The sequence below is a fragment of the Achromobacter sp. 413638 genome (assembly GCF_043119405.1).
Taxonomy (GTDB): Bacteria; Pseudomonadota; Gammaproteobacteria; order Burkholderiales; family Burkholderiaceae_B; genus Achromobacter.
On record NZ_JBICCO010000038.1, the window covers coordinates 1 to 55,440 of the forward strand.

The window sequence follows — 55,440 nt, forward strand, 5'->3', positions numbered from 1 at the left end:
CGCCCGGGGCGCAGGGGGGCCGCCCCGCGGGCCCCCCGGGCCCGGCCCCCCCCCCCCCCCCGGCGCCAGCAAGGCGAGCGCCAGGACCGCCGCGTGCCGGCGCGGCCCCCCGACGAAACGCCTGGTCCCGTTCATGGTTTGGGCTTGGCCAGGCCCACGATCACCGACGTGGTGCAGTGGAAGATGGACGACTCGTTCGACATGCACCAGTTCACGTCGTTGTGCAGGAACATCTGATAGCCCGGCCGCTCGCGCTCGGCCGCCGCGCACATGCACTTGCCGCAGGCGGTCTTGCCGCAGCAGTCGTTGTAGCTGATCAGGTAGTCCTTGCCGTCCAGCGGGTTGTGGCAGGTGCCGACCCAGGAAACGGCCGACGGCGATGTGCCCGGCGGGCAGGACGTCATGCTGCCGCCGCAGCAGGAGCACAGGAAGCCGTCCACCGCGCAGTAGCGCCAGTAGTCGCAGGCGGTCTCGTCCGTCTGCGGCTTCTTGGCGGCGGCGGCTGGCGCCGCGCGCGCCACCGGCAGCACCGGCATGATGAAGGCGGCGCCGACGAACAGGCGGCCGATGCGGTTGAGCACGCTGCGCCGCGAGGTGGCGTGGGCGACGGAGCGCGCGGCGCGCTCCCCAAGCTTATCCAGCCAGTGCATTGCGGTTCTCCTTGCGCGAAATGCGGGTCTCGTCCAGGGTCGCGCCGGTGGCCAGGAATTCCTGCACCGACGCCACGCCCAGTTCCTTGGCGGTGAAAAGGCTTTCCAGCTGTTCGCGGGAATTGACCAGGCCCTTGGCGCGGATCGTGCCCGACTCGTCGATCAACACCGCGTAGGGCAGCTTGCTGATCTGGAACTTCATGCCCAGCTCGGTGGACAGCAGATACGGAAAGCGCTCCAGCCCCGCCTGGCGGTAGAACGCCAGGTGCTCCGGCATCTCGCCGTCGCTGGCCAGCACGATGCGCAACCACGCATGCTCGGTGCCGGCCACCGACTTCAGGATGGGCAGCAGCTTCTTGCACACCGGGCACGACGGCGACAGGAAGAACAGCAGCTGGCTCTGCCCGCCGCCGCCGCCCACCGCGACCGGACGGCCCAGCAGGTCGTTGATGTCGAAGCGCGGCGCGGCCTCGCCCACGGCCGGGCCGCGGTCCATGGTCAGCGCGCCCATCGGCGCGACGCGTTCATACAGCACGCCGATCTGGCGCGACAGGGCCAGGATGACGAGCACCAGGCACAGCAGCACGCCCCACAGCAGGAAATTGGAAATGATCAAGGCATCCATGTGACGCTCCCTTCAGATTGCTTGCAGCTTGAGATGCGAAGCCAACAGGTGGTTGGCCGTGAAGTACAGGGCGACGGCGCTGGCGGCCAGGCCGAACACCGACGCGGCGTCCGTCCACAGCAGGCCGCGCGACAGGCCGGCGGCGCCGGCCGCCAGCACCGGCGCGGTCCAGGCCGCCAGCGCCGCGTTGCGCGCCACCAGCCACCAGGACAGTCCTGTGCCGCGCGCGCCGGGCCGGCGCGACATCGGACCGGAGCAGCCGCAGTCCATGTCGCGGCGGCCACGCGCCAGATTGAACGCCAGCCCGGCCGTGGCCGTGGCCAGCACCAGCAGCGCCAGGCCCGCGCCCGCCGGCTGCCACGCGGGCGTCAGCAGCAGCGCGCCCGCCGCGACTTCCGCCAGGGCGAACAGCAGCGCGAACGGCGTGCTGATGCCGGCCGGCAGGATCTCGTAGGCCGACACGGCGGCGGCGAAGCCGGGCAGGTCGCGGAACTTGTCCAGCGCGCCCAGCAGCAGCACGCAGGCCAGCGCCGCGCTGGCCGAATAGAAGAGCACGGGATCGGTCATTTCGCGGCTCCCGCCCAGGGCTGCGGCTCGACCTGCAGCGCCGTCTCGCCCGCGCCCTTGATGGCGCCCTTGAGCACCGGCGCGACCGGCGCGGCGTCGTAGACATTGACGTTGCCGCCGTCGATGGTGAAGAGCCGGGGCTTGTCGTCCTGCGACACCGACATGGACAGCGCGCCCTGGCCCGGGATGCGCGCCACGCGCTTGCGCGTGGTCAGGTCGTAGACCCAGATCTCGGCGGCCGGCGTCTTGTGCGTGCCCTCGGCGCCGTTCGGGTGCATGCCCACGTACAGGCGCTTGTTGGCCCGGTTCACCGCCAGCAGGTTGTAGCCGCCCGGACGCCAGCCGCGGTCCTTGCCGGACTTGTCCAGCAGCGACCAGGACTCGCCCAGGGTCACGTCCTTGGCGCCGATGTCGGCGCTGTACACATTGCCCTGGTAGGACACGAAGTAGAAGGTGTCGCCGACGTTCTCGGTGTGCGTGAAGATCGGATCCTTCTCCACGTCGAACAGCGGCTTGCTGCGCTGCTGGCCTGACGGCTTGCCGCTGTCGTCCAGGTCCACGGTCAGCAGCGCGCCGTCGCCGCAGATGCTGGCGAAGCCGCGCGGCCGCGACGGCGGCACGATGATGCTCCAGCAGCCGGCCGTGGCCGTGACCTCATCGGTGAACTTGCGCGTCTTCAGGTCCACCACCGTCACCGAGGTGGCCGGCGTGGCGTTCTGCACGAACAGCAGGCCGCCGTCGGTGCTCTGGCGCAGGTAGTTGCGGTAGTTCAAGGCCTGGGCGCGCTTCTCGGGAATGGCCACCTCGTACTTCGGCGTCAGCGCCTCGGCGTCCCAGGCCTCGACCACGTCGATGCGCTTGCCGCGGTTCAGGCGTTCGTAATAAGACGTCATCACATAGATGTCCTTGCCGTCGTTCGACACCGTCATGTGGCCGTTGAAGGACGTGGGCACCAGGCCCAGGAACTTCAGGCTGTCGCCGTCGTAAAGATTGACGCGGCTGTCGACCAGGTGGTTGAAGGCCGCGTCCATGACGTAAAGGCGATGCGGCGTGGCCGGCGGCAGGCGGGTGCCGCCTTTCAATTCCTCCACGGGCAGATCCGCCCGGGACGCGCCGGCGGCGGCGGCCAGCGCGGCGCACAGCGCCCAGCCTCCCACCCGCGCGGCGCGTGTTCTTGCACGTAGCGCACTCATTGTCTGTCTCCTTTCATGATCCTGTTCCTAGAATGCGTAGACATAGCGCATCTGCACGCCGCGCATGCGCGGCCCGTTCTCGACCTTGAGGTCGTGGATGTATTGCAGCTGAATCTGGTTCGACGGATTGATCTGGTGCGTCAGCTCCAGCGCCAGCTGGTGGTTGCGCGCGCGGCTGGTCACCGTCTGGCCGCCGGAACGCTCGCGCCCGCCGGTCTCGTAGCGGTAGCGCACGCCGGTGTAGGTGTTCTCGGTCAGGTTGGTCGAGGCCAGCGCGAACAGACGCAGCGACGGATCCTTCTTCAGGGTCTGGCCGAACCAATCGGTGTTGCGGCCATAGATCTCGACCTCGGCGATCGCCTCCAGGAAGGTGGATTCGCCCACGCCCTGCACGAAAGAGAAATCCTGCACCGTCGACCAGCGGTTCTTGCCCGGCGACACGTCAGGACGCGAGCCGTCGTAGCGGCCCACCGGCACCGTGATGAAGGGCTCCCAGGCGAACCAGGTCTTGGTCTGTTCGTTGTTGTAGAGCCAGAAGGCCGAACCCAGCGTCACGTCGCCGATGCCGGATTTGCGGTCGCGCGGCGCGCCGGGCGCTTCCTGCGTGGTCCGGCTCATCGGCACGATGAATTCCAGCTGCACGGTCTTGCCGTAGAAATCGCGGTAGTGCATCTGGCGGTAGATCAGCATGTCCACGTCCACCGACACGCCATCCGCGCGCTTGCCCGCCGTGTAGACGCCGGACGAACGCAACCCGGCCATGTAGCCGGCGATGATGTTCGTCCCCACCGGCGCGGGTATCCAATCGCGCGCGCTGGGGTCTCCCGCCCACGCCGCCTGCAAGGCCCCGACGCAAGCCAGCGCGAACGCCGCCCCTGCGCGAGACCGGAAACCGATCCTGCCTGCCATGCACTTCCCCTTGGTTGTCGACGCCGGCGCGGCCGCCGTTATGTCCCGGTCTGATCCGCGCGCGCGCCGTTTTTGGCGTTCTAGCCTAGTAAGCGATGCAAACCGACTTCTTCTCCAGGTACATGTCCATCACGGCGCGGCCGTGTTCACGGCCAAGGCCCGACTGCTTGAAACCGCCGAACGGCATGTTCGGATCCAGCATGTTGTGCGTGTTGACCCAGACCGTGCCCGCCGCGATGCGCGGGATCAGGCGCTGCACGCGCGACAGATCGTTGCTCCAGATGCTGGCGCCCAGGCCGAAGACGCTGTCGTTGGCCAGGCGCACCGCGTCGTCCAGCGTGTCGAAGGGCTGCGCCACCACCACCGGGCCGAAGATTTCCTCGCGCACGATGCGGGCATCGGGCCGGACGTCGGCGAACACCGTGGGACGCACGAAATAGCCTGCGCCCGCGCCGGCCTCGCCGCCCGCCATGACGCGGCCGCCCTCGGCGCGGCCCAGGCCGATGTAATCCAGCACGCGCTGCTGGTGCCGCGCCGACACCAGCGGACCGACCTGCGTATCGGCGTCGAAGCCGGAGCCCAGCTTCATGCCGGCGGCCACGTCGGCCAGCCCCTGCGCCACCTTCTGGTACAGGCCGCGCTGCACGTACAGGCGCGAGCCGGCGGTGCAGACCTGGCCCTGGTTGAAGAAGATCGCGGCCGCCGCGCCCTGCACCGCGCGATCGACATCGCAGTCGTCCAGCACGATCACCGGCGACTTGCCGCCCAGCTCCAGCGACACGCGCTTCATGTCGTCGACGGCGGCGCGGCCGATCAGCTTGCCGACCTCGGTGGAGCCGGTGAAGGCGATCTTGTCCACGCCCGGATGCGCGACCAGCGCGGCGCCGGCGGTTTCGCCACGGCCGGTGACCACGTTGACCACGCCGGGCGGAAAGCCGGCTTCCAGCACCAGCTCGCCCAGTCGCAACGCGGTCAGCGGCGTTTCCTCGGCGGGCTTGAGCACCACGGTGCAGCCGGCCGCCAGCGCCGGCGCGATCTTCCAGATCGCCATCAGCAGCGGGAAATTCCAGGGAATGATGGCGCCGACCACGCCCACCGCCTGCGGCAACGTATAGGCGCTGTACTGGGTTCCCGGCGGGAAGGGGATCGACAGCGACAGCGTCTCGCCCGTGATCTTGGTGGCCCAGCCGGCCATGTAGCGCAGCCATTGCGCGCCCGAGCCGACCTCCAGCCCCTGGGCCACGCCCAGCAGCTTGCCGTTGTTCAGCGTCTCCAGGCGCGCCAACTCGGCGCCGTGGCGCTCGACCAGATCGGCCAGCGCCAGCAGCAGGCGCTCGCGCCCGGCCGGCAGCATGTCGCGCCAGGGGCCGGATTCGAACGCGCGCCGCGCCGAGCGCACCGCCTGGTCGATCTCGGCGGCGCCGGCATCCGGCACGCGCGCGATGACCTGTCCGGTGGCCGGATCATGCACCGCGATGGGCTCGCCCTGCCCCGACCGCACGGGTTGGCCATCGATGAGCATGTGCTCCCGGATGGCGCCCAGTTCGGGACGTTCGGCGGCGGACGGAGTGAGGGTGGACGACATGCGGGCGCTCCAACGGATAGGTGGAGGCCAGGATAGCGCCGGCGTCCGGCGGACACTTGTCGGCGCGTGCATGGCGATTTGTCATTCTGCGCACGAGGCGCAAAAGCAAACGGCCCGGACGCCGCGACAGCGCCCGGGCCGGATCACGGCAAGGCGCTCGCCTGGGAGCGCCGCGCGCCGGGACGGATCAGTCCAGCATCAGCACCGTCGCGCCGGTGGTCTTGCGCGCCGCCAGCGCGGTCTGCGCCTCGCCCGCCTGCTCCAGGCCGTAGCGCTGGTCGATGCGGACCTTGATCTTCTTCTTCAGCACCAGGCCGAACAGCTCGTCGGACGCGGCCTGCAGCTTTTCCAGCGTGTTCACGTGCACGCCCAGCGACGGACGCGTGACGTACAGGCTGCCCTTCTGGTTCAGCACCGCCAGGTTCACGCCCGACACGGGGCCGGAGGCGTTGCCGAAGCTGACCATCAGGCCGCGCGGCTCGATGCAGTCCAGCGAGGTTTCCCAGGTGTCCTTGCCCACGCCGTCGTACACCACCGGCACCTTCTTGCCGCCGGTCAGCTCAAGCACGCGCTCGGCCACGCTCTCGCGCGAGTAATCGATGGTTTCCCAGGCGCCGTTGGCGCGCGCCAGCTCGGCCTTCTCGGGGCTGGAGACCGTGCCGATCAGCTTCACGCCCAGCGCCTTGGCCCATTGGCAGGCGATCAGGCCCACGCCGCCGGCGGCGGCATGGAACAGGATGGTCTCGCCGCCCTGCAGGCGGTAGGTCTGGCGGAACAGGTACTGCACCGTCAGGCCCTTGAGCATCAGCGCGGCGGCCTCGTCGAAACCGATGCCCTTGGGCACCTTGACGACCTGGTTGGCCGGCACGTTGCGCGCCTGCGCGTAAGCGCCGATCGGGCTCTGGCCATAGGCGACGCGGTCGCCTTTCTTCAGGTGCTTGACGTCGGCGCCGACGGCGGTGACTTCGCCGGCGGCCTCGAAGCCCAGGCCGTGCGGCAGCGGATGCGGATACAAGCCCGTGCGGAAATAGATATCGATGAAGTTCAGGCCGGCGGCGTGCTGACGAATGGTGACTTCATTGGCCGCCGGCGGCGGCACTTCCACCTCGGCGAGCTTGAGGACTTCGGGACCGCCATGCTGCTCGATACGAATTGCCTTGACGAGATTGCTGGCCATGCTGGCCTCCTTTCATGCGAGTGATGCGTGAGGGAATAACGCGGATAAAACGAAATCGGTATTCAGCGCGCCGGCCTGGCGCCGGCCGTCAGCACCAGCACGCCGGCCAGCACCAGGGCTGTGCCCGCCATCTGCCACGCGGTGATCGGCTCGTCCAGGAACCAGGCCGCCAGGAACAGCACCGATACCGGGCCGACCATGCCCAGCAGCGAGGCGGTCGGGGCGCCGATGCGCGCCACCGCCCACATCAGCATGAACACCGGCACCACGGTATTGAGCGTCGCATGGATCAGCGAGTAGCCGTAGACCCCGGCGGGCTGGAGCAGCATCGTAGCGGGATGCACCGCGAAGAACTGCGCAATGCAGGCCACGCAGGACACCAGCATGGCATAGGCCACCAGCCGCGTCGCGCCGACCCGCTTGATCAGCTCCCCGGAACAGATGAGGTACACAGAATAGCTTGTCGCCGAAGCGAAAACGAACAAAGACCCTAACAGCACCTCGCCGCCCCCGCCAAAGCTCAGATCGTGGGCGAACACCAGCACCACGCCGGCATAGGACAAGGCCATGGCCAGCCACTGGCGGCGCGCCACCGGCCGCTTGAGCCAGAATGCCGACATCAGCACCACCAGCGACGGCGACAGGAACAGGATCAGGCGCTCCAGGCTGGCGCTGACGTAGCGCAGCCCGAGAAAATCCAGGAAGCTGGACAGGTAATAGCCGATCAGGCCCAGCACGCAGACCTGCAGGCGCTCCCGGGCGCTCAGGGCGGGGATCTCGCCACGGGCGGCGCGGCGCGACTGGTGCCAGGCCACGGCAGCAAAGAAGGGCATCGCGAACAGCATGCGGAACGCGATCAGCGTGACCGCGTCGATGCCGTAGCGATAGGTGAACTTGACGACGATCGCCTTGGCCGAGAACAGCACGGCGCCCAGCGTCGCCAGGCAATATCCCGCCGCGCGGCTGGACGGATGGGTCAGGGGCAAGAAACGGACAAGGCGATTCATGCGATGATTTTAGTTTCAGCGCGCGCCCGTCCGTGCGCCTTGCCTGTGCATTTGTATTTTCCGCAACGCCCCTTCCCTCGCAGCATGACCCGACAACGCGCCCTGACCTACATCCACATCGCCGCCGTGCTGTTCGGCCTGACCGGCGTCTTCGGCGAACTGATCCAGGCCGGCGCCGTGGTCATCACCATGGGCCGCGCCGTCTTCGCCGTCGCCGCGCTGGGCCTGTTCGCCCGCATGCGCCGCCGCCCGCTGCTCGGCGCGCTGACGCCGGCGCAGCTGTTCGTGCTGGTGATCTCCGGCGCCTTGCTGGCCGCCCACTGGGTGACCTTCTTCGTCTCGGTCAAGGTCGGCGGCATCGCCATCGCCACGCTGGGCTTCGCCAGCTTTCCCGCCTTCATCACCCTGTTCGAGGGCCTGATCTTCCGCGAGCGCGTGCGGCTGGCCGAATGGCTGCTGCTGGGCCTGGTCACCGCCGGCCTGGTGCTGGTGACGCCGTCCTTCGACCTGGCCGACCAGGGCACGGTCGGCCTGGCCTGGGGCCTGCTGTCCGGCCTGACCTTCGCCCTGCTGGCCCTGAGCAACCGCCGTTCCGCCTCCGGCATGGATCCTATGCAGGTCGCCTGCTGGCAGAACCTGGTGGTGGCCCTGGTCATGCTGCCTTTCGCGGCGGCGCAACTGCCCTCGGTCGCCGCGGTGGATTGGCTCTGGCTGGCGCTGCTGGGCGTATTCTGCACCGGCCTGTCGCACTACCTGTTCGTGTCCAGCCTGACCCGGCTCAACGCCCGCAGCGCCGGGCTGGTCATCGCGCTGGAGCCGGTCTACGCCATCGCCTTCGCGTGGGCGCTGTTCAGCCAGCAGCCCACGCCGCGCATGCTGGCCGGCGCCGCCTTGATCGTGGCGGCCATCGTCTGGTCCGGCCTGCGCAAGGCGGCCGCGGCCTCGGAACCTACCGCACAGTAACAGCCTTGACAATAACTGACTAGGCAGTAAAATTCGGCTCCATGAATGCCGAAACACCCAACACCGACGCCGTCGTCCACTACCGCGGCAACGACAGTTGCATGACGGAAGACAACGCCGGCTATCTGATCAAGCTGGTCTCTTCCTCGTTGAACCGCATGCTGGATCAGGAAATGGCGCCGCTGGACCTGACCGCCATGCAGTGGCGCCCCGTCGCCATGCTGTATCGCGGCCGCGCCGACACGCCGGCCGAGCTGGCGCGACTGACCGGCACGGACACCGGCGCCATGACGCGCACGCTGGATCGCCTGGAAGCCAAGGGCCTGCTGCGGCGCAATCGCAGCCAGACCGACCGCCGCGTGGTCAAGCTCGAACTCACCGAGCTGGGTGAAACCAAGGCGCGCGAGATTCCGAACAACATCGCCCGCGTGCTGAATCATCATCTGCGCGGCTTCAGCGCCGACGAGGTGCAGCAGCTCAAGCACTTCATGATGCGCATGCTGGCCAACGGCTCGGCCTGTGGCAGCGCGCCCGAGCGCTGACGTACACGCGCATCCCCGCCCAGGCGGGTTTTCTTTGGCATAATATCTGCCTAGGCAAATACAGATTAATCAATTACTTTCAGCAAACCGTCAGGATGAAACGCCTTCTCACTACCGCTTTAGCGCTCGCCCTGAGCGGCTGCGCGCTGATGGAACCCGGCCCCGAACCCGTGCCGGCGCTGGACGCGACCAAGCTGGGATTGACCGGCCAGAATGCGCTTTGGCCCGCCGACCACTGGTGGCAGCGCTACGGCGACAGCCAGCTCGACGCCCTCGTGGATGAAGCGCTGGCCAACAACCCGTCGATGAGTTCCGCCCAGGCCCGCCTGGCCCAGGCCAATGCCGCCGTCAGCACGGCGCGTTCGTCGCTGCTGCCACGGGTGGACGCCAACTACACGCTGAACCGCGAGCACCTGTCCAAACAGTACATCTACCCTGCCCCGCTGGGCGGCTCGGTGGTCAGCGACAACCGGCTGGCGCTGGATTTCAGCTATGAACTGGACCTCTGGGGCAAGAACCGCTCGCGCCTGAAGTCGGCGGTCTCGCAGCAGGCGGCCTCGGCGGCCGACGCGCAGGCCGCGCGCAACCTGCTGGCCAGCGCCGTCGTGCGCGCCTATCTGAATCTGCAGAACGGCTTCGCCCAGCGCAGCGTGCTCAAGCGCGTGCTGGCGCAACGCGCCGACGTGCTCGAACTGACGCGCGGCCGCTATTCGGCCGGCCTGGACACGCAGGTCGAGGTCAAGCAGGCGGAATCGTCGCTGGCCGCGGGCAAGGTCGAACTGACGCAGGTCGAGACCACGCTGGCGCAGCTGCGCAACCAGGTCGCGGCGCTGGCCGGCGCCGGCCCGCAGCGCGGCCAGTCGCTGACCGAGACGACGCTGGTCGCGCCGGCCGGCGGCGTGCCCGCCAGCGTGCCGCTGGATCTGCTGGGCCGCCGTCCCGACGTCGTGGCCGCGCGCTGGCGCGCCGAAGCCGCGCGTCACGCCATCGACACCGCCAAGGCCGAGTTCTATCCGAACATCAACCTGACCGCCTTCGCCGGCTTCCAGGCCATGGGCACCGGCAACCTGCTGGACGCGGCCTCGCGCATGGCTGGCATCGGCCCGGCGATCTCGCTGCCCATCTTCCACGGCGGCGCGCTCAACGCCAACCTGGCCGGCCGCCGCGCCGACGCGGATCTGGCGATCTCGGACTACAACCAGTCCGTGCTGGACGCCGTGCGCCAGGTGGCCGATGCGCTCGACGGCCTGCGCCTGCTGGAGCAGGAGCGGGGCGAGCAGCGCCAGGCGCGCGCCGCCATCGACGCGGCCTACGACCTGGCCGTCAAGCGCTACAAGGCCGGCATGGGCAATTACCTGTCGGTGCTGATCGCGCAGACGGGCGTGCTGACCCAGGCCCGCCTCGACACCGACCTGCGCATCCGCGCCTACCAGCTGGACGCCGACCTGGCCTATGCATTGGGCGGCGGCTACACGCCCGCCGCGCCCGCCGCCCCAGACGCCCAGCCCGCGCCCGCCGGCGCCACCACTCACTGACCGACCCGGATTCAGACGTCATGAACGCTCCCGCTACCAACCCCGCCCGCAAACGCCTGCTGCTGCTCGCGACCGGCGCCTTCGTGCTCATCGCCATCGCCTACGGCATCTGGTGGGCCCTGTTCGGCGCCCATTTCGAAAACACCGACGACGCCTACGTGCACGGCAATCTGGTGCAGATCACGCCGCAGGTGCCCGGCACCATCGTCGCCATCGAGGCCGACGACACCGAAACCGTGAGCGCCGGCCAGCCGCTGGTGCGTCTCGATTCCGCCGACACCGACGTGGCGCTGCAACAGGCCCAGGCCAAGCTGGCCCAGACCGTGCGCCAGGTCCGCACCTATTACGTGCAGAACGATGCGCTGGCCGCCGACGTCGACCTGCGCAGCGCCGACATCGTGCGCGCCCAGGCCGAGCTGGCCCGTGCCCAGAGCGACGTCAGCCGCCGCCAGCAGTTGGCCAAGTCCGGCGGCGTCAGCGGCGAGGAAATCCTGCACGCCGAAGCCGCGCTGAAGTCCGCGCAATCCGGCCTGGCCCAGGCCAAGGCCGCGCTGGCCGCCGCGCGCGCCAAGCTCGCCACCAACCAGGCGCTGACCCGGGGCACCGACGTGGCCGGGCACCCGGACGTGCAGCAGGCCGTCGCCGGCCTGCGCAATGCCTGGCTGGCGCAATCGCGCACCGTGCTGCCCGCGCCGGTCGGTGGCGTGGTGGCGCGCCGCAGCGCCCAGGTCGGACAGCGTGTCGCCCCGGGCGCCGCGCTGATGACCGTGGTGCCGCTGGATCAGGTGTGGGTCGAAGCCAACTTCAAGGAAGGCCAGCTGCGCAAGATGCGCATCGGCCAGCCCGTCAAGATGAATGCCGACCTGTACGGCACCTCGGTGACCTACCACGGCACGATCGCCGGCCTGGATGCCGGCACCGGCAGCGCCTTCGCGCTGCTGCCCGCACAGAACGCCACGGGCAACTGGATCAAGGTGGTGCAGCGCGTGCCCGTGCGCATCACGCTCGATCCCGAGGACCTGAAGAAGCACCCGCTGCGCGTGGGCCTGTCGATGGAAGTGGAAGTCGATGTGGGCAAGCAGGACGGCGAACCGCTGACGCAGGCCGAACGCAAGGAACCGGCCTGGTCCACCCGCGCATTTGAGCCGGCGCACGGCGAGATCGACGCCATGGTCGCCAAGATCATCCGTGACAACCTGGACACCAGCGACGCCGTGGCGTCGGCGGCGTCCGCCGGCCCGGCCCGCTGAGGAAACGCCATGAGCACTCCCGCCCAGCCCGAGGCCGGCGGCGCGCCCGCCGCGCCGGCCCGTCCCCCGGGCGCCCACCCGCCGCTGGAAGGCGCGACCCGCATCATCGGGTCCATCGCGCTGTCCACGGCGGTGTTCATGAACGTGCTGGACACCTCGATCGCCAACGTGTCCATTCCCACCATCTCGGGCGACCTGGGCGTGAGCACCAGCCAGGGCACCTGGGTGATCACATCCTTCGCGGTGGCCAACGCCATCACGGTGCCCCTGACCGGCTGGCTCACGCAACGCTTCGGCCAGGTGCGGCTGTTCCTGATGTCGACGCTGCTGTTCGTGCTGGCCTCGTGGCTCTGCGGCTTTTCGCCGTCGCTGGAGGCGCTGATCGCCTTCCGTGTGCTGCAGGGCGCCGTCGCCGGCCCGATGATCCCGCTGTCGCAGGCGCTGATGCTGGCGAGCTTTCCGAAGTCGAAGGCCGGCATGGCGCTGGCGGTCTGGTCCATGACCACGCTGGTGGCGCCCGTGGCCGGGCCCTTGCTGGGCGGCTGGATTTCCGACAACTACACCTGGCCCTGGATCTTCTACATCAACGTGCCGGTCGGCCTGCTGGCCGCCTGGATCAGCTGGCGCATCTACCGCGACCGCGAATCGCCCACGCGCAAGCTGCCCATCGACAAGCTGGGGCTGGTCCTGCTGGTGGTGTGGGTCGGCGCGCTGCAGATCATGCTGGACAAGGGCAAGGAGCTGGACTGGTTCGCCAGCCCCACCATCCTGATCCTGGCGGCGGTGGCCGTCGTGGCCTTCGTGTTCTTCCTGATCTGGGAACTGACCGACGCGCACCCCGTGGTGGACCTGCGTCTGTTCAAGGTGCGCAACTTCACGGTCGGCGCGCTGACGCTGGCCGTGGCCTACGGCGTGTTCTTCGGCAACGTGGTGCTGCTGCCGCTCTGGCTGCAAAGCAACATGGGCTACACGGCCACCTACGCGGGCCTGGTCACCGCGCCGGTGGGGCTGTTGGCCATCCTGCTGACGCCGGTCGTGGGCAAGATGCTGGCCACGCGGGATCCGCGCCAGATCGTCACCGTGGCCTTCCTGATCTTCGCGCTGGTGTGCTTCATGCGCTCGGGCTTCAATACCCAGACCGATGTGCGCACGCTGATGACGCCGACCATCATCCAGGGCGCGGCCATGGCGGCCTTCTTCGTGCCCCTGACCTCGATCACGCTGTCCAGCATCGAGCCCTGGCGCATTCCGGCGGCGTCGGGTCTGTCGAACTTCCTGCGCCTGACGGCGGGGGCCTTCGGCACCTCGATCGCCACCACGCTATGGGAAAACCGCGCCACGATGCATCACGCGCAGCTGACGGAAATCGCGCGGCCCGGACAGGCGGCCTTCGACCAGACGGTCGGCACGCTGCAGAACGGGCTGGGCGTGTCGCACGCGCAGGCGCTGACGCTGGTGGACCGGATGGTCAACACGCAGGCCTTCACCATGTCCGCGGTGGACGTGTTCTATGGCTCGGCGGTGATTTTCCTGCTGTTGACCGGCCTGGTCTGGTTCGCCCGGCCCAAGTCCGCGAAGGCGGGCGGCGGCGCGGCGGAAGCGGCGGCGGGAGCCCACTAGACCCGGCGAGCCGCCTTGGCGGCCACCAGGAATGAACAGACCCGCCCTGGAGGCGGGTCTGTTGCGAATGAGGGCTGATGCGGCCGGGTTCCCGTCGACGACCCGCGCCAGAGTGACGCGGTTCAGGCGGTTTCGTTGCGCTCGACGGCACCGGGTTTGAGCAACTCGCGCCAGTCCTTGCGTTCGATCACGTCCGGCGGCAAGGCGCTGACCGGGGACAGGTTGTATACCGAAAGGCCGCGCTCGGCCCAATGCCTGGCGGCAAACCTGAAGGACGGCTCGATCACGCGGGCGAAATGCCGCGCCAACCGGCTGCTCTGAGGCGACACGCCTTCATCGTAGAAGCGCAGGCCGTTTTCAAGGCTCAGGTCCAGGCCATGCACGTAGAGATTACGGGCGCCATACGAAAACAGCACCTGCAACGCGGCATAGGCCACCGTGTCGGCATCGAACACCCCGAGCGCAGCATTGAAGCTGAAGCCCAGCCCCAGCTCCGCATCCAGCAGGTGCAGGTCCGGGTTCGCCTGGACCATGCGCACCAACGTCGCCGGCGCCGTGCTGCGTTGATAGGCCCGCTCGAGGATGAGCTCGATGATACAGATGCGGCAGCGTATCTCTTCCTGGGGCACGCCCTGGACGATGTAGCGCAGCACCTCGGGCGAGACATACAGCGTCAGGTCGCGCGACACGATCTCGCGCACCAGGGCGATGCGATCGCGCACGAAGTTCTGGTCGATAATGCAGTAATACTTGAACGGCAGGTCGTACTTGTTGGCCAGCACGATCGCGCCGTTCACCCCCATCGCGCACTGGATGTTCATCCGGTCATAGGGGATTTCCGCGATGGAAGGGCCGCTCAGGATCAGATGAACGGTTTCGTCGGAGGGGTCGTATCCTTCGTCCAACGGCGTCACAGGCACTGACCGGCCGAATGCCCGATAACCACTGATGGTTCCCAGCGAATCTCGCTGGATGCGGACAAACGGCCAGAGATGCTGGTTGTGCCGCTGGCTGCGCGAGCGCAGCATGCGGAACAACTTGCGCACGAATCGATCCGCCCGCCCGCCACCAATGTGGCCGGGCGGAGCAGGCGAGATCGCTTGGTCCATTTTCACTCTGTAAAGCCCTTCCTCACTACCTTGCTCAGCGCGCCGAAATCAGCGACGCGATCGCGTCTCCGACCTCGGCGGTGGATGCCGTGCCCTGCATGTCCCGGGTGCGCGGTCCGTCCGCCAGCACGGTCTCGATCGCGCTCACGACGGCGGCGGATGCCTCTGGATAGCCCAGGAAATCCAGCATCAGCGCGCCGCTCCAGATCTGGCCGATCGGATTGGCGATGCCCTTGCCGTAGATGTCGGGCGCCGAACCGTGCACGGGCTCGAACAGGGATGGGAACTTGCGCTCGGGATTCAGGTTGGCCGACGGCGCGATGCCGATGGTGCCCGTGCAGGCCGGACCCAGGTCCGACAGGATATCGCCGAACAGATTGGACGCCACCACGACGTCGAACCAGTCGGGATGCTGCACGAAATGAGCGCACAGGATATCGATATGGTACTTGTCCCAGCGCACGTCGGGATAGCCCTTGGCGATATCGGCCACGCGCTCGTCCCACCAAGGCATCGAGATGGAAATGCCGTTGGACTTGGTGGCTGCGGTCAGGTGCTTGCCGCGCTTCTGGGCCAGGTCGAACGCGAACTTCAGCACGCGGTCGGCGCCAACACGGGTGAACACACTTTCCTGGATCACCACCTCGCGCTCGGTGCCCTCGAACAGGCGGCCGCCGCTATTGGAGTATTCGCCCTCGGTGTTTTCGCGGACGATGTAGAAATCGATCTCTCCGGGCTTGCGATTAGCCAGCGGCGAAGGCACGCCGGGCATCAGACGCACGGGACGCAAATTGATGTACTGATCGAATTCGCGGCGGAACTTGAACAGCGAACCCCACAGCGCCTCGTGGTCGGGCACCGTGGCCGGCCAGCCGATCGAGCCGAAGAAAATCGCTTCGTGCTGACCAATCTGCGCGCGCCAGTCGTCCGGCATCATTTTGCCGTGCTTCGCGTAATAATCGCAGCTCCAGTCGAAGTGGTCCCACTGGAATCCGATATCGAATCGCGCCGCGACCGCATCCAGCACTTTCAGGCCTTCGGGCACGACTTCCTTGCCTATGCCGTCTCCCGGAAGCACCGCGATCTTGTGTTTCTTAGCCACCAATTTTTTCCCTTTGATTCTCGGTATATACCGCCCAAGATCATAGGCATAAATTATAGTGGCGCAATACCCCTGGTTACAAAAACTCCGGATATTTCCGGGAAACCGGCCACAAAAATCCCGTTTCAGACTATTGCGTATGACAGCGCATTGTCAGGTAGGACGGCTCCGCCAATCCTCCCGCAACGTCAGCGGCGCCCCTTCGAGCCAAGCAACGATCCCAGGATGCCTCGCGCCAGTTCCCGGGCGACCGTGCGGACGGTGCTCTTGGCCATCGTCTGGACCACCCCGTCGCGCTTGCCACCCCTGGGGCCGGTCGATCCGAACAGCACTTCGTTCAGGCCCTGCATGAAGCCGCCCTCCTCGCCAGCCGGCGTCTGCCCGCCCGCTGGCGCGCCGGGCGCGGCCGCGCCGCCGCCATTCTGGCCAGCGGGGGCCGATGCCCGGCCCGCCAGCACCTCATAGGCGGATTCGCGGTCGATCGCCTGCTCGTACTTGGCCGACAAGGGATTGGCCCGTCGCAACGCCTGGCGCTCGGCATCCGTGGCCGGCCCGATGCGACTGGCCGGCGGCACGATCCAGGCGCGCTCGGTGGGCTGCGGCCGCCCCTTGGCGTCCAGCAAGGACACCAGGGCCTCGCCGACGCCCAGTTCGGTGATGGCGGCCTCGATATCCAGCCCGGGATTGGGACGCATGGTCTGCGCCGCCGTCTTGACGGCCTTCTGGTCGCGCGGCGTGAAGGCGCGCAGCGCGTGCTGGACGCGGTTGCCCAGCTGCCCCAGCACCGTGTCGGGAATATCCAGCGGGTTCTGGGTGACGAAATACACCCCGACGCCCTTGGAGCGGACCAGGCGGACCACCTGCTCGATCTTGGTCAGCAGGGCTTGCGGCGCATCGGTGAACAGCAGATGGGCCTCGTCGAAGAAGAAGACCAGCTTGGGCTGTTCCATATCGCCCACTTCCGGCAGCTTTTCGTACAGGTCGCCCAGCAGCCAGAGCAGGAAGATCGCGTACAGGCGCGGCGCCTGCATGAGTTTGTCGGCGGCCAGCACGTTGACGATGCCGCGTCCCTGGGCGTCGGTGCGCATCAGGTCGGCAACATCGAGCATGGGCTCGCCGAAGAACTTCTCGGCCCCCTGCGACTCCAGCGTCAGCAGGCTGCGCTGGATCGCGCCCACGCTGGCGGCCGACACGTTGCCGTAACGGGTCTTTAGCTCGGCGCTGCGGTCGGCCACGTTCTGCAGCATGGCGCGCAGGTCCTTCAGGTCCAGCAGCAGCTGGCCTTCGTCGTCGGCGACCTTGAACACCAGCGCCAGCACTCCTTCCTGGGTGTCGTTCAGTTCCAGGATGCGCGCCAGCAGCAGCGGCCCCATGTCGGAAATGGTGGCCCGGACCGGCGCGCCCTGCTCGCCGAACACGTCCCACAGCGCCACCGGGCTGGCGGCCCAGGCCGGCTCGGCCAGGCCCAGGCTCTTGAGCCGTTCCTGCAACTTGGGAGAGGCCGCGCCCGCCTGGGAAACGCCGGTCAGGTCGCCCTTGACGTCGGCCATGAACACCGGCGTGCCGATGCGGGAAAACGATTCCGCCAGCACCTGCAGGGTGACGGTCTTGCCGGTCCCCGTCGCGCCGGTGATGCAGCCATGCCGGTTTGCCAAGGCCGGCAGCAGGGCCAGTTCCGTCTGCGCGTTCTTGGCGATGAGGATGGGGTTGGGCATGGACGACTCCGGACCGGTTGAAACAGATGCCCAAGTGTAGAGCCTGCCGGCGGGCTTGTGCGCGTGGCCGGACGGACACAACCGGCGCGCGGCCGGGCGCGCGCCGCGCCGGCACGGTAAAATGCTCGCCTTCAAAGACCTTTTATCCTGGAACGCTATGGCCGGACACAGCAAATGGGCCAATATTCAACACCGCAAGGGCCGTCAAGACGCCAAGCGGGGCAAGCTCTGGACCAAGATCATCCGTGAAATCACGGTGGCGGCCCGTGCCGGCGGCCCTGACCCGGACAGCAATCCGCGGCTGCGCATGGCCTGGGACAAGGCGACCGACGCCAACATGCCCAAGGACAACATCCAGCGCGCCATCCAGCGCGGCGCCGGCGGCGCCGACGGCGAAGCCTACGAGGAAGTCCGCTACGAGGGCTACGGCATCGGCGGCGCGGCGGTGATCGTCGACTGCATGACCGACAACCGCACCCGCACCGTGGCCGAAGTGCGCCACGCCTTCGCCAAGAACGGCGGCAACCTGGGCCAGGAAGGCTCGGTCGCCTTCATGTTCAAGCATTGCGGCCAGTTCGTGTTCGCCCCCGGCACCCCGGAAGACAAGGTCATGGAAGCCGCCCTGGAAGCGGGCGCCGAGGACGTGACGACCGATGACGAAGGCGTGATCGAAGTGATCAGCGCGCCGGCCGATTACGCCGCCGTGCGCAAGGCCTTCGACGCCGCCGGCCTGAAGGCCGAGATGGACGGCATCGTCATGAAGGCCCTGAATGAAACCGAGCTGGCCGGGGAAGACGCCATCAAGATGCAGAAACTGCTCGACGCCCTGGAAGGCCTGGACGACGTGCAGGAAGTCTATACGACCGTCGTTTTCGACGAAGCGCAGTAAGCCGCAAGCAACCTTCAGAACCACGCAATAATGAAACTCCTGGTAATTGGCTCGGGCGGCCGCGAACATGCCCTCGCATGGCGGCTGGCCCGCTCCCCGCGCGTACACAAGGTCTACGTCGCGCCGGGCAACGGCGGCACCCAGCGCGCCGAGCAGATGGAAAACATCGCGCTCACCAATGCCGAGGAGCTGGCCGATTTCGTCCAGCGCGAAGGCATCGCGCTGACCGTGGTCGGCCCCGAGGCTCCGCTGGCGGCCGGCGTCGTCGACGTGTTCCGCGCGCGCGGCCTGAAGATCTTCGGTCCCACCAAGGCGGCCGCGCAGCTGGAAAGCTCGAAGGACTACGCCAAGGCCTTCATGGTCCGCCACAACATCCCGACGGCGCGCTACGAGACCTTCACCGACCCGGCCCGCGCGCACGCCTACATCGACGCGGAGGGCGCCCCCATCGTCATCAAGGCCGACGGCCTGGCCGCCGGCAAGGGCGTGGTGGTGGCTGCGACGCTGGAAGAGGCCCACGCGGCGGTCGACGCCATGCTGGGCGACGGCTCCATGGGCGAGGCCGGCGCGCGCGTCGTGATCGAGGAATGCCTGGTCGGCGAGGAAGCCAGCTTCATCGTCATGTGCGACGGCCGCAACGTGCTGGCGCTGGCCACCAGCCAGGACCACAAGCGCCTGCAGGACGGCGACCAGGGCCCCAACACCGGCGGCATGGGCGCCTATTCGCCCGCCCCCATCGTCACGCCCGAGCTGCACCACCGCATCATGCGCGAGATCATCCTGCCGACCGTGCAGGGCATGACGCGCGACGGCATCCCGTACACCGGCTTCCTGTACGCCGGCCTGATGATCGCCCCCGGCGATGATCCGGACCGCGCCATCAAGACGCTGGAATTCAACTGCCGCATGGGCGACCCGGAAACCCAGCCCATCATGATGCGCGTCAAAAGCGACCTGCTCGACGCGCTGGAGCACGCGGTGGACGGCACGCTCGACCAGGCCGACATCACCTGGGACCGCCGCACCGCGCTGGGCGTGGTGCTGGCCTCGCACAACTACCCCAACACGCCGCGCACCGGCGACGTCATCAAGGGCCTGCCGGCCGACGCCGAGGACTGCATGGTGTTCCATGCCGCCACGCGCCTGGAAGGCGATGAAGTCCAGACCACCGGTGGCCGCGTGCTGTGCGTGACGGCGTTGGGCGACTCGGTCAAGATGGCCCGCGACCGCGTGTACGAGGCGATCGACGGCATCCACTTCGACGGCCGCCAGTACCGCAGCGACATCGGCTGGCGCGCGCTCAAGCCCTCCCAGCAGAAAACCGGCCGATGAGCGCCCTGCCCGTCACCGATGTCCGGAACTATCTGACCGGGCTGCAGTCCCGCATCGTCGGCGCGCTGGAAGACGCGGAGGGCGCCGCCTTCCGCAGCGACTCCTGGACCCGCGCCGAAGGCGGCGGCGGGCTGTCGCGCCTGATCGAGGGCGGCGCGCTGTTCGAGCGCGCCGGCGTGCTGTTCAGCCACGTCAAGGGCTCGCAGCTGCCGCCGTCGGCCAGCGCGCACCGGCCCGAGCTGGCCGGCCGCCCCTGGGAAGCCATGGGCGTGTCCATGGTGCTGCATCCGCGCAACCCCTATGTGCCGACCACCCACATGAACGTGCGCATGTTCCTGGCCGCGGCCCGTCCCGGCCATGACGAAAGCGACGTCTTCTGGTTCGGCGGCGGCATCGACCTGACGCCGTACTACCCGTTCGAGGAAGACGCCCGCCATTTCCACGCAACCTGTCGGGACGCGCTGGCGGCGCACGGCGCGGACTACTATCCGCGCTACAAGCGCTGGTGCGACGAGTACTTCTTCCTGAAGCACCGCAACGAGACGCGCGGCGTCGGCGGCATCTTCTACGACGATCTCAACGCGCCCGGCTTCGACGCCTCGTTCGCGCTGACGCGCTCGGTCGGCGACGCCTTCCTGCCGGGCTACATGCCCATCGTCGAACGCCGTCGCGGCCTGACCTACGGCGAGCGCGAGCGCGACTTCCAGGCCTACCGGCGCGGCCGCTACGTCGAATTCAACCTGGTGTTCGACCGAGGCACGCTGTTCGGCCTGCAATCGGGCGGACGCACGGAATCCATCCTGCTGTCCATGCCGCCCATGGCGCATTGGCGCTACGACTGGCAGCCGCAGGCGGGCACGCCCGAGGCCGAGCTGGCGGCCTACCTGACGCCACGGGACTGGGCGTGAAGCGTATCGGGCTCCTGGGCGGCAGTTTCGACCCCGTCCATCTGGCGCACGTGGCGCTGGCGCAAAGCGCGCTGTCGGCGCTGGCGCTGGAACAGGTGCAACTGATCCCCACCGCCAATCCCTGGCAGCGCGAGGCGCTGCAAGCGACGCCGGCGCAACGCCTCGATATGCTGGCGCTGGCCATCGCGGACCAGCACGGCCTGGCCGTCAACCCCATCGAGATCGAGCGGGGCGGCGCCACCTACACCATCGACACCCTGCGCGCCCTGCCCGGCGATGCCCGCTACGTCTGGCTGCTGGGCGCCGACCAGCTGGCCAACTTCTGCACCTGGCGCGCCTGGGACGAAATCGCCGAGCGCGTGGACATGGCCGTGGCGGTCCGTCCCGGCACGCCGCTGGCGCCGCCCGCCGAACTGGCGGCGCGCCTGCGGGAGCTGGGTCGCGGGCTGCAATCCCTGCCCTTCGCGCCCATGGCCGTGTCCGCCTCGGAAATCCGCCGCCGCCTGGCCAAGGGCGAATCCACGGCGGGCATGCTGGCCGAGCCCGTGGCCGCGTATATTGCGGCGCACAATCTCTACCGATAATCCTCCCGCCCGCCGGGCGCGATCGCCGTGAATATCGGTTCCGGCCATCCGCCCGCGGGTTATTATTCGCAGCTATGGATATACAGAAACTCCAACGCGCCGTCATCGATGCCCTCGAAGACGTCAAGGCGCAAGACATCAAAGTCTTCAACACCACGCACCTCACCAGCCTGTTCGACCGGGTGGTGATCGCCAGCGCAACCTCCAACCGGCAAACCCGCGCCCTGGCGTCCAGCGTCGCCGACCGTGGCCGCGCCATGGACCTGTCCGGCATCACCATCGAAGGCGAGGACACCGGCGAGTGGGTCGTGGTCGACCTGGGCGACGTGGTCGTGCACATCATGCAGCCCGCCATCCGCCAGTACTACAACCTGGAAGAGATCTGGGGCGGCAAGCCGGTGCGCGTCAAGCTGCTGCCGGAATCCACCCGCGCCGCCCCCGTCGCCGGCAGCAACGCCTACGACGGCGTGGACGACTGAGTCCGCCGTGAAACTCATCGTCGCGGCCGTCGGCACGCGCATGCCCGAGTGGGTCGAGACTGCCTGGAACGATTACGCCAAGCGGCTGCCGCCGGACTGCGCGCTGGAACTGCGCGAAATCAAGCCCGAGCCACGCACCAGTGGCAAGACGCCGGCGCAGATGATGGCGGCGGAAGCCAAGCGCATCGATGCCGCCCTGCCCCCGGGCGCGCTGCGCCTGGCGCTGGACGAGCGCGGTCGCGACCTGACCACGGTCGCGCTGTCGCAAAAGCTGGAACAATGGCGCGCGGGCGGCCAGGACGTGGCCTTCCTGGTGGGCGGCCCCGATGGCCTGGACGCCGAGCTGAAGGCGTCCTGCGGCGGGCAGATCCGCCTGTCGTCGCTGACCCTGCCGCACCCCATGGTGCGGGTGGTCCTGGCCGAGCAGCTCTACCGCGCCTGGGCCATCATGACCAACCATCCCTATCACCGCGCCTGACTCCGGGCGCGGCCAGCCCCGCATGGACCTGACCTCGACTTCCGGCGCGCCCGCGCGCATCTACCTGGCCTCCGCTAGCCCCCGGCGCCGCGAGCTGCTGACCCAGATGGGCGTGGCGCACGAGGTGCTGCAGGTGCCGGCTCCGCCCGGCGAGGACGAACCCCAGCACGCGGGCGAAAGCGCCACCGACTATGTGGTCCGCACCGCCAGGGAAAAGGCCCTGCGCGGACGCGACTGGATGCAGGCCCAGGGCCTGGCGCCGCTGCCCCTGCTGTCGGCCGACACCACGGTGATCCTGGCGGGCGCCGTGCTCGGCAAGCCCGCCGACCGCGCCGATGCCGAACGCATCCTGCGCGCCCTGTCCGGCGCCACGCATGAAGTCCGCACCGCGGTGGCGCTGTGGGCCGGCGACGGCCTGCGGGAAGCCGTCTCGGTCACGCAAGTCAGCATGCGTGCACTGGACGCGGAAGACATCGCGCGCTATTGCGACAGCGGCGAGCCCTATGGCAAGGCCGGCGCCTATGGCGTCCAGGGACTGGCCGGCGCCTTCGTCGCCAGCCTGTCGGGCAGCTATACCGGCGTGATGGGCCTGCCGGTATTCGAGACCGCGGCATTGCTGCGCGCGGTCGGCATCCGCATTCCCTGAGTCGTCAGCCCTGCTGCGCCGGCGCCGGCACCGCCAGGCTCTGGCCTTGCTGCTGCGGCGCTTCGCCGGGCGACGGCAACTCCTGGCCGTCCAGCGCCCGTTCCAGCTGCCCGCGGTCGAGTTCGCCTTCCCAGCGCGCCACCACCACGGCGGCCGTGGCATTGCCGACCAGATTGGTCAGCGCGCGGCATTCGGACATGAAACGGTCCACGCCCAGGATCAGCGCCATGCCGGCGACCGGCACGCTGGGCACCACCGACAGCGTGGCCGCCAAAGTGATGAAACCCGCGCCCGTCACGCCCGCCGCGCCCTTGGAGCTCAGCATCGCCACCAGCAGCAGCAGGATCTGATCGCCCAGCGACAGCGGGATATCGCAGGCCTGCGCGATGAACAGCGCCGCCATGGTCATGTAGATATTGGTGCCGTCCAGGTTGAACGAATAGCCGGTCGGCACCACCAGCCCGACCACGGACTTCGAACACCCGGCCTTCTCCATCTTCTGCATCAGCGTCGGCAGCGCGGCTTCCGAGGAGCTCGTGCCCAGCACCAGCAGCAGCTCTTCGCGGATGTAGCGCACCAGCTTCAGGATGGAAAAGCCGTTGTAACGCGCCACCGCGCCCAGCACGATCACCACGAACAGCACCGAGGTGGCGTAGAACGTGCCCACCAGCATGGCCAGATTGACCACCGACTTGATGCCGTACTTGCCGATGGTGAAGGCCATGGCGCCGAACGCGCCGATCGGCGCCGCCTTCATCAGGATGGCGACCAGCTTGAAGATGGGCTGGGCCAGCACCGTCAGGAAGTTCAGCACCGGTTTGCCGCGCTCGCCGACCTGCGCCAGCGCGATGCCGAACAGCACCGCGACGAACAGCACCTGCAGGATGTCACCGCCGACGAAGGGGCTGAAGATGGTCGTCGGGATGATGTTCATCAGGAAGCCGGTGATGGTCGAGTCATGGGCCTTGGCCACATAGCCCGACACCGCCTTGGTGTCCAGCGTCTTGGGGTCGATGTGCATGCCGGCGCCCGGCTGCACGATATGGCTGACCACCATGCCGACCACCAGGGCCAGCGTCGAGAACACCAGGAAGTACAGCATGGCCTTGCCTGCCACGCGGCCGACCTTCTTCAGGTCGCTCATGGCGGCGATGCCGGTGGCCACGGTCAGGAAGATGACGGGCGCGATGATCATCTTCACCAGCTTGATGAAGCCGTCGCCCAGCGGTTGCATGGACTGTCCCAGCTCAGGCTTGTAGTGGCCGAGCAGCATGCCGACCACAATGGCGAAAAGCACCTGCACGTACAGGACTTGATAGAACTTCAGCTTGCGCGCGGGCGCGCCTTGATCAGTGTCGATCATGGGTTTTGTCCCCACCAGGGCCCCAGCTCCGCGCGATTCAGCAGCACGGGCGGCGGGGCGTTATCTCTTTTATGGTCGCCCCGCATGGCGAGGCGGCCGATTTCACCGCGCGGACGCGCCACGGGCTTGTCCTTTCCTACGCAAACGGCGTGCCAACCTGCCTGGGCACACAAAAATATTCCAAGTTATTGAAAAATAAGGATTTTATTTTTTTCCAATGAACATCGGCAGATCCTGGCTGCGAAAGTCCGCACAAGCCGGAGATAAAATGTGCGAAAAACCGCACAACCATGTCCGATTCCACCGCCACCCCGCGCATCGAGCCGCCCGCCAGCAAGCCGGGCATGGGCTGGCCCGCGCGCATCACACTGGCGTTGCTGCTCATCGGCGCCATCTTCGCCGTGCTGCATCTGGCCACCGGCTGGGCGCGCGAAGGCGCGCTGCGGGAGGCGGCCCAGCTGGCGCGCAACGCCAGCCAGATCAACGCCGCCCTGCTGCGCAACAACCTGGACAAATTCCGCGCGCTGCCCTTCGTGCTGACGCGCGATGTGGACCTGCGCGCGGCGCTGCTGGATCCCGTGCCGGCCCAGATCGGGCCGCTCGATGAAAAACTCGAAGCCCTGAGCCGCGGCGTGGGCGCGGCGGCCATCTACGTGCTGGACCGCACGGGCTACGCCATCGCCGCCAGCAACTGGCGCGAGCCGGCCAGCTTCGAGGGCGTGGACTACCAGTTCCGGCCGTATTTCCGTGGCGCGGTCGCGCATGGCTCGGCCGAGCACTTCGCGCTCGGCACCATCAGCCACGAAGCCGGCCTGTACCTGTCGCGCCGCGTCGACGCGCCGGACGGCGGCATGCTCGGCGTGGTGGTGCTGAAGGTGGATTTCCGCGAACTGGAGGCCGACTGGCGCCAGTCCAACGCGCCGATCTTCGTCACCGACGAACACGGCGTGGTCCTGCTGGGCAGCCTGCCTCAATGGCGCTTCGACGTGCTGGCGCCGCTATCCGAAGAGCTGGCGCAGCGGCTGCGCACCAGCCTGCAATTCGGCGACGCCCGCTTCCAGTCCGTGCCGATCAGCCCGCCGCTGCAGACCAGCAGCACGGGAACGCTGGTGCGCGCGGACGTGGCCCTGCCGCAGATACCGGCCGGCTCGCCGCTGCTGCACACCACGCTGCCCATCACCGAATCGCCGGGATGGACGCTGCACCTGCTGTCGCCGGTGCAGTCCGCGCTGAACCGCGCCAGCGCCAATGCCCAGCTGGGCGCGCTGCTGGCGCAAAGCCTGCTGGCCGCCATCGTCGGCGTGCTGCTCTACCGCCGGCACCGCGGCCATGAGCACACCCGGCAGCAGACCGCCATCCGCCAGCAGCTCGCCGACCAGGTGCACGAACGCACGGCGCAGTTGCGGCTGGCCAACGACCGGCTGCTCGGCGAAATGGACGAACGCCAACGCGCCCAGGCGCGGCTGCACACGCTGCAGGATGAACTGGTCCAGGCCAGCAAGCTGGCCTTGCTGGGACAGGTGGCCGCCGGCGTCGCGCACGAAATCAACCAGCCTGTCGCCGCCATCCGCAGCTACGCGGACAATGCCGCCGAATTCCTGCGCCGCCAGGATCCGGAGACCGCGCGCGAAAACCTGGAATCCATCGCCTCGCTCACGGAACGCATCGGCCATATCACCGGCGAGCTGCGCGCCTTCTCGCGCAAGGCCAGCACGCAGGTCGCGCCGATCAGCCTGGGCGCGGCGCTGGACGGCGCGCTGCTGCTGGCCGGCCCGCGCGCCGCGCGGCAGGGCGTGGCGCTGCATCGGCCGGCCGCCGGCCAGGATGCGCGGGTGCTGGCCGACCGCATCCGGCTGGAACAGGTGCTGGTCAATCTGCTGCAGAACGCGCTGGACGCGCTGGGCGGTCAGCCCGGCGGCCGCATCACCCTGGCCTTGCGCGACCAGGGCGAGCGGGTGCAACTCTATTTCCATGACAACGGACCGGGCCTGAGCGCCGAAGCGCTGGCCGGCCTGTTCACGCCCTTCCACACCACCAAGCCCGAGGGCCTGGGACTGGGGCTGGTGATCTCCCGCGACATCGTCGCCGAATTCGGCGGCGAGCTGCGCGCGGCGGATGCCACGGACCCGGAGTTCCCCGCGCCCCACGGCCCCGGACGCGGCGCCCTGTTCATCCTGACGCTGCGCAAGGCGTCCCCCCTTCCCGCATCATGAGCCGATCCGCCTCTTCCGCGCCGCCATCCGGCGCCGCCGCCCTGCCCGCCAAACCCGCCGTGCGCGTGGTCTTCATCGACGACGACGCCGAGCTGCGCCGCGCCAACAGCCAGACGCTGAAGCTGCATGGCTTCCAGGTGGAGGCCCATGCCAGCGCCCGCGCCGCGCTGCCCGTGCTGACGCGCGCGTTCGACGGCGTGGTGGTGACCGACATCCGCATGCCGGACATGGACGGGCTGCAACTGTTCCAGCGGCTGCGCGACCTCGACGCCGAAATCCCCGTCATCCTGATCACCGGCCATGGCGACATCGCCACCGCCGTCCAGTGCATGCGCGAGGGCGCCTATGACTTCCTGGCCAAGCCCTATCCCGCCGAGCGCCTGATCGCCACCATCGGCCATGCCGCCGAGAAGCGCAGGCTGGTGCTGGAAAACCGCCGCCTGCAGGAAGCGGCCTTCGCCTCGGGCGCCGACGCGGAGCCGTTCATCGGCAATACCCCGGCCATGCTGCGGATCAAGCAGACGCTGCGGCATATCGCCGACGCCGACGTGGACGTGCTGGTGGAAGGCGAGACCGGCACCGGCAAGGAAGTGGTCGCCAGCGCACTGCATCGTCTGAGCCGCCGACGCCAGCACGAACTGGTGGCGATCAACTGCGGCGCGCTGCCCGAAAGCGTGATCGAGAGCGAGCTGTTCGGCCATGAGGCGGGCGCCTTCACCGGCGCCCAGAAGAGGCGCATCGGCCGCATCGAGCATGCCAGCGGCGGCACGCTGTTCCTCGATGAGATCGAGAGCATGCCCCTGAACATCCAGGTCAAGTTCCTGCGCGTGCTGGAAACCCGCCAGATCACGCCGCTGGGCACCAACGACGTGCGCAGACTGGACCTGCGGGTGGTCGCGGCCACCAAGGAAGACCTGGGCAGCGCGCTGGCGCGCCCGCATTTCCGCGAAGACCTGTTCTATCGCCTGAACGTCGTCACCATCCGGATCCCGCCACTACGCGAACGGCGCGACGACATTCCGCTGCTGTTCGCGCACTACCTGGGCATCGCCTCGCGGCGCTTCCAACGCGACATCCCCGACCTGCCGGCGCAGGTCCGGCGGCATCTGCTGGAACACGCCTGGCCCGGCAACGTGCGCGAGCTGGCCCACTTCGCCGAGCGCGTCGTGCTGGGCGTGCATGGCGGCACGCCGCTGTCGGCGCCGCAGCCTGCCGGTGCGGGCAGCCTGCCGGAAAGGGTGGAACGCTTCGAGGCGCAGCTGATCCGCGACGCGCTGGCCGTCAACCATGGCGATATCAAATCCACGCTGGAAGCCCTGGGCATTCCGCGCAAGACGTTCTACGACAAGCTTCAACGCCATGGCATAGACCGCCAGGAATACACCGGCGGCGCGTTGGAATAGCGGCGCCGCGGCGGCGGCCGGCTCAGCCCGCGCCGGCCGGCTCCGCGGGCCTGCCCGGCGCCGCCCCGTCATCTCGGATCCGTCCGAAATCGCCCGCGTCGTAGGCCCGCATGGCCTCTTCCAGCGCGCGCTGCGAAGCCATCACGAATGGGCCGCGCTGGATCACGGGCTCGTCGATGACGGGCCCGGCGATCAGGACGATGTGCGCCGGCGCCCGGCCGGCGATCAGCAGCAGCATGCCGTCGCCGTCGGCAGAGGCCGCCACGGCCGAACCCGTATGCAGGACGGCGAAGTCCGGATCCTCCCCCTGCCGCCTGGCGGCCGGCGCCGCGCCGGGCCCGAGCTGGTGGCGCGCGCGCAGGCCCAGGTCGCCCTGCACCGCGTAGACCCAGGCATTCCAGCCGTCGGGCAGCGGCACCAGGCGAGTGGCGCCCGGGCGCAGCCAGATGTCCAGGATCAGCAGCGGCTCGGGACCCAGCGGCGGCGACTCCCAGCCGTCATAGGCGCCCGACACCACGCGCACCCGGCCCGCGTCGCTCTGGATGATGGGCATTTCCCAGGCGCGCAGCAGCGACGTCGCCGGAGGCAGCCCTTTCAGACGCTCGGGCAGGTTCACGAACATCTGCAGACCGTTGAGCCGGGCCGGGCCGACCGGCTGCTGCGTATGCACGATCCCCTTGCCGGCCAGGGTCCAGTGCAGGTCGCCCGCGCGGATCTCGTGGTCGTTGCGCACGCTGTCCAGGCTTTGCATCACGCCCTGGCTGTCCTCGAACAACAGCGTCACCGCGGAAATGCCGGCGTGCGGATGCGGCGCGAAGGTCGGACCCGTCATCACGAAATGGTCCACCAGCACCAGCGGCGACATGCCCAGGGGGAAATCGGTGTGGCGGAACTGGCGGATGGAACAGGCCTCGCCGACCGGCTGGGCCTGGCTGGCGACCAGCGGGCTGAGAAGAATCGTCAAGAATATGCTGCCTGATTGTTGCGTGGCGCACAGCTTAGGCGTTCCGCATGCCAGACAATAGAGGCCAATTTCAGGAATAATTGTCCTGCTTGTCAGGACAATCTCAACACATGTTTCCTTTATGACTTCCCATATTCACCACCTGGACGACCTGCTGCTTTTTAGCGAGGTGGTGGAAAAAGGCGGCTTCTCCGCCGCCGCCCGCATCCTGGGCCTGCAGCGCTCCAAACTCAGCCGGCGCGTGGCGGACCTTGAAGCCCGGTTGGGGCTGCGCCTGCTGCAACGCAATACCCGGCATATCTCGCTGACGCCCATGGGCGAACAGATCTATGTGCACGCCCGCGCCATGGCGCGCGAGGCGCGCACGGCCTATGATCTGGCGGCATCGATGGGCGACACGCCCAGCGGGCTGCTGCGCATCACGGCGCCGTCGGCCCTGGCGGTCACGCTGCTGGGCGACCTGATCGGACGCTACTGCCAGCAGCACCCTCGCGTGCGCGTGCTGCTGGACACCCGCGACCAGATCATCGACCTGGTGGGTGAAGGCTACGACCTGGCCTTCCGCGCGCAGGGCGCCTCGCTGACGGACTCGCGACTGGTGGCGCGCGAACTGGCCCCGGTTCCGCTGGTCCTGGTCGCCGCGCCGGACCTGGCGCGCGCCGACCTGCGCCGTCCGCGCGACCTGACCGCGCTGCCGCTGCTGGCCCATGCCACGCAGGACAGCCTGCAGAACTGGCAATTCAGCCATCCTTCGGGCGAGCGGGAGTCGCTGGAGTTCACGCCCCGCAGCCTGAGCAACAATCCGGCCGCGGTGCGCGAGATGGCGCGCGCCGGCCTGGGCATCGCGCTGCTGCCGCACTATCTGTGCGCGGCCTCGCTGGCGCGCGGCGACCTCGTCGCCCTGCTGCCGTCCTGGACCGCCGCGCCGGCCCGCATCTACGCGGTCATGCCCGCCCGCCGAGGCACGCCGCTGGCCCTGCGGCGGTTCCTGGACTTCGCCATCGCCGAATTGCCCGCGCGGCTGGGTTGAACGCCCGCCGCGTGCCGGCCGCCATACGCTTGCAGGACTTTCTTGGTAAAAAACAGGGTCCCCGCGGGGATGCGCCCGCCGCCTCGCGCGTTGGCGGCGGCGCGCGAGGCGGGCCGGACGGCCTCGGGCCCGGTTTGGGCAGGGCCGGAACTTTGACGCGCCACCCAAGTCTTATATAAGATATAAGACATAAGGTCCGCCGCGAGCTTGTCACGCTTAGAATGACAAACGCGCCAAAACGCCAGAAAATGCCGGCTTCACGCGGGCGAAACCATGGAGTCCATCATGCCGCACAACACCCTCGACACCCTGAAGAATTTCAAGATCGGCGACAAGTCCTGTCAGTACTATTCGCTGCCGGCCCTGGGCAAGGCCCTGGGCGTGGACGTGCAGCGGCTGCCCGTCTCCATCCGCATCGTGCTGGAGTCGGTGCTGCGCAACTGCGACGGCAAGAAAGTCACCGAAGAACACGTCAGGCAGCTGGCCAACTGGCAGGCCAACGCCAAGCGCGAGGATGAGATCCCCTTCGTGGTGGCGCGCGTGGTGCTGCAGGACTTCACCGGCGTGCCGCTGCTGGCCGACATCGCCGCCATGCGCTCGGTGGCCGACCAGATGGGCAAGAGCCCCAAGAGCATCGAGCCGCTGGTGCCGGTCGATCTGGTGGTCGACCACTCGGTCATGATCGACTACTTCGGCACCAAGAACGCGCTGGACCTGAACATGAAGCTGGAATTCAAGCGCAACCAGGAGCGCTACCAGTTCATGAAGTGGGGCATGCAGGCCTTCGACACCTTCGGCGTGGTGCCCCCGGGCTTCGGCATCGTCCACCAAGTCAACCTGGAATACCTGGCGCGCGGCGTGCACCAGGACAAGAAGCACAACGTCTACTACCCCGACTCGCTGGTGGGCACCGACAGCCACACCACCATGATCAACGGCATCGGCGTGGTCGGCTGGGGCGTGGGCGGCATCGAGGCCGAGGCCGGCATGCTGGGCCAGCCCGTGTACTTCCTGACCCCCGACGTGGTCGGCGTGGAGCTCAAGGGCAAACTGCGCGGCGGCGTCACCGCCACCGACCTGGTGCTGACCATCACCGAAATGCTGCGCCGTGAAAAAGTGGTGGGCAAGTTCGTCGAATTCTGTGGCGAAGGCACCGCCAGCCTGTCCGTGGCCGAACGCGCCACCATCGGCAACATGGCGCCGGAATACGGCGCGACCATGGGCTTCTTCCCGGTCGACGAACGCACCATCGACTACTTCCGCGGCACCGGCCGCACCGAAGCCGAGATCGCCGCCTTCGAAGCCTATTTCAAGGCCCAGAAGATGTTCGGCGTGCCCAAGGCCAAGGACATCAACTTCACCAAGCTGCTGACGCTGGACCTGTCCACCGTGGCGCCGTCGCTGGCCGGCCCGAAGCGTCCGCAGGACCGCATCGAGATCGGCAACGTCAAGAACACCTTCATCGATCTGTTCTCCAAGCCGGTCGCCGAGAACGGCTTCAACCAGCCCGCCGACAAGCTCGGCCAGACCTACACCACCAGCGCCGGCACCAAGGTCAAGAACGGCGACATCCTGATCGCGGCCATCACGTCCTGCACCAACACGTCCAACCCCAGCGTGCTGCTGGCGGCCGGCCTGCTGGCCAAGAAGGCCGTCGAAGCCGGCCTGACCGTGCCCAAGCACATCAAGACCTCGCTGGCCCCCGGATCGCGCGTGGTCACCGAATACCTGACCAAGACGGGCCTCCTGCCCTACCTGGAAAAGCTGGGCTTCGACGTGGCCGCCTACGGCTGCACCACCTGCATCGGCAACGCCGGCGACCTGACCCCGGACCTGAACGAGGCCATCATCGGCAACGACCTGGTCTGCGCCGCCGTGCTGTCGGGCAATCGCAACTTCGAGGCTCGCATCCACCCGAACATCAAGGCCAACTTCCTGGCATCGCCGCCGCTGGTCGTGGCCTATGCCCTGGCCGGCACCATCACGCGCGACCTGATGACCGAACCCGTGGGCCAAGGCAAGCACGGCGACGTGTGGCTGGGCGACATCTGGCCGAGCACCGAGGAAATCGACGCGCTGCTCAAGTTCGCGCTGGATCCCAAGGCCTTCCAGGCCAACTACGGCCAGGTCAAGAGCAACCCCGGCGAACTCTGGGAACACATCAAGGGCGTCACCGGCGACACCTACAACTGGCCCGACTCGACCTACATCGCCGAGCCGCCGTTCTTCCAGGACTTCGGCATGACGCCGGGCGCCACGCCGACCGTCAAGGGCGCGCGCGCGCTGGGCGTGTTCGGCGACTCGGTCACCACCGACCACATCTCGCCGGCCGGCTCCATCAAGGAAACCTCGCCCGCCGGCAAGTGGCTCAAGGAACACGGCGTGATGAAGGCCGACTTCAACAGCTACGGCTCGCGCCGCGGCAACCACGAGATCATGATGCGCGGCACCTTCGCCAACGTGCGCATCAAGAACCTCATGATTCCCGCGCTGCCGGACGGCAGCCGCTTCGAAGGCGGCGAGACCCTGTTCCAGCCCACCGGCGAACAGATGTCCATCTATGACGCGGCCATGAAGTACGTCGCGGCCGGCACGCCCACCGTGGTGTTCGGCGGCGAGGAGTACGGCACCGGCTCGTCGCGCGACTGGGCCGCCAAGGGCACCCAGCTGCTGGGCGTGAAGGCCGTGATCACCCGCAGCTTCGAGCGCATCCACCGCAGCAACCTGGTCGGCATGGGCGTGCTGCCGCTGCAGTTCAAGGGCAACGACAGCGTGCAGTCGCTGGGCATCACCGGCGAGGAAACCTACGACATCTCCGGCCTGGAAAACGGCATCAAGCCGATGCAGGACGTGATGCTGACGATCACCCGCAAGGACGGTTCCAAGCAGGACGTGACCGTGCTGCTGCGCATCGACACGCCGATCGAGGTGGACTACTACCAGCACGGCGGCATCCTGCCCTTCGTGCTGCGCCAGCTGCTGGCGGCCTGAGCCCGGGCCCCGCGCGGGCCATCAAGGCAAAAGCCCCCGGAACCTCGCGGTTCCGGGGGCTTTTTTGATCACCGGGCCATGCCTCGGTGGCGTGTCGTCACTGGCTGACCAGCTCGACGCGGCGGTTCTTCGCGCGGCCGGCCTCGGCGTCATTGGCGGCCACCGGCGCCAGCGAGGCCACGCCGCGTGGCGACAGGCGCGCGGCCGGGACCTTGTAGCCCGCCTCCAGCGCCTTGACCACGGCGTCGGCGCGCTTTTGCGACAGGTCCATATTGCCGGCCAGCGTGCCCTGGTTGTCGGTGTGACCCACCACGTAGACCTTCAGGTTCGGATTGGCGTTGAGCAGCTTGCCCATCTCGTCCAGCGCCGCCTTCGACTCGGGCTTGACCTCGGCCTTGTCGGTATCGAAGTACACGCCATAGACCGCGACGCGGCCCGATTCGGCCAGCGACTTCTGCATGGCGGCCATGTCCAGCACCTGGACCTGCCCCGTCTGCATCGGCTTGGTTTCGAGCACTTGCTGGAACACCGGCGTGATGTGATTGGAGCCGTCTTCCATCACGTCCAGGAACACGTAGATATCGCCGCTGGGCGCTTCCTTCTTGGCCAGCACCACGTAGTACTTGCCGCCGAACGTGGCATCGCCCTGGCCGGGCTGGCGTACCTTTCCGCCATTGATGACGAAGGACTGGAAATCGCCGCCGCACTGCTCGTCGCCCTTGCATTCGAACAGGGTCTTGAAACCGCCGGCCTGCAACGCGCCCTGATAATTGCGGTAGACCTCCAGCGCCGATTTCTTGCCGTCGATGCGGTAGGAGATGCGGGTCAGCTTGCCCTCCAGCTCCAGGCCCTTGGCCTCGGCTTCGCGCGGGATCGGCCGGTCGGGCATCACGGCTTCGTCGAAGTCCTTGTGTTCGTAGGCGCGGATCTCGGCGCCCTCGAAGCGGGTCAGCGCGGGATGGTCCTTGGATCCCTTCACGTCCTCGGCCCAGGCCGGCGACGACGTCGCCAGCGACGCCGCGATGGCGGCCAGACACGCGGATTTCACGATATGCGCATTCACGATCTCTACACTCCCGGCCGGAAGGCTCCGGCATGCGTCCAGAAAGGAAAACGCCCGCGGATACGGGCGGCAGCCATTATGCGCAGGCGCTTTGAAATTTCAAACCACACCGGGTAACAAACCGTAGGCAAGCGCGTCCGGGCGCGACGCGCCCCCCGTCTGCTACGGGTTTCGACGGGCCTTTTATCCTTAGGCCCCGAACCCGCTCGGGTAGCCCGAGCGGCCTCTGTCAATCGAAGGCATAGGCATCCATCGCCAGGGCGCCATAGGAAATCTCGTCGTTCAGCCGCGTGGCCCGCCCGCCGCCCGCGCCCAACGCCACGTAGAGCGGCATCAGGTGATCGTCATGCGGATGGGCCTGCGCCGCGCCCGGCGCCCGCGCCTGCCAGTCCAGCAGCGCCGGCAGGTCATGGTCGGCCAGACGGCCGGCATACCATTGCTGGAACGCCGGCACATACGACGCCGGCGGCGCATCCTGCGGCATGCGCACATCGCGCAGATTGTGCGTCAGCGAACCCGAGCCGATGATCAGCACGTCCTCGTCGCGCAGCGGCGCCAGCGCGCGGCCCAGTTCGAGCTGCCCGGCGGCGTCGCGCTCCATGTCCAGCGACAACTGCACCACCGGCACGTCGACCTCGGGATAGAGGTAGCGCAGCGGCACCCAGGCGCCATGGTCCAGCGGACGGCGCGGATCACGATCGGCGGCGATGCCGGCGTCGGCCAGCAGCGCCTGCGCGCGCGCGGCCAGTTCCGGCGAACCGGGCGCGGCGTATTGCAACGTGTACAGCTCCGGCGGAAAACCGCCGAAATCGTGCCAGGCCACCTGTTGGTCGCGCGTGGACAGGGCCAGGCCATGGCCCATCCAGTGCGGCGATACCACCAGGATGGCGCGCGGCTTGCGGCCCTGCGCCTGGCTCCAGGCGGCCAGCGCGGGGCCGGTCAGACCGGGCTCGACGGCCAGCATGGGGGAACCGTGGGAAACGAAAAGCGTGGGCCAACGCATGGCGCTGCCTCCTGAATAAAATCCGATGACAACATTTTCTTCCGATTTGATTGAGCAATAAATATGGAATTTCGACATGCTCTGTTGCCAAAATCGGATCAATACCTCCCACCGTTTTTGCAGCCGCGCCGCGCGCGCACGAAAAGGCGTGCCGCAATCGCCTTCCCCCCGCCCGGGCGCCAGCATCCATGCGCCTGCGCGCGGCCACGGTCGACACCGCAATGATCCGGTTCAGCGCGGGCGTTAAACTACGCTGTTGCACACTCACTGGATGCCCATAGAAGTCATGGCCCGTTCCCGCAGCCAATCCGCTCCCCGCCTGACCCGTGACGCCAGCCGTCTGATCACGCTTGCCCAGGCGCTCAACCGCTCGGGCAGCCGCGTCGAGGACATCTTCTGGGAAGCCCAGCTGGCCGAAGCCATCCCGAAGCTGCTCAAGGCCGGGCAAGACGCCCCGCTCGAAGCCGCGCTGGACCATCTGGCGCAGGCCGATGTCGGCGCTTACGAGGTGCTGATCGAACAGGCGGAAACCCTGTCCGAATCCACCAAGATCGACAAGAACGGCGTGCGCCACGATGTATTGCTGGTGGTGGCCCCGGTGGTGGCCTGGACGCGCTACGCGATCCCGACCGGCGCCATCTCCGCCAGCGCGCAGCAGGCGGTGCTGGCCCAGCTGCACGGCCATGTGCTGTCCACCCAGGCGCGCGCGGCGCTCATGCCCTGGCTGGTCAGCGTGGACCAGATGCCGCGCACCTTCTCCGAAACCTGGCAGTGGCTGCAACGCCTGGGCACCCAGGCGCTGGGCGCCGAAACCATGAAACCGGCGCTGAACACCGAGGCCGAAACGGCGAACATGCTGGCGGACACCCGCTACATCGTCGCCGCGGTGGCCGTGCCCGAGCACGCCCCCATCTTCCGCTGGCAGGAACAGATTGGCGACGCCGACGCCAGCCGCGAAGCCTGCCAGCAACAATGGGCCGCGCAGGCCCAGCCCACGCTGGCCGCCCTGCTGCCCGGCTGCGGCTTCGAATCGCTGCTGCCGGACGCTTATTACGTGAGCAACCGCGAAGCCGACCGGCGCGTGCGCCCACTGTCGCTGCGCGCCGCCATCAGCTGGCTCGAAGGCGCGGTCAATCTCGAAGCCTCGCAACTGCGGGCCGTGGTGGCCGGCTGCGGCGAAAGCAGGATCGACGAATACCGCATCGGCTTCACCGCGCGCAACAGCAACGACGTGTACTACGGCTGCGTCTGGCCGCTGTACGGGCGCGAGGAAGACCTGCCGGCCGACGAAGGCCAGCCGGACGTGGTCGACGAAATCGCCGCGCTGCTCAAGGAATACGGCGTCAACGACGTGCGCCGCATTCCCGGCCTGCTGCCGCCCGACTACTGCGAGGACTGCGGCGCGCCCTACTTCCCGAATCCGCTGGGCGAACTGGTGCACGCCGAGCTGCCCGAGGACGCCGAGGCCGCGCCGGCCAAGTTCCACTAGGAAGCGCGATGCGGGCCGACATCTTCTGCCGGGTCGTCGATAACTACGGCGACATCGGCGTGTGCTGGCGCCTGGCCCGCCGGCTGGCCCAGGTTCCGGGCTGGCGGCCGCGCCTGTGGGTCGACGACCTGCGGGCCTTCGCCCGCATCCAGCCCGGGCTGGACCCGGAACAGGCGCGCCAGCAATGCCTGGGCATCGACATCGTCCACTGGACGCCGGCGCCGCCCGCCGACCTGACGCCCGGCGACGCGGTGATCGAGGCCTTCGCCTGCGATCCGCCCGACGCCTTCCTGGATGCCATGCGCCAGGTCCATCCGGTCTGGATCAACCTGGAATACCTGAGCGCCGAAGCCTGGATCGAAAGCTGTCACGGCCTGCCGTCGCAACGGCCCGACGGGCTGGTCAAGCATTTCTACTTTCCCGGTTTCACTCCGGCCACGGGCGGACTGCTGCGCGAGCCCGGCCTGTCCGCCGAACGCGACGCGCTGCAGGCTTCGCCCGAACAACAGGAGTCCGTGCTGCGCGCGCTGGGCGTGCCGCAGCACGCGCTGTCGCGCCGGCGCGACGGCGCTCGCCTCGTGTCCCTGTTTTGCTATCCGGACGCGCCGGTCGACGCACTGGCCTCGGCCCTGGCCGCCGATCCGCGCCCGACCGTGCTGCTGGCACCCGAAGGCGTGGCGCCCGGCCTGGAAACGGCCTGCGCCGCGCCGGGCCGCCCCGCCCTGGTCAGGCTGCCCTTCGTCAGCCAGCCGGACTTCGACCGCCTGCTGTGGTGCGCCGACCTGAACTTCGTGCGCGGCGAGGATTCCTTCGTGCGGGCCGCCTGGGCCGCGCGTCCGCTGGTCTGGCAGATCTACCCGCAGCACGACCAGGTCCATCTGGACAAGCTCGAGGCCTGGCTGGCCCGCTATCCCGCCACCGAAGGCGCCCGGGCGTTGATCCGAGCCTGGAACCAGCCCGACGCCCCCCAAGCCCTTGGTCCGTCCCTGGCCGCCGCCCTGGCGCCCGAGGCCTGGCAGGCCTGGGCCCGGGCCGCCCGTGACTGGGACGCAGCCCAGGCCGATCGGCCCGACCTGGCGGAAAATCTGGCCGCGTTTTGCGCAGAGTTGGCCAAGAAACGCTAGAATAGAGAGTTTTCTGAGAAGCCCTGACGCGATCGGGCCTCAAAATACTGACGCCTCCCGGGGTGTGCACAAGATCGAAAACCCGCGTGAAATCCCGCATCCGCCCGCCAGATGATGGCGATGGCGGACCAGGGTCGACAAGGCGGTGATTTGTGCAAGCACGGCGAGTGCACCCCTTACCCCCCGGAGTTTTATCGATGAAAACCGCTCAGGAATTGCGAGTCGGCAACGTGGCCATGGTCGGCAAGGACCCGCTGGTCGTCCAGAAGGCTGAATACAACAAGTCCGGCCGCAACGCCGCCGTTGTGAAGCTGAAGTTCAAGAACCTGCTGACCGGCGCCGCCAGCGAATCGGTCTACAAGGCCGACGAAAAGTTCGAAGTCGTCCAACTGGAACGCAAGGAGTGCACCTACTCCTACTTCGGCGACCCGATGTACGTCTTCATGGACGAAGAGTACAACCAGTACGAAATCGAAGCCGACAGCATGGGCGACGCCCTGAACTACCTGGAAGAGTCGATGCCCGTGGAAGTGGTCTTCTACGACGGCCGCGCCATCTCGGTGGAACTGCCCACGGTCATCGTGCGCGAAATCACCTACACCGAGCCGGCCGTGCGCGGCGACACCTCGGGCAAGGTGCTCAAGCCCGCCAAGATCAACACCGGCTACGAACTGAACGTGCCGCTGTTCTGCGCCATCGGCGACAAGATCGAAATCGACACCCGCACGAACGAGTACCGCAGCCGCGTCAACAACTGATCCCGGCCGCAAGCGAAAAAGCCAGACCTTCGGTCTGGCTTTTTTTTGCCTGTCGTTCGGGGATGAGTCCGCGCCCGACGTTTGTTGACCGGGCGTTTATCGCCTGGTTGGCCCGCGCCTATTGCAGCCGGTCGTCGTCCAGGAAGTCTGGCAGCGCCATGACCTCGATGCCGTCCTCGGCCAGCGCCTCGCGCTCTTCGCGCGACGCGGTCCCGCGAATGGGGCGTTCGTCGGCCTCGCCCTCGTGGATGCGGCGCGCCTCTTCGGCGAAACGCGCGCCGACATTCTCGGTGTTGCGCAGCATTGCCCGCACCTGGGTCAGGACGGCGGCCTGCAGGGCCGCTATTTTCTGGGCATCGGACGCACCGGTGGGCGCTTCGGCCTGCCGCTGCAGGGGCGCGGGCTCAGGCGCGTGCAGGTGCGCGACGTTCAGCCGAGGCGCCGACAGGCGCTTGGTGATCGATGCCGACCCGCAGACAGGGCACGTGACCAGACCTCGCGCCTGCTGCGCGTCGTAGTCTTCGTGCGAACCGAACCAACCTTCGAAGATGTGGCTGTGCTCGCACTGGAGGTCGAAAACTTTGAGTGCCATGGGGTCTATATGAGGATCACCCGGCAGAATACAAGAAAGCGGGCCCAGACGGGCCCGCCATATCGCATGCCGGACGCACTGACGAGCGCTTACCTGCCGCGCTTGGACGACGCGCCCGCGCCGCCGAGCTGGGCCTGCTGGGCCTGCAGGGCATCGATCTGGCGCTGCAGATCGCGCAGTTGCTGGCGCACGTCCTTCTGCTGGTCGGCCAGGGCGGTGGCTTCCTGGCGCGATTGTTGCTGGCGGGCGGCGACCTGCTCTTCCTGCTGCATGCGCAGCGTGTTGTCGGCCTGCAGCGTGCTCAGCTGGGCGTTGCGGCTGGCCAGCAGCTTCTCGTTGTGGGCGTACTCCGCCTGCAGGCGGATGCGCTGGATATCGACCTCGGCCAGTTCCATCGACTGGCCGGCGAAGGCGCGGTAGGTGGCCTCGGCCTGCTTGTCCGACTGGGTCTTGACCACGCGCCAGAAATCCTTCTGCTGGAACAGGGCCACGTAATAGGTCAGGTCGTCCGGCTTGAACAGCAAGCTGGCGCCATACGTGCCGTTGTAGGTCGTGCGCAGTTCCGAGACCTGGCGGTTCTGGATCAGGCTTTGCAGCTCGGCGACGGTGCTGGCCGGACGCGCGGCGGGCGCGGGCGGCGGCGTCACCGGCGTGGACGCCGCCTGCGTGTCTTCAACCTGCTGGACCGCGGGCCGGGCGGCTTCGGGTTGCTGGGCGCTGGCGCAAGCCGCCAGACCGGACAGGGCCGTACCCAACAGCGCCATGCGCGCGGTGGCACGGATAAAGTGGACGTTCATGCCTACCCCAAAAAAATCGTTGCGGAACTATAGCAATTTATTGCTCCGGAAGCTGCCGCGCGCGCAGGGCGCGCCGCCCCGGATGTCGCCCTCTACGGGCCATTCCCTATTGCGCCTTCAGGAGGCTTCCACCATCCCGTCCGCGGTTTCACCCTGCCCGCCGCCCAGATGCAGTTTGCGCATCTTTTCCCACAGCACCTTGCGGCTGATGCCCAGGGTATTGGCGGTGTCCTGCCGGCGCCAGCCGTTGGCGTCCAGCGCGGCCAGGATGCGGGCGCGCTCGGCCCGTTCGGCATCGGTGAACACCGGCGGCTCGCACTGCGCGCCGCCCGCGCCCATCGCGGCGGGCGGGCGCAGCGGCTCGGCCAGCTGGTCGAAGATGCGCTCGATGCGCGCCCGGTCCCAGGACTGGAACTGGCGCCGGACGATGGCCACGCGCTCGGCCACGTTGGACAGCTCGCGCACATTGCCCTCGTAGCGGGTGGCCCCGGCGCGTTCCAGCAGCCAGTCCGGCGGCTCGTCCCCGGCGCCCATCCGCTCCAGCAGGGAGCGGAACAGCGCGACCTTCTCGGCGGCCCCGCGCTGCTCCAGGCTGGGGATGCGCAATTCGATCACCGCCAGCCGGTAGTACAGATCCGCGCGGAACTCGTCCTGCGCCACCAGCACTCGCAGATCCTTGTTGGTGGCGGCGACCAGCCGGAAATCCACCGGCACTTCGGTCGCCGAGCCCAGGCGCGTGACCGTGCTCTGCTCCAGCACCCGCAACAGCTTGACCTGCTGGTACAGCGGCAGGTCGCCGATCTCGTCCAGGAACAGCGTGCCGCCATTGGCCTGCTCGAAATAGCCCTTGTGCGCGCCGACGGCACCGGTGAACGCCCCCTTGGCGTGGCCGAAGAAATGCGCCTCGAACAGTCCTTCGGGAATGGCGCCGCAATTGACCGCGACAAAGGGGCCGTCGGCCCAGGCCGCGCGGTCGTGCAGCAGACGCGCCACTCGCTCCTTGCCTACGCCGGTTTCGCCATGGACCAGCACGTTGCTGCGACAGTCCGCGTACATCTCGGCCTCCGCCAGCAGGGCCCGCATCGGCTCGGACACGGCAATCAGCGGCTGCTCGCGCCGGGGCGCGGCCGGCCGGGCCTGGTCCAGCACGCCCAGCAGCTCGAACAGCAGCTTGCGCAGGTCGGCCGTGGTGAAAGCCAGCGGCAAGGTATAGGAATATTCGGGCGGGTAGTAACGCGGATCGCGGCCGCGCGCCTCGGAGGCCACCCAGATGATGGGCAGCGCCTGCACGGCCAGCCAGTCATAACCGCTGAAACGGTTGTCACCCATCACCGACACCGACACCAGCGCCACGGCGGGCCGGCCCGGATCGCGCGGCGGCGGGAAGGCCGTGCCGGCGTCCGCCCGCACCAGCGTCACGTCCATGCCCGCCAGGCAGCGCTCGGCGCGCGCGGCGATGTCGGAAGTGCCCTCCCAGACATACAGATCGAACTCCTCGCGGACGAATTTCTGATTCATTGGCAAACCACGCAGCCCGCTTCCGGGCTTCCAGTTAGAGGTTCCAGATCAATACACCAGCCGGGGCTTGCCGCAATCCACCGACAGCAGCGACACATCGGTCTGGCCCAGGCTCAGGCCCAGCAGGTTCAGCAGTTGCTGCAGCAGGTTCGACAGCATGTCCAGCAGCGGCTGCAGCAGCGTCACCACGACCGACAGCACGCCGCTCGCCTGATTGCCACCGGTCAACGCCAGGCTGCTGACGGCGCCGACCCGGCACTGGCGGATGGCGTCCGGCACGATCGCCAGCGCGCAGGTCAGGTCGCTCAGCGGCGCCAGCAGCAGCGAACTCAGAATATTGCCCACCAGCTGCAGCGTGCCCCCCAGCACCCCGGTCAACCCGCCCGTGCTCATGCGCTGCCCGAGCTGATTCATGGCGTCCGTGGACCACTGCATGTTGTTGACGACTTCCGATACGGACTTGCCTGGGTTCGACCCGCCGCCGCCCACCAGCTTGGTGGCCAGATCGGTGCGCTGCTGCTCGGTCAGCGGCGTGCCGGTGTTGAACAGGTCGCCCAGGATGCCGCCGATCAGCGCGTCGGCCAGATTCGAGGCCAGCTTGGTCAGGTCCAGCGAGGTGGCGTTGACGGTGGCCTTGGAGTTGGGCGATGGCGGCGCGGTCAGCGTGACCGGCACCGGCGCCGCCGAGTTGAAGACCGGCAGCGTGACCTTGCTGGTCAGCGGCAGGATGCCCAGCACATTGAGTACCTTGTAGCGCTGGATGGTGTTGAACGAAGCCGGCTGGCAGGCGTTGGTCAGGGCCAGGAAGTTGGCCGGACTGGTGTCGCTGTCGGAGGTCATGCCCGGGAAACGGCCCAGGCAGACATTGGCCAGCGACGAGGTCACGTTGATGGTGGCCTGCGTCGAGGTCAGCGGCGCCTGGCACAGCTTCGCGAGCGTGCCGGTGGACTGGGCCACGTCGATGATGACCGGCAGGTCGACCCAGGTCCCCAGCGTCGTGCCCAGGAGAGGACCGAGCACGGGGATATTGCTCGTGTTGATGCGCAGGTAGACGCGGATGCCCGCGCTGGTGGCCGTGGCGCCCACGCCGCCCACCGCGATCGTCGGCGGCTCGACGATGCGCACCTTCGACTGCACGCCCAGCAGCGGCACGTTCAGCCCCAGGTCGATCAGGTTCTGGCCGTTGGCGATCACCAGCGCGGTCTGCAGGATGTTGAGCGCGTTGACGTTCGCCTGCAGCGCCGACGTGACGCTGCCGCCCACCACCTGCAGATCCAGCACGCCGCCATCGCCGAACAGCTTGACCGGCAGGTTCAGCGGCATGACCTGCAGCACCGTCTTGATGGCATTGTTCAGCAGCGTGATGTCGGCCGCCGCCGTGCCCGCCTTGTTGATCACGGTCAGCGTGGCGTTCAGCAACTGGCCCAGCGTCAGGTTGCTGACCGCCGCCAGCTGGGCGGGCGTGCCCACGCCGGTGGCCACCGACAGCGGCAGGCCCAGCGCATCGAGCAAGCCGGACGGCGTGATGTTGACCGTGGCCAGGCCGGCCGCGTCGAGCACGTCCAGCTGCTGCGGCGTGGCGCCCACCGAGGCCAGGATCTTGGACAGGAGACCGCCCTTTTCCAGCCGCAGCAGCCGCGATCCGACCGTGAAGGCTGCCACCGGCTGCGTGCTGGTCGCCACCGCCTGCACCGACACGACGGTGTCGCCGCCGACGAAGGCGCTGGGAATGACATTGCCCAGCGTCTTGCCGATACGCACGCGCATCGCATTGGGCAGCTGGCCGCTGGCCGGATCGAACAGCGGCATGCCGCCGACCGGCGGGCGCGTCGGATCCCACAGTTTGCAATCCACGGTCACGTCGGCCGCGGAAAAGGTGTCCAGGATATTCGGCAGATTGGCCAGCGCCGCCGACACGCCCGCCGCCTTGGCGCGGCTGCAATCCGCCGCGGCGCCCGTGCCCAGCACCTGCACGGCCGACAGCGCGGCCAGATCCGCGGCCTTCTGGACCTCGCGCTTCATGTAGTAGCCATAGCCCAGCTGCGCCACGCCCAGCAGCACCAGGCCCACCAGCACCGCGAACACGACGGCGACGGTCATGCTGCCGCGCTGCCGCGAGCGAGGAACGTAACGGATCGAGCGGGTTGACATGTTCGCGACTCCGCATGGATACGAAGACCGGCGTGCCTGGACCGGGGAACCCGCGCGTCCCGGGCACCGGCCCGGGGCGCGCGGAACGCATGCTGATTAATTGGTGTTCTTGGTTTCCATCCGCTTCTGGAACCACTCGGGAATGGGATGGGAAAAACTCTCCAGATACCGGTTCCAGGCCGCGGAGGACACCGGCCCCAGCATGGGCAGCGCGCCGCCCGCGCGGCGGCCGTCGGCCTGCGCCTCGAACAGCGCGCGCGTGATGTCGCCCACGGCTTCAGGTCGCGGCTCGGGCTCGGGCGCGCTCGCCTGGGGCGGCGGCATCGGCGTCTGGACCTGCTGCACCACGGGGCGCGCCGGCATGTCGGCCGCCGGCACGGGCGCGGCTTGCGCTTGCGCGCCGCCGTTCATCGCGCCGGTCAGGGGTGCGTTCGATTGCGCCGTCGCGCTCGCGCTGATGAATAGCGCCAGGCACAAGGTCACGCGTTTCGGGTCTGGGAACATGACGGTTTTCCTGGGAAATATCGGTTTGCTCATCAATCGCGCTCAACGCACGATGGGCCCGTTGCCGAGCCGGTCCATCATGGGCCCCACCACCGGCGACACCGGGGCCGCGCCTGCCGCTGGCGTCCGCAAGGGCGTGGCGTCCGCCAGCGGAGGCGGCGCATTCTGGCTGCGCACCTCCGAAGCCAGGCGCAGGACCTGCGCGCGCGCCTCCTCGCCCAGCCTGGCCTGGTCCATCACCCGCTGCGCCTTGACCGCGTCGCCTTCCACCAGCAACAACAGGGCCAGATTGGCCAGCACCTTGGGATTGTCCGGCGCCAGTTCGGCGGCCTGGCCCAGCGGCACCCGGGCGCCGGCGGGATCGCCCGCCCGCAGGCGCGCGTAGCCCAGGTCGCCCAGAATGCGCGGATCCGTCGGCGCCAGCTTGGCCGCGCGCGAGAAATCGTCCGCCGCCTGCGCGTACTGGCCGCGCGCGCCGGCGATCAGGCCCAGCCCGTGCCAACCGTCGGCGGCCTGCGGCGTGCCCAGCAAGGCCCGGTACGCCTGCTCGCTGGCGGCGGTCTGCCCCGTCTGCCGCAGCGCCTCGGCGCGCATCGGCCCGACACGCGGATCATTGCCGAACTGCTGCTGGAAGGCGTCGATATAGGCCAGCGAAGCGAAATAGCGCTCCTGTCGCTGCGCTTCGGCGATCATGCTCAGCATCAGCTCGGGCTCGGCGGGCCGCCGCTTGTTCTCGGCCTCGTCCTCCTTCTGCCGCGCCAGCGCCTGCTCCTGTTGCTGCTGCTGAATCAGTTGCCACGCCGACTCGACGTTGTTGGTCTTGCACCCCGACAGGCCCGCGCCCGCCATCAATGCCGCCAGCGCCGCCCACCGCAGCCTGCCCATCGTGCTTCCGATACCGCCCGCCATCACATCCCCCCCATGCGCGACAGACCGCGCAATACCGCCACGAAGCCCGCGCCACCCGTCACGATCAACAGGGCCGGCAGCAGGGTCACGATCATCACCCCCGTCATCTTGACGGTGGTCTTGCCGACTTTCTCCTTCAGGTCCAGCCGACGCTTGTCGCGCAGCCGCTCGCCGAAGCGCTGAAGCGGTTCCTGCACCGCGCCGCCATGCTGGTCCACCTGCGCGATCAATCGGCAGATGGCCGAGATATCGTCGTTGTCGAAGCCCGACGCCAGCCGCGCCAGCGATTGCTCGCGCGTGCGTCCGCGCACGTGCTGCTCGGTCGCCAGCCGCAGCTCATAGGACAGCACCGGCAGTACCTGGGCGAATTCCTTGACCAGCACCTGCAGGCTCTGGTCGATGGACAGGCCCACGCCCTGCAGCAGGCGCAGCAGGTCGATCAGCAGCGGCAGTTCGTCGGCCGCCTGCCGCCGCCGGCGCGCCAGCCGCCGGCGCACGAAGATCTTCGGCAGCATGTAGCCCACGGCGAAACCCAGGAAGGCCGCGATCAGCACGCCGACCGAGGAATCGATCAGATTCTTCTCCAGGTCCAGCGCCACCGCCGCGATGGGCAGCAGGATGGCCAGCACGAAGCGCGCCGCCACGAAGCGCGACCGCGCCGCCACCGGATTCGCGTAGCCCGCCATATCGACCAACTTGCGGTCCTCCGACGCCAGCAGGGCTTCGGCCAGCCGCCCTTCCGTCAGGCGCTTGCCGAAGGAATCCGCTGCGCGCGCCGCGGCGGCCAGGCGGCCCGGCTCCTCGGCCTCAGCCGCCTTGGACCGTCCGCTGCGAGTGGCCAGCGCCTGGTCGACGACCTGGCGGCTGCGGCCCTGGCCGCGCAGGCGACGCACCATGCTGACGCCCAGGACCAGCATGGCGACGGCCACCAGGGTCAGTGCCATGGCCAGCACCAGGGTCGGGTTCAGGGATTCCAGCGCTTGCATCCTCGCCCCCGTCAGATGGATTTGGCCATGCGGTACAGCCAATAGGATCCGCCGACCTGCATCGCCACGGCGGTCGCCAGCATCTTGAAGCCCAGCGGGTCCTCCCACAATCCCACGAACAGATCGTTGTTGGCCACGATGATGAAACCGGCGATGCCCAGCGGCAGCAGAGCCAGGATCCAGGCCGACAGGCGGATCTCGGCCGAGCTGGCCGACAGCTCGCTGCGAGCCTGGCTGACGTCGCGCATGAAGGCCGCCATGCGCTCCAGCACCTGATCGCTGCGGCCGCCGAAGCGCAGCGCGATCGACACCACCGCCGCCACCATGTACAGCTCCTTCAGCCCGTACTGGCGCGACACGTGCGCCAGCGCCTCGTCCAGTTCCTTGGCCGAGCGGCTCAGGGCGGCGGCGGTCTCGACCACTTCGCGCAGCGGCGCGTCGGCGCTGGCGGCGGCGGTCTGGAAGGCCGAGGCCATGCTGTTGCCGATGGTGATGAGCCGGACCATGTTGTCCAGGAAGGCCGGCAATTGCGAGATCATGCGGCGCTGGCGCTTGTCGGCGCGCAGCCACAGCAGGAAATAGGCGCCGACGGTCAGTAGCAGCAGCGTGACGAAGCCGGACAAGGCGCCCAGGAAGGCCCAGGCCAGCAGCGCGCCCGCGACGATGGGCGCGAAGATCCGCAGGTAGAGTCCGGCGCCGTGCCGCAGGCCGGCCAGCAGCAACAGCCGGTCCCACCACGAAAAACCGCTGCGCGCCGCGCGCGCCCCGCCGGCGAATGTCGCCCCGCCGATCGGCACGTCGCGCGCGCGCCGCAGCTGGTTTTCCAGGAAGGCGGAACTCGCGGCGCGGCGCGCGCCGCTATTGGCGTGCCGCCACAACAGCACGGCCGCCACGGCGAGCACCAGCGCCAATGCCGCCAGGACCAGGGCTTGCTGCATCAGCGCCTCCGGCTCCAGAACCCGCCGCCCCCGCCGTCGGACTCCGGCGCGCCGCCGTCGGACTGACGCGCCTCGTGCCGCATCTTGGCGAGCTTGGGCGTATGCGGATGGATGCCCAGCCAGTTCCAGCGGTCCTTTTCCTCGCCCTCCGGCGTGGCGAAGGATTCGTGCCGGTAGAGTTCCTGCGTCGAGATCACGTTGTCGCCCATGCCCGTGACTTCGGTCACCGACAGCACGCGCCGCTTGCCGTTGGACAGGCGCCCGATCTGCACGATGAAATCCAGCGCGCTGGCGATCTGGCGACGCAGGCTGTCCTCGCTACCCTGGAAACCGGCGAAGCCGGCCAGCATCTCGATGCGGTACAGGCATTCGCGCGGCGAGTTCGCGTGGATGGTCGCCATGGACCCTTCATGGCCGGTGTTCATGGCCTGCAGCATGTCCATCACCTCGGCGCCCCGAACCTCGCCCACCACGACGCGGTCGGGCCGCATGCGCAGGCTGTTGCGGATCAGCTCGCGGATGGTGACCGCGCCGCTGCCGTCGAAGCCGCCCTGGCGCGCCTCCAGCCGCACGACGTGAGGATGGTTCAGCGACAGTTCGGCGGTGTCCTCCACCGTCACCACGCGCTCGGTTTCCGGGATGAAGAACGCCAGCGCGTTCAGCAGCGAGGTCTTGCCCGAGCTGGTGCCGCCGGACACCAGGATGTTGCAGCGGTGCTTCACCGCCTCGCTGAGCAGCCGGTAGATCTCTTCGTCGAAGGTGCCCAGCGTCAGCAGGTCGGCGGGCTTGAGCGGATCCTGGCGGAACTTGCGGATCGATACCATCGGCCCGTCCACCGCCAGCGGCTCGATCACCACGTTCAGGCGGCCGCCGTCCGGCAGGCGGGCATCGACCATGGGCGTCGACTCGTCCAGGCGCCGGCCCATGGGCGCCAGGATGCGGCGCACGATGCGCAGCACGTGCTGGTTGTCGGTGAAGCGCAGCGTCTCGCGCGCCAGCACGCCCCGCCGCGACACGAACACGTTGTCATAGCCGTTGATCAGGATGTCCTCGACCGCGGGATCGGCCAGCAGGTCTTCGAGCGGCCCCAACCCGGCCAGCTCCTTGGTGAGGGCCTCCGAGATCTGCCGCATCTCGCCCTCGTTGATGGGCACGCGGCGCAGGCGCACGAAGCTGGCCACCTCGATATCGACGAATTCCTGGATGGCCGTGCGGGCCCAGCGGCCGAATTCCGCCCCCAGTTCCTCGATGCGGGACAGCAGGTGCTCGTAGGCCGCCGTCTTGATTTCCTGGTAGCGATTCGAAGCGGAAAAGCCCCGGTCGCCGTCGCCGCCGAATTCTATGGTGCCTGTCATGATCATGTCGGATTCCGCCGCCGTCCCTTGTCAATCCACCACCATGCGGCGATGCACGCCCGGCAGCCAGGTGGCCAGCCAGCTCGCGCGCCCGCCGGGCGTGTGTTCTTCCGTGCTCAGTTTTTCCGCCAGCGCATGCACGGCGCGCACATAGACGTCGCGCTCGGCCTCCTCGTGCAGCAGGCGGCCCTGGTTGGTGCAGACCATCAGGGCCAGCGTGCGGTCGGGCAAGGTGCCGACCAGTTCCAGCTGGAAACGCTCGGCGATCTGCTGCGCGGTCATGCCGTAGCGCTCGTCATAGCGATTGACGATCAGGCCCAGGCTGCGCCGATCCACGTGCAGCTGCTCCAGTTCCTGCAACAGGCCGGCCAGCGACACCAGCGCGCCCACGCTCTGGTCGGTCACGATCCAGTTCTGCTGCGAAGTGCGCGCCAGGCCGGCCACGAAATCAGGATTGTTGAAGCCGCCCGCATCGGCCACCACCACGCCAAAATGCTGGCGCAGCCGCTCGAACACCAGCAGCGAATCGGATTGCGAGATATCGCGCATCTGGCCCAGATCGCGCGGCAGGGCCAGCACGCTCAGACCGTTGGCCGTGTGCGCCATCGCCGAGCCCAGCAGGGTCGGATCCAGGCGGCGCAGGTTGCGCGCGGCCTCGGCGAAATCGAAGTCGCTGCCGATGTTCAGATAGAGCTGGCAATCGCCCACCGGCCAGCCCAGGTCCAGCAGCGCCACGCGGCTGGACAGCGGCTGCGTGGCGCCGGCATCGGCGGATTTCGGCGGCTTGGCGCCGCTGGCTCCGGCACGCAGCGCATGCGCCTGCTTCATGCGGTCCTGCACCAGGCCGGCCAGGTGCACGGCCAGCGTGCTGGTGCCCACGCCCGGGCGGGTGCCCAGCAGCAGCACGCTGCGCCGCTGGCCGTCGGCGCGCCCGCCGCCGGCGGCGGGCGTGTCCAGCAGGCGCTGCACCACGTCCTTCACTTCCTGCGGCGCGACCGAGGGGTCGACGAAATCGCTGACGCCGGCGCGCAATGCCGCGATGGCGCCTTCGGGCTGGCTGAGCAGGCCCACCGCGACCCTGGGAATGCCTGGCGCGATGCGCGCCAGCAAGCGCGCCAGCTCGGCCGAACGGAACAGCTTGCCGGGTTCATCCTCGCTCAGCGTGAAGTCCAGAAACACGACCTGCGGCGCGATCTCGGCCAGGCGCTTGGCCAGGTCCTCGACGGCCGGCGCTTCCTGGGTCAGCATGCCCAGGTCGCCGATGGCCTGGCCCAGCTGCGCGGCCACGCCATCGCCCTTGGAACAAAACAAGAAGCGGTTCCCGCTCTGCAGGCCCACCCATTCCCTGGCATGTGTCTTCATGTCGCTCACCGTGAAAAACCCGGCATCTGCTGCCCGCTCATCGGGCCCATCAGGTAATAGCCCCAGGCGTTGAACGCGGTGTCGCTCACCTCCTGCTTGCCCCCCGGCAGCGGCAGGGATACGCCGCGCGCGATGGGGCGCACCAGCCGGGGCGTCACCACGATGACCAGTTCGGTGTCTTCCTGCTTGTAGTCCACGCTGCGGAAAAAAGTGCCGATGATCGGCAGGTCGCCCAACATCGGCACCTTGTTCACCAGCGCCTTGGTCTGGCGCGACACCAGGCCGCTGATCACGAAGCTCTCGCCATCGCCCAGTTCGATGGTGGTGTCGGCCCGGCGCGTGCGCAGCGCCGGGATCACCGTGACGTTGTCGGCGCTGGTGACCAGCGGAATGCCGTTGCTGTAGTCCAGTTCGCTGGCTTCGGGCGCGACCTTCAGCGCGATGCGCTCGCGCGACAGCACCGTCGGCGTGACGGTCAGCCCGATGCCGAAGGGCTTGAACGCGACCGTGACCGATCCCAGGCCGGCCGCCTCGGGCACGGGCAGCTCGCCGCCCGCCAGGAAGCTGGCGCTCTGCCCGCTCAGGGCCACCAGGGTCGGCTCGGCCAGCACCCGGGCCATGTTGTTCCCCTGCAGCAGGCGCAGGCGCGCACTGAAGTTGTTCGAGTCATAGAACAGCGAGAATCCCGAGGCCAGCGGCGCGGACTTGTTGAAGCCCAGCGGCGCGGTGAAGCCGTCGGGCGTGATCGAGCTGGTGCCGCCCCAGGGGCCGTTGCGGCCGGCGAAGCTGATGCCCGCCTGCTTCATCACCGAACGCTGCACCTCGACCACCTTGACCTCGACCTGGACCACGCCGCCCGGCCCGGCGGTGGACAGGTCCACCACGTTCTTCTCGCCGCCCACGGCCGACGCCGCCGCCGACACGGAACCCTGATGGCTCAGCTGCGACTCGGCATGTCCGGACAGCACCGCCTTGTCGCCGGCCATGTCCACATTGGCCCCGCCGCTCACGCCGCGTCCGGCCATCACGCCCTGGACCGGGCCTGACACACGCACGTTCCAGACCTGCGGCGCGGCGTTGGCGCCGCTCCAGACCTGCAACTGGGTGGTGCCGGCCTTCTTGCCATAGACCAGCACCGACGCGGAGCGCTTGCCGGACGCCGGCAGCACCTTCACATCGGCCACTTCCGGATCGCCGATGGCGATGCGCGACGGCGCGCCGCCCAGCATCAGGGTCTGCTGCCCCCTGACGGCCACCGCGATATCGCCGGCGGGCGCCACGGCCCCCTGCGCCGGCGCGGCGTTCTGCGCCATCGCGGCCGGACCGCCGGTCAGCGTCGCCGCGGCGGCCAGCACGCAGATCACCAAGGCAGAGCGCCGCAGAGCAGCCCACCCCCGTGGCGCCACGCGCGCCTCCCTGAGGAAGGCGTCACCGCGAACCGGCAAAGCCGGCTCCGCGCGGCCCCGATGGAGCGATATCCCATTCTTGCGATGCGTGTGGCGCGCCTGCGCCATGGACAACTGATATCTCTTCATCATGCTCGGTCAGATTATGGTTGCAGTCTCTGGGGCCTGTACACAGGGCGGCCGGGTTCAATAGCGCACGCGCTCGGATTTATCTCCTCTGACGATTTCCACGCTGCGCCCGCCGCCGCCCGACCCGCGCACGGCCTGGCGCGGCGACAGCGTGGTGCCGTCCATTTGCGGCAGGGTGTCGCCGCCATAGGCCCTGTTGGGGCCGCTGTCGAGCAGCTCGCGCTGTCCGGGCGTCAGGTCGGCGCGCGCCTGCATCGCCGCGCGGCGCTGCGGAAACAGGGCGATATCGGGCACGCCCGCGTCGCCCAGCGGACGCAGCGCCAGCTGCAGCCGTCCGGCGCGGCTGGCCAGCATCAGCTCGCTGACGCGCTCGACCGGCACCGCCAGCACCGCCGTCTTGGCCGGCTGCGCGGGCGCGCCCTGTTGCAACAGCGATTTCTCTTCCGGGCCGTCCAGCGAGTTCGCGCCATAGGCCAGCACGCGCAGCTGCGATTGCAGCAGGCGCGCCTGGCCCGCCTGCACTTCCGAGCTCTTGTCCAGCATGAAGAACACATCGACGAAATCGCCCGGCAGGATGCGGTTGCCGCCGCCGCTCACTTCATCCACCGCCACCGCCAGCGCGCGTTCGCCCGGCTGCAGCAGGCTGGCCATGCCATGCGCCAGCATGGACGGCAAGAGGGGATCGCCCACGGCGACGTCGGTGCGCACGATCGCGCCGGCGAGCAGGTCGGCCGCCGGAAAGCCGCCCGACAGGGCCACCTGCCACTTCGCCACTTCCAGCATGTCCGGCGCGATGCGCGTACCGGCCGGGATCGCCTTGGCCGCCACCACCACGGGATAGAACTTGACCGGTTCCTGCGGCGCCGGCGCGCTGGCCGCGACGGGCGTGACCGGCTGCGGCGGCGAGGACGGCGCCGACGCCAGGCGCCAAGCCACGAAAGCCAGCACGAGCCCAGCCGCCAATAACACGCCCGCGATGATCTTGCTCAGGCTGCTCATGGTGTCCCTTGTGAGATTTGCACGGTGGCTTTGGAAGACAATCTGGACGGGATCCAGTCCTTGTTCGTGCCGGGCAGCATGGCGATGAGCGCCTGCATGGTGGCCAGCACCGGCCAGGACTGGGTGTTGTAGGTCATGGAGATCGTGGCGCAGTTGGCCGTCTGTCCGCCCGCGCCGCTCCAGGCGCAAGGCGCGCGGGTGATGGCGCAGCCCACCGCGGAGCCGGTCGAGAACACGCCCATCGCCGCCGTGCAGGCCGCGCCGTTCACGTCGGACGCGCCCGAGAAGCGCGCGAACACGGCGGCGCGCGCGCCCTCGTTGGCCGCCGCGGCCAGCTGTTGCTGCATCCAGAACAGCACGCCATAGCCGACCACGGCGCAGATGAACATCAGCAGCATGGTCAAGGTCAGCGAGAACTCCAGCGCGGCGATGCCGCGCTGCCCGCGGCATGCGCCATGGCGATCAGGAGTGGGCTTCATCGCGGGCCGCATGGCTCAGGTATCTCCGTCCATGGTGTTGCCGAGATACACGGTGGCCCGCGCGCTGAGCACGCTGGATGCGGACATCAGCGCATCCTGCAGGAACGGAAAGGCGGGGATCAGCGGGTGCGCGCCATAGGCATAGGACACCGTCACTTCGATCTGGTCCTTGGCCAGCGTCATGCCGCTGCAGGCGCCGCCGCCGGCGCTGCTGAGCGTGCCGGTGCTGCCGCAGACCGCCACCTTGACCGGCGCGGAGGACATTGTGCTGACCCAGTTGGCCAGGGCCAGCGCGGTGTCGCGGCCGGCGTTGGCGCGGGCCGTCAGCGACGGCGTGCCGGCCTGCCATTGCAGCACCTTGCGCGCGCCGTCCTGCGCGGCCAGCGTGATGGAATGCTGTGCGGCGAACACCAAGGAGTAGGTCAGGATCCCGTAGAACACCAGGAAAAACACCACGAATACCAGACCGAATTCAAGGGAATAAACACCACGCTGAGCGCGGCGGCGCCCAGATACGCGCCATAGGGAATCTGCTTCCAGCGGTCGGCCAGCGCCCAATGGCGGTTGATCAGCAAATAGGCCAGCGCATGCAGGCCCGCCAGCAGGCTCGCCCCCACCAGCGTCACCATCAGCGGCGCGAAGCCCAGCAGCAGGCCGAGTATGGCGATGGCCTTGACATCGCCCGCGCCCATCTTGCGCCGCGCCCAAACAGGCAGGAACAGGAAGGCGCAGAAAAAGCCTGCCAACGCCATGCCCCAGCCGGCCCAACGCGGCGGAGGCATCCAGCCAGGAACCAGCCAGGCGGCCAGCAGCCAAAGCAGCTGCCCCGCGAATCCCGCGACGATGAGCGTATTGGGAACGCGGCGATGGCGCAGATCGGCGTGGATCAACACCAGATTCCAGCATGCGAACAACAGCCACCACAGCGCTTCCCCTGGATACAAGGCACGACCTTCCAACGGTTACCGATACGACCGCAGCGCGTCCGTCCGAACGGGCGCCGCCCCTCCAATCCGTGCATCGCGAACACCACCGCGGCAGTCCGCGGGCGGGGCCCCGGAACCGGGACCGTCCGCGGCGCGCCGGGCTTGTTCCCGAGGGCCTCAGGTGCCCTGGGCCGCGTCGAGCTTCGCCTTGAGCGCCTGGTACATGCTCTGAAGACTGCCGGTGAACAAGCCCACCGACGTGATCAGCGCGACCGCGACCAGTCCGGCGATCAGGCCATACTCCAGCGCCGTGATGCCGGCGTCGTCATTCCAGAACTGCATGAGCTTGGCTTTCATCTCAGACTCCTGCTCTGTCATCAGCTCCACCCTTGGCCGGGCGGACCCTTGGAACCGGCGGCCGGCACTGGGCCATCCGCCGGCCCGCCAGCCGACCCATCAGGTGGTCCTGGCGGTATCCAGCTTGGTCTTGAGTGCGTTGAACATGTCTTTCAGACTGCCCGTGAACGCGCCAACGCCTATGACCAGGGCCACTGCCACCAGGCCCGCGATGAGCCCGTATTCCAGGGCGGTGATGCCTTCCTCATCGTTCCAGAACTGCGCAAGTTTCGCTTTCATGTCGAGCTCCCAAGGTCTCGATTGATCAATTGAGCCGCCCGCGCGTGCGAAGCATGCTCGCTAAGGCCAGGAACCGTCCGCAAGCCCGCTGGCGCCGGCCTGCACCCGGGCCCTGTGCCTAACCCGGTCCCACCGTGGGACCGTGGGTCCTGCCCGGCTCCACGGTGGGAGCCGATTCGATGATGGCGTCGATGCGCTGCGCCAGGCGCGCGCGAAAACGGCTGGAGGCCCGTTGCAGATGCCAGCGCATGAGCACCAGCACCACGGCCGACAGCCCGAAGGCAATATAGGGAAGCAGCACGCCGCCGATCTGCATGCCGGCTCCGTCGCGCGGCGTGGTGCACACCACCGTGCCCGCCGCGGCGCCGGTGTAATGCATGCCGCACACGGCCACGGCCATCAAAACGGCCGCTCCGGCGCGCTGGAGCTCATTTTGCGTATTGAAAGCCAGCCATAATGCGGCCGACGCGGCGATTACGGCTATCAAAACCGATAAAACAACGAGCGGCAGATTCCACAGGAATACTGCCGGCATGCGCATGGCGCTGATGCCGACATAATGCATGGCGGCCACGCCCAGGCCCGCGGCCAGGCCGCCGACCAGGCAGCGTCCGATCGTGAAACGGTCACGCCCCACATACCAGAACGCCCATCCCGAGAACCCCGCGGCAACCAGGAAACTGAGTACGGTCAAACCCACCTGGTAACCGACCAGGAACGGCAGGTCCTGTGCCTGCATGCCGATGAAGTGCATGCTCCAGATACCGACGCCGCCCATCGCCACCGCGCCGATGAGGATATAGCCAAGGCGGATATCGCCGTCCTGCGTTTCCGTGCGGATGCCGACCGCGGCAAGCAGCGCCACATAGGAACCCAGCACCGCCGTCAGGAAGGACAGCGCGACCAGGCCGCCATTGAAGGAAAGCGGAACGACGTCACCCGGATTCATGAGTGTCCCCGAGGCAGCGGCCCCTGGCCGGCCGGCCTTGCCGAACATTCGCCGCGACTCGTCTTGCGGTCATCCTGGCGCATCTTGCGGACTCCGGTTAACCCGAAAATCGAAAGTGTTTAGAAACGTGTATATAGTCTTATCTATTAACAATTAATACACATCAGGGTTTATACCAGCATTCACAGCGTGACGACAACAGACATGTAACGCCTATCCCCAATATTCAGAACAATCATATTTGAAACCCTTCAAAACCCCAGGCCGGGCAACGGTTTCACTTGATTTCAGCGTACCGTCGGCCCGCATCCCTGGCATTCACGGCAAGTGGCCATCCGGCCACAATGAAATAAATTGTCATTACCTTTTGGCGCTGGCAAGATACCGCCTGACATCAAACCTACATTTATATCGGTAAATATTGCGTCCCCATTAACAACTGATATTTGGTAAATATCGCCATTACCGTTCCGGCGGCAATGCCGCGGCACATCAGAGACACGACAGGCATGAGACGCACGCTCCCCGCAAGCCCCTC

General features: G+C 68.1%; 52 protein-coding genes. 19 read left to right on the forward strand and 33 right to left on the reverse strand.

Going from position 1 to position 55,440, the window contains the following annotated elements; translation table 11 throughout:
* Positions 1-131: 131 nt before the first annotated feature.
* From ACEU5R_RS16635 to ACEU5R_RS16670, 8 genes are all read right to left on the reverse strand, one after another.
* Positions 132-650, reverse strand: coding sequence for a methylamine dehydrogenase light chain (locus tag ACEU5R_RS16635; protein WP_103275383.1), 519 nt, complete (start codon positions 648-650; stop codon positions 132-134).
* On the reverse strand, positions 634-1,275 hold the full coding sequence (gene mauD, locus ACEU5R_RS16640) for a methylamine dehydrogenase accessory protein MauD (protein WP_103275384.1): 642 nt from the start codon (positions 1,273-1,275) through the stop codon (positions 634-636). The genes ACEU5R_RS16635 and mauD overlap by 17 nt, the downstream gene beginning before the upstream one ends.
* A gap of 12 nt (positions 1,276-1,287) precedes the next feature.
* The gene (locus tag ACEU5R_RS16645; RefSeq protein ID WP_103275385.1) at positions 1,288-1,842 is read right to left on the reverse strand and encodes a MauE/DoxX family redox-associated membrane protein; all 555 of its coding nucleotides are present in this window, start codon (positions 1,840-1,842) and stop codon (positions 1,288-1,290) included.
* Positions 1,839-3,035 carry an amine dehydrogenase large subunit gene (locus ACEU5R_RS16650; protein ID WP_392410897.1) on the reverse strand — a complete coding sequence of 399 codons (1,197 nt, stop codon included), beginning with the start codon at positions 3,033-3,035 and terminating at the stop codon, positions 1,839-1,841. Before ACEU5R_RS16650 ends, ACEU5R_RS16645 begins: the two co-directional genes overlap by 4 nt.
* A gap of 27 nt (positions 3,036-3,062) precedes the next feature.
* Positions 3,063-3,944 carry a transporter gene (locus tag ACEU5R_RS16655; protein ID WP_392410898.1) on the reverse strand — a complete coding sequence of 294 codons (882 nt, stop codon included), beginning with the start codon at positions 3,942-3,944 and terminating at the stop codon, positions 3,063-3,065.
* An 85-nt stretch (positions 3,945-4,029) separates the two neighbouring features.
* Positions 4,030-5,529, reverse strand: a complete 1,500-nt coding sequence (gene styD / locus ACEU5R_RS16660; protein ID WP_392410899.1) for a phenylacetaldehyde dehydrogenase StyD — start codon at positions 5,527-5,529, stop codon at positions 4,030-4,032.
* Between the two features lie 187 nt (positions 5,530-5,716).
* Positions 5,717-6,706, reverse strand: coding sequence for a quinone oxidoreductase family protein (locus ACEU5R_RS16665; protein ID WP_392410900.1), 990 nt, complete (start codon positions 6,704-6,706; stop codon positions 5,717-5,719).
* Positions 6,707-6,768: 62 nt separating this feature from the next.
* The gene (locus ACEU5R_RS16670; protein ID WP_392410901.1) at positions 6,769-7,713 is read right to left on the reverse strand and encodes a DMT family transporter; all 945 of its coding nucleotides are present in this window, start codon (positions 7,711-7,713) and stop codon (positions 6,769-6,771) included.
* An 84-nt stretch (positions 7,714-7,797) separates the two neighbouring features.
* Here ACEU5R_RS16670 and ACEU5R_RS16675 point away from each other — a divergent pair, with 84 nt between their 5' ends.
* The 5 genes from ACEU5R_RS16675 to ACEU5R_RS16695 all read left to right on the forward strand — a co-directional run bounded on the left by ACEU5R_RS16675 (position 7,798) and on the right by ACEU5R_RS16695 (position 13,623).
* Positions 7,798-8,676 (forward strand): DMT family transporter, encoded by an 879-nt coding sequence (locus tag ACEU5R_RS16675; RefSeq protein ID WP_392410902.1) that lies wholly within the window; start codon positions 7,798-7,800, stop codon positions 8,674-8,676.
* Between the two features lie 101 nt (positions 8,677-8,777).
* Positions 8,778-9,218, forward strand: a complete 441-nt coding sequence (locus ACEU5R_RS16680; protein WP_392410931.1) for a MarR family winged helix-turn-helix transcriptional regulator — start codon at positions 8,778-8,780, stop codon at positions 9,216-9,218.
* A 95-nt stretch (positions 9,219-9,313) separates the two neighbouring features.
* Positions 9,314-10,753 carry an efflux transporter outer membrane subunit gene (locus ACEU5R_RS16685; protein ID WP_392410903.1) on the forward strand — a complete coding sequence of 480 codons (1,440 nt, stop codon included), beginning with the start codon at positions 9,314-9,316 and terminating at the stop codon, positions 10,751-10,753.
* A 20-nt stretch (positions 10,754-10,773) separates the two neighbouring features.
* Positions 10,774-12,003: an efflux RND transporter periplasmic adaptor subunit gene (locus ACEU5R_RS16690; protein ID WP_199770893.1), complete on the forward strand. Its 1,230-nt coding sequence runs from the start codon at positions 10,774-10,776 to the stop codon at positions 12,001-12,003.
* 9 nt (positions 12,004-12,012) lie between these two features.
* Positions 12,013-13,623 carry a DHA2 family efflux MFS transporter permease subunit gene (locus ACEU5R_RS16695; RefSeq protein ID WP_392410904.1) on the forward strand — a complete coding sequence of 537 codons (1,611 nt, stop codon included), beginning with the start codon at positions 12,013-12,015 and terminating at the stop codon, positions 13,621-13,623.
* Between the two features lie 122 nt (positions 13,624-13,745).
* Here the strand turns inward: ACEU5R_RS16695 and ACEU5R_RS16700 are convergent, their stop codons facing one another.
* The 3 genes from ACEU5R_RS16700 to ACEU5R_RS16710 form a co-directional block, all read right to left on the reverse strand.
* The gene (locus ACEU5R_RS16700) at positions 13,746-14,732 is read right to left on the reverse strand and encodes a hypothetical protein (protein WP_103275396.1); all 987 of its coding nucleotides are present in this window, start codon (positions 14,730-14,732) and stop codon (positions 13,746-13,748) included.
* 34 nt (positions 14,733-14,766) lie between these two features.
* Positions 14,767-15,834 carry a tartrate dehydrogenase gene (locus ACEU5R_RS16705; RefSeq protein ID WP_103276577.1) on the reverse strand — a complete coding sequence of 356 codons (1,068 nt, stop codon included), beginning with the start codon at positions 15,832-15,834 and terminating at the stop codon, positions 14,767-14,769.
* Positions 15,835-16,022: 188 nt separating this feature from the next.
* Entirely contained in the window at positions 16,023-17,549 is a 1,527-nt protein-coding gene (locus ACEU5R_RS16710) for a helicase HerA-like C-terminal domain-containing protein (protein WP_392410906.1), read from the reverse strand.
* 157 nt (positions 17,550-17,706) lie between these two features.
* Between ACEU5R_RS16710 and ACEU5R_RS16715 the strand changes: the two genes are divergently transcribed.
* The 7 genes from ACEU5R_RS16715 to ACEU5R_RS16745 all read left to right on the forward strand — a co-directional run bounded on the left by ACEU5R_RS16715 (position 17,707) and on the right by ACEU5R_RS16745 (position 22,865).
* A complete protein-coding gene (locus ACEU5R_RS16715) occupies positions 17,707-18,438 on the forward strand; it encodes a YebC/PmpR family DNA-binding transcriptional regulator (protein ID WP_103275398.1) in 732 nt (243 codons plus the stop codon).
* 30 nt (positions 18,439-18,468) lie between these two features.
* A complete protein-coding gene (purD, locus tag ACEU5R_RS16720) occupies positions 18,469-19,770 on the forward strand; it encodes a phosphoribosylamine--glycine ligase (RefSeq protein WP_392410907.1) in 1,302 nt (433 codons plus the stop codon).
* Positions 19,767-20,678: an oxygen-dependent coproporphyrinogen oxidase gene (gene hemF / locus ACEU5R_RS16725; protein ID WP_392410908.1), complete on the forward strand. Its 912-nt coding sequence runs from the start codon at positions 19,767-19,769 to the stop codon at positions 20,676-20,678. The genes purD and hemF overlap by 4 nt, the downstream gene beginning before the upstream one ends.
* Positions 20,675-21,262 (forward strand): nicotinate (nicotinamide) nucleotide adenylyltransferase, encoded by a 588-nt coding sequence (gene nadD, locus ACEU5R_RS16730; protein WP_392410909.1) that lies wholly within the window; start codon positions 20,675-20,677, stop codon positions 21,260-21,262. The genes hemF and nadD overlap by 4 nt, the downstream gene beginning before the upstream one ends.
* A 74-nt stretch (positions 21,263-21,336) precedes the next feature.
* Positions 21,337-21,741, forward strand: coding sequence for a ribosome silencing factor (gene rsfS / locus ACEU5R_RS16735; RefSeq protein WP_103275402.1), 405 nt, complete (start codon positions 21,337-21,339; stop codon positions 21,739-21,741).
* Between the two features lie 7 nt (positions 21,742-21,748).
* Positions 21,749-22,219, forward strand: coding sequence for a 23S rRNA (pseudouridine(1915)-N(3))-methyltransferase RlmH (gene rlmH / locus ACEU5R_RS16740; protein ID WP_392410910.1), 471 nt, complete (start codon positions 21,749-21,751; stop codon positions 22,217-22,219).
* Between the two features lie 22 nt (positions 22,220-22,241).
* Entirely contained in the window at positions 22,242-22,865 is a 624-nt protein-coding gene (locus tag ACEU5R_RS16745) for a nucleoside triphosphate pyrophosphatase (RefSeq protein WP_103275404.1), read from the forward strand.
* 4 nt (positions 22,866-22,869) lie between these two features.
* Here ACEU5R_RS16745 and ACEU5R_RS16750 read toward each other — a convergent pair whose 3' ends face one another.
* A complete protein-coding gene (locus ACEU5R_RS16750) occupies positions 22,870-24,228 on the reverse strand; it encodes a dicarboxylate/amino acid:cation symporter (RefSeq protein ID WP_392410911.1) in 1,359 nt (452 codons plus the stop codon).
* Positions 24,229-24,518: 290 nt separating this feature from the next.
* On the opposite strand from ACEU5R_RS16750, the gene ACEU5R_RS16755 reads away from it, so the two are divergent.
* Entirely contained in the window at positions 24,519-26,441 is a 1,923-nt protein-coding gene (locus ACEU5R_RS16755) for an ATP-binding protein (RefSeq protein ID WP_103275406.1), read from the forward strand.
* Positions 26,438-27,844, forward strand: a complete 1,407-nt coding sequence (locus ACEU5R_RS16760) for a sigma-54-dependent transcriptional regulator (protein ID WP_392410912.1) — start codon at positions 26,438-26,440, stop codon at positions 27,842-27,844. The genes ACEU5R_RS16755 and ACEU5R_RS16760 overlap by 4 nt, the downstream gene beginning before the upstream one ends.
* A 22-nt stretch (positions 27,845-27,866) precedes the next feature.
* Here the strand turns inward: ACEU5R_RS16760 and ACEU5R_RS16765 are convergent, their stop codons facing one another.
* Positions 27,867-28,808: a pirin family protein gene (locus ACEU5R_RS16765; protein ID WP_103275408.1), complete on the reverse strand. Its 942-nt coding sequence runs from the start codon at positions 28,806-28,808 to the stop codon at positions 27,867-27,869.
* A 121-nt stretch (positions 28,809-28,929) separates the two neighbouring features.
* Here ACEU5R_RS16765 and ACEU5R_RS16770 point away from each other — a divergent pair, with 121 nt between their 5' ends.
* Together ACEU5R_RS16770 and acnA are read left to right on the forward strand one after the other, a co-directional pair.
* Positions 28,930-29,838 carry a LysR substrate-binding domain-containing protein gene (locus ACEU5R_RS16770; RefSeq protein ID WP_103275409.1) on the forward strand — a complete coding sequence of 303 codons (909 nt, stop codon included), beginning with the start codon at positions 28,930-28,932 and terminating at the stop codon, positions 29,836-29,838.
* A 285-nt stretch (positions 29,839-30,123) separates the two neighbouring features.
* Complete coding sequence (gene acnA / locus ACEU5R_RS16775; protein WP_392410913.1) at positions 30,124-32,829, forward strand: aconitate hydratase AcnA; 2,706 nt, start codon at positions 30,124-30,126, stop codon at positions 32,827-32,829.
* Between the two features lie 97 nt (positions 32,830-32,926).
* Here acnA and ACEU5R_RS16780 read toward each other — a convergent pair whose 3' ends face one another.
* Positions 32,927-33,892 carry a DUF4892 domain-containing protein gene (locus tag ACEU5R_RS16780; protein WP_392410914.1) on the reverse strand — a complete coding sequence of 322 codons (966 nt, stop codon included), beginning with the start codon at positions 33,890-33,892 and terminating at the stop codon, positions 32,927-32,929.
* Between the two features lie 229 nt (positions 33,893-34,121).
* Positions 34,122-34,895, reverse strand: a complete 774-nt coding sequence (locus tag ACEU5R_RS16785; protein ID WP_103275411.1) for a class III extradiol ring-cleavage dioxygenase — start codon at positions 34,893-34,895, stop codon at positions 34,122-34,124.
* Positions 34,896-35,181: 286 nt separating this feature from the next.
* On the opposite strand from ACEU5R_RS16785, the gene ACEU5R_RS16790 reads away from it, so the two are divergent.
* From ACEU5R_RS16790 to efp, 3 genes are all read left to right on the forward strand, one after another.
* Complete coding sequence (locus ACEU5R_RS16790) at positions 35,182-36,384, forward strand: DUF2863 family protein (RefSeq protein ID WP_392410915.1); 1,203 nt, start codon at positions 35,182-35,184, stop codon at positions 36,382-36,384.
* 8 nt (positions 36,385-36,392) lie between these two features.
* Positions 36,393-37,508, forward strand: coding sequence for an elongation factor P maturation arginine rhamnosyltransferase EarP (gene earP, locus ACEU5R_RS16795; protein ID WP_392410916.1), 1,116 nt, complete (start codon positions 36,393-36,395; stop codon positions 37,506-37,508).
* Positions 37,509-37,705: 197 nt separating this feature from the next.
* Positions 37,706-38,266: an elongation factor P gene (gene efp, locus ACEU5R_RS16800; protein ID WP_103275414.1), complete on the forward strand. Its 561-nt coding sequence runs from the start codon at positions 37,706-37,708 to the stop codon at positions 38,264-38,266.
* 118 nt (positions 38,267-38,384) lie between these two features.
* On the opposite strand, the gene ACEU5R_RS16805 is transcribed toward efp, so the two are convergent.
* The 18 genes from ACEU5R_RS16805 to ACEU5R_RS16890 all read right to left on the reverse strand — a co-directional run bounded on the left by ACEU5R_RS16805 (position 38,385) and on the right by ACEU5R_RS16890 (position 54,902).
* The gene (locus ACEU5R_RS16805) at positions 38,385-38,858 is read right to left on the reverse strand and encodes a DUF1178 family protein (RefSeq protein ID WP_392410917.1); all 474 of its coding nucleotides are present in this window, start codon (positions 38,856-38,858) and stop codon (positions 38,385-38,387) included.
* 89 nt (positions 38,859-38,947) lie between these two features.
* Positions 38,948-39,655, reverse strand: coding sequence for a DUF2968 domain-containing protein (locus ACEU5R_RS16810; protein WP_392410918.1), 708 nt, complete (start codon positions 39,653-39,655; stop codon positions 38,948-38,950).
* A 117-nt stretch (positions 39,656-39,772) separates the two neighbouring features.
* Positions 39,773-41,173 carry a sigma 54-interacting transcriptional regulator gene (locus ACEU5R_RS16815; RefSeq protein ID WP_392410919.1) on the reverse strand — a complete coding sequence of 467 codons (1,401 nt, stop codon included), beginning with the start codon at positions 41,171-41,173 and terminating at the stop codon, positions 39,773-39,775.
* 48 nt (positions 41,174-41,221) lie between these two features.
* Positions 41,222-43,324 (reverse strand): pilus assembly protein TadG-related protein, encoded by a 2,103-nt coding sequence (locus ACEU5R_RS16820; protein WP_392410920.1) that lies wholly within the window; start codon positions 43,322-43,324, stop codon positions 41,222-41,224.
* Between the two features lie 96 nt (positions 43,325-43,420).
* Positions 43,421-43,828, reverse strand: a complete 408-nt coding sequence (locus tag ACEU5R_RS16825; RefSeq protein ID WP_103275419.1) for a DUF3613 domain-containing protein — start codon at positions 43,826-43,828, stop codon at positions 43,421-43,423.
* Positions 43,829-43,870: 42 nt separating this feature from the next.
* Positions 43,871-44,713, reverse strand: coding sequence for a tetratricopeptide repeat protein (locus ACEU5R_RS16830; RefSeq protein WP_103275420.1), 843 nt, complete (start codon positions 44,711-44,713; stop codon positions 43,871-43,873).
* Positions 44,714-44,736: 23 nt separating this feature from the next.
* Positions 44,737-45,723 carry a type II secretion system F family protein gene (locus ACEU5R_RS16835; RefSeq protein ID WP_392410922.1) on the reverse strand — a complete coding sequence of 329 codons (987 nt, stop codon included), beginning with the start codon at positions 45,721-45,723 and terminating at the stop codon, positions 44,737-44,739.
* Positions 45,724-45,734: 11 nt separating this feature from the next.
* Complete coding sequence (locus tag ACEU5R_RS16840) at positions 45,735-46,661, reverse strand: type II secretion system F family protein (RefSeq protein WP_103275422.1); 927 nt, start codon at positions 46,659-46,661, stop codon at positions 45,735-45,737.
* Positions 46,661-48,022 (reverse strand): CpaF family protein, encoded by a 1,362-nt coding sequence (locus tag ACEU5R_RS16845; protein WP_103275423.1) that lies wholly within the window; start codon positions 48,020-48,022, stop codon positions 46,661-46,663. Before ACEU5R_RS16845 ends, ACEU5R_RS16840 begins: the two co-directional genes overlap by 1 nt.
* A 24-nt stretch (positions 48,023-48,046) precedes the next feature.
* Positions 48,047-49,387 carry a pilus assembly protein CpaE gene (locus ACEU5R_RS16850; protein ID WP_392410923.1) on the reverse strand — a complete coding sequence of 447 codons (1,341 nt, stop codon included), beginning with the start codon at positions 49,385-49,387 and terminating at the stop codon, positions 48,047-48,049.
* Positions 49,384-50,691 (reverse strand): type II and III secretion system protein family protein, encoded by a 1,308-nt coding sequence (locus tag ACEU5R_RS16855; RefSeq protein WP_392410932.1) that lies wholly within the window; start codon positions 50,689-50,691, stop codon positions 49,384-49,386. Before ACEU5R_RS16855 ends, ACEU5R_RS16850 begins: the two co-directional genes overlap by 4 nt.
* Before the next feature lie 279 nt (positions 50,692-50,970).
* Positions 50,971-51,912: a Flp pilus assembly protein CpaB gene (gene cpaB, locus ACEU5R_RS16860; RefSeq protein WP_392410924.1), complete on the reverse strand. Its 942-nt coding sequence runs from the start codon at positions 51,910-51,912 to the stop codon at positions 50,971-50,973.
* On the reverse strand, positions 51,909-52,391 hold the full coding sequence (locus tag ACEU5R_RS16865; RefSeq protein ID WP_392410925.1) for a TadE family protein: 483 nt from the start codon (positions 52,389-52,391) through the stop codon (positions 51,909-51,911). The genes cpaB and ACEU5R_RS16865 overlap by 4 nt, the downstream gene beginning before the upstream one ends.
* Positions 52,392-52,406: 15 nt before the next feature.
* Positions 52,407-52,832, reverse strand: coding sequence for a pilus assembly protein (locus ACEU5R_RS16870; RefSeq protein ID WP_233772506.1), 426 nt, complete (start codon positions 52,830-52,832; stop codon positions 52,407-52,409).
* A complete protein-coding gene (locus ACEU5R_RS16875) occupies positions 52,814-53,350 on the reverse strand; it encodes a prepilin peptidase (protein ID WP_392410927.1) in 537 nt (178 codons plus the stop codon). Before ACEU5R_RS16875 ends, ACEU5R_RS16870 begins: the two co-directional genes overlap by 19 nt.
* A gap of 144 nt (positions 53,351-53,494) precedes the next feature.
* Positions 53,495-53,674, reverse strand: a complete 180-nt coding sequence (locus tag ACEU5R_RS16880; protein ID WP_392410928.1) for a Flp family type IVb pilin — start codon at positions 53,672-53,674, stop codon at positions 53,495-53,497.
* 99 nt (positions 53,675-53,773) lie between these two features.
* Positions 53,774-53,953: a Flp family type IVb pilin gene (locus ACEU5R_RS16885; protein WP_103275427.1), complete on the reverse strand. Its 180-nt coding sequence runs from the start codon at positions 53,951-53,953 to the stop codon at positions 53,774-53,776.
* A gap of 118 nt (positions 53,954-54,071) precedes the next feature.
* Positions 54,072-54,902 carry an MHYT domain-containing protein gene (locus tag ACEU5R_RS16890; RefSeq protein ID WP_392410930.1) on the reverse strand — a complete coding sequence of 277 codons (831 nt, stop codon included), beginning with the start codon at positions 54,900-54,902 and terminating at the stop codon, positions 54,072-54,074.
* Positions 54,903-55,440 lie beyond the last annotated feature (538 nt).

Excerpts from the sequence above, each read along its gene's own strand:
- ACEU5R_RS16840 (WP_103275422.1), bottom strand. The coding sequence starts at position 46,661 with ATGCAGCAAGCCCTGGTCCTGGCGGCATTGGCGCTGGTGCTCGCCGTG.
- ACEU5R_RS16785 (WP_103275411.1), bottom strand. The coding sequence starts at position 34,895 with ATGCGTTGGCCCACGCTTTTCGTTTCCCACGGTTCCCCCATGCTGGCC.
- cpaB (WP_392410924.1), bottom strand. The coding sequence starts at position 51,912 with ATGAGCAGCCTGAGCAAGATCATCGCGGGCGTGTTATTGGCGGCTGGG.
- ACEU5R_RS16880 (WP_392410928.1), bottom strand. The coding sequence starts at position 53,674 with ATGAAAGCCAAGCTCATGCAGTTCTGGAATGACGACGCCGGCATCACG.
- ACEU5R_RS16680 (WP_392410931.1), top strand. The coding sequence starts at position 8,778 with ATGACGGAAGACAACGCCGGCTATCTGATCAAGCTGGTCTCTTCCTCG.
- ACEU5R_RS16655 (WP_392410898.1), bottom strand. The coding sequence starts at position 3,944 with ATGGCAGGCAGGATCGGTTTCCGGTCTCGCGCAGGGGCGGCGTTCGCG.
- ACEU5R_RS16645 (WP_103275385.1), bottom strand. The coding sequence starts at position 1,842 with ATGACCGATCCCGTGCTCTTCTATTCGGCCAGCGCGGCGCTGGCCTGC.
- ACEU5R_RS16825 (WP_103275419.1), bottom strand. The coding sequence starts at position 43,828 with ATGTTCCCAGACCCGAAACGCGTGACCTTGTGCCTGGCGCTATTCATC.
- ACEU5R_RS16865 (WP_392410925.1), bottom strand. The coding sequence starts at position 52,391 with ATGAAGCCCACTCCTGATCGCCATGGCGCATGCCGCGGGCAGCGCGGC.
- ACEU5R_RS16700 (WP_103275396.1), bottom strand. The coding sequence starts at position 14,732 with ATGGACCAAGCGATCTCGCCTGCTCCGCCCGGCCACATTGGTGGCGGG.
- ACEU5R_RS16750 (WP_392410911.1), bottom strand. The coding sequence starts at position 24,228 with ATGATCGACACTGATCAAGGCGCGCCCGCGCGCAAGCTGAAGTTCTAT.
- ACEU5R_RS16650 (WP_392410897.1), bottom strand. The coding sequence starts at position 3,035 with ATGAGTGCGCTACGTGCAAGAACACGCGCCGCGCGGGTGGGAGGCTGG.
- ACEU5R_RS16685 (WP_392410903.1), top strand. The coding sequence starts at position 9,314 with ATGAAACGCCTTCTCACTACCGCTTTAGCGCTCGCCCTGAGCGGCTGC.
- ACEU5R_RS16790 (WP_392410915.1), top strand. The coding sequence starts at position 35,182 with ATGGCCCGTTCCCGCAGCCAATCCGCTCCCCGCCTGACCCGTGACGCC.
- hemF (WP_392410908.1), top strand. The coding sequence starts at position 19,767 with ATGAGCGCCCTGCCCGTCACCGATGTCCGGAACTATCTGACCGGGCTG.
- ACEU5R_RS16855 (WP_392410932.1), bottom strand. The coding sequence starts at position 50,691 with ATGGCGCAGAACGCCGCGCCGGCGCAGGGGGCCGTGGCGCCCGCCGGC.
- ACEU5R_RS16690 (WP_199770893.1), top strand. The coding sequence starts at position 10,774 with ATGAACGCTCCCGCTACCAACCCCGCCCGCAAACGCCTGCTGCTGCTC.
- ACEU5R_RS16770 (WP_103275409.1), top strand. The coding sequence starts at position 28,930 with ATGACTTCCCATATTCACCACCTGGACGACCTGCTGCTTTTTAGCGAG.
- ACEU5R_RS16885 (WP_103275427.1), bottom strand. The coding sequence starts at position 53,953 with ATGAAAGCGAAACTTGCGCAGTTCTGGAACGATGAGGAAGGCATCACC.
- ACEU5R_RS16710 (WP_392410906.1), bottom strand. The coding sequence starts at position 17,549 with ATGCCCAACCCCATCCTCATCGCCAAGAACGCGCAGACGGAACTGGCC.
- purD (WP_392410907.1), top strand. The coding sequence starts at position 18,469 with ATGAAACTCCTGGTAATTGGCTCGGGCGGCCGCGAACATGCCCTCGCA.
- ACEU5R_RS16830 (WP_103275420.1), bottom strand. The coding sequence starts at position 44,713 with ATGGGCAGGCTGCGGTGGGCGGCGCTGGCGGCATTGATGGCGGGCGCG.
- earP (WP_392410916.1), top strand. The coding sequence starts at position 36,393 with ATGCGGGCCGACATCTTCTGCCGGGTCGTCGATAACTACGGCGACATC.
- ACEU5R_RS16760 (WP_392410912.1), top strand. The coding sequence starts at position 26,438 with ATGAGCCGATCCGCCTCTTCCGCGCCGCCATCCGGCGCCGCCGCCCTG.
- ACEU5R_RS16845 (WP_103275423.1), bottom strand. The coding sequence starts at position 48,022 with ATGATCATGACAGGCACCATAGAATTCGGCGGCGACGGCGACCGGGGC.
- ACEU5R_RS16815 (WP_392410919.1), bottom strand. The coding sequence starts at position 41,173 with ATGAATCAGAAATTCGTCCGCGAGGAGTTCGATCTGTATGTCTGGGAG.
- ACEU5R_RS16665 (WP_392410900.1), bottom strand. The coding sequence starts at position 6,706 with ATGGCCAGCAATCTCGTCAAGGCAATTCGTATCGAGCAGCATGGCGGT.
- mauD (WP_103275384.1), bottom strand. The coding sequence starts at position 1,275 with ATGGATGCCTTGATCATTTCCAATTTCCTGCTGTGGGGCGTGCTGCTG.
- styD (WP_392410899.1), bottom strand. The coding sequence starts at position 5,529 with ATGTCGTCCACCCTCACTCCGTCCGCCGCCGAACGTCCCGAACTGGGC.
- ACEU5R_RS16675 (WP_392410902.1), top strand. The coding sequence starts at position 7,798 with ATGACCCGACAACGCGCCCTGACCTACATCCACATCGCCGCCGTGCTG.
- ACEU5R_RS16890 (WP_392410930.1), bottom strand. The coding sequence starts at position 54,902 with ATGAATCCGGGTGACGTCGTTCCGCTTTCCTTCAATGGCGGCCTGGTC.
- ACEU5R_RS16695 (WP_392410904.1), top strand. The coding sequence starts at position 12,013 with ATGAGCACTCCCGCCCAGCCCGAGGCCGGCGGCGCGCCCGCCGCGCCG.
- ACEU5R_RS16805 (WP_392410917.1), bottom strand. The coding sequence starts at position 38,858 with ATGGCACTCAAAGTTTTCGACCTCCAGTGCGAGCACAGCCACATCTTC.
- ACEU5R_RS16810 (WP_392410918.1), bottom strand. The coding sequence starts at position 39,655 with ATGAACGTCCACTTTATCCGTGCCACCGCGCGCATGGCGCTGTTGGGT.
- ACEU5R_RS16670 (WP_392410901.1), bottom strand. The coding sequence starts at position 7,713 with ATGAATCGCCTTGTCCGTTTCTTGCCCCTGACCCATCCGTCCAGCCGC.
- rsfS (WP_103275402.1), top strand. The coding sequence starts at position 21,337 with ATGGATATACAGAAACTCCAACGCGCCGTCATCGATGCCCTCGAAGAC.
- ACEU5R_RS16835 (WP_392410922.1), bottom strand. The coding sequence starts at position 45,723 with ATGCAAGCGCTGGAATCCCTGAACCCGACCCTGGTGCTGGCCATGGCA.
- ACEU5R_RS16820 (WP_392410920.1), bottom strand. The coding sequence starts at position 43,324 with ATGTCAACCCGCTCGATCCGTTACGTTCCTCGCTCGCGGCAGCGCGGC.
- ACEU5R_RS16635 (WP_103275383.1), bottom strand. The coding sequence starts at position 650 with ATGCACTGGCTGGATAAGCTTGGGGAGCGCGCCGCGCGCTCCGTCGCC.
- efp (WP_103275414.1), top strand. The coding sequence starts at position 37,706 with ATGAAAACCGCTCAGGAATTGCGAGTCGGCAACGTGGCCATGGTCGGC.
- ACEU5R_RS16745 (WP_103275404.1), top strand. The coding sequence starts at position 22,242 with ATGGACCTGACCTCGACTTCCGGCGCGCCCGCGCGCATCTACCTGGCC.
- ACEU5R_RS16715 (WP_103275398.1), top strand. The coding sequence starts at position 17,707 with ATGGCCGGACACAGCAAATGGGCCAATATTCAACACCGCAAGGGCCGT.
- ACEU5R_RS16755 (WP_103275406.1), top strand. The coding sequence starts at position 24,519 with ATGTCCGATTCCACCGCCACCCCGCGCATCGAGCCGCCCGCCAGCAAG.
- acnA (WP_392410913.1), top strand. The coding sequence starts at position 30,124 with ATGCCGCACAACACCCTCGACACCCTGAAGAATTTCAAGATCGGCGAC.